Raw genomic sequence first — 54,188 nt, 5'->3', positions numbered from 1 at the left:
CCAGGCATACTCAAAGGCTCGACTCGCGCCCACGAAGGTCAGCACCAACCGGCCTTCGCCTCCCATTAGGCGTACTCCTCCCGCGCGATCCGCCAGTACCTGCGCGGGCGCGGCATCCGCGTGGTGATCCCCTTCCCGGCCGATCAGCAGGACCACAGGGTGCAAAGGGGCCGGCCGAGGCGGCAGGCCACCAGCCTTCGATCGTGATGCCTACAAGCAGCGCAATTCCGTCGAGCGGTGTATCAACCGCTTAAAGCAGTGGCGGGGCACTGCCACTTGGCGGCGGCCCGGCGGGCCCGCTCGCCGTGCACCCTCTGGTCCGCCCGGTGATCCAGTGGGGACTACGATCTGGCGATCTCTTCCCGGAGCTGGTGGGTGAAGCGGCGCAGGAGGGCCAACGTCTCTCGGAACTCGGCCCGGCGGTCGTCCCTGCCGCCGGTGGGCCGGGTGCTCCAGACCCGCCGCGCGAGGGCATCGGCGAGATCGACGGTGTCGTTGGAGCAGAGCAGGTAGAGGGCTGAGCGTGCTTCCTGCAGCCGGTTCGCCAACTCGTTGGCTCCGGGACCGTCGTCACTCAGCTGTGTTTCCTTCAGGTAGTCCAGTAGCTGAACTACGGCCGTGTTGAAGCCGATCCCGGCTTTCAGCTTCTGTTCGCGGAGCCACATGCGGTCCTGTCGGCGCGCGGTGAACCACGACCCGAACACCACCCCTATGAGGCCGATAGCGGCCCCGATGGCCACGGACAGTATGTTCTCCATGGTCAGCTCCCCCCGACGTACAGCGACGCCAGGTTACAGAGGCCGTCGGAGGCGCCGCACCCGATGATCGCGCTCACATGCCAAGGGTTCGGTGTTCCGAAACGAAACGGCCTAGCCGTCGGTCGGCGCGGGCACGACCGCACGGGCGAAGTCACCGGGCAGGTCGCTCGCCTCGGCGAGCAGGGACCCGTCGGCGGCCCAGATGCCCGAGCGCCCGGAGGTACGGGCGAAGCCGCCGCCGGTGGGACCGGTGAAGGCGGCGGTGACGACCCACACGCCGTGGTCGGCGGCGACCCGGCGGGCCCGCTCGCCGTGCACCTCGGCCTCGATGTCGGAGTGCACCACGCCGGCTACATAGCCGTCCATGCCGAGGGCGGCGGTGGCGGCCGCGTGCTCCGGCAGGCCGGTGTCCCGGCACACGGCCAGGCCCAGGCGCACGCCGTCCACCTCGAGCACCGTCGGCTTGCCGGGCAGGAAGAGGTCGGCCTCGGCGCCGTACAGGTGGGTCTTTCCGTACACGACGCGGGCGCCGTCGCCGTCCACGGCGAGCACCCCGATGTGCGGTCCGGGGACCGGCGCGCCGACCAGGGCGAGCGTTCCGGTCTCGGCGCAGGCCGCGACGACCGGGGCCAGCCGCTCGTCGTCCGGTGCGACCGGGGCCGCGTCGAGTTCGTAGCCGGTGAGGGAGAGTTCGGGGAAGACCACGACCCTGGCGTCCGCTGCCCGCACCGCCTCGGCGTGGGCGAGGGCGTTGCCCGCCACGTCGTGGGCCACGCAGCGGGGCTGTGCGGCAGCGATGGTCAGTGTTCCGCCAGTCATGAGGTGTCCTCTCAAGATATGTCGACATGGCGATCATATGGCCTGCTGGACGGGCCGCGCGGGCACCTGAGAAGGCACGGCATCGACGGTCCCGGTGGGCGCCGAGGACAACAGCAGCACCCCCGGCACAAGCAGCGCTGGCCCCAAAGAAGTTGAGCCAGAGCCCGAGAACCGACAGCGCTTCGACAGTGCATCGGGAGGCGTTCGGCCGTCTCCGCCCGGTGAGGTTCACGAGCTTCAACAGCGCCGGGCTTCGTCCTGGCAGTGCTGTCGACTTGCGGATCCGCACTGTCGAGCACGAGCTCAATCAGAGGGCGTGGCCGGGGACCGCATGCCGAGCCACTGCTCGGCGTCCCAGGCATGGAACCGTTCTACCTCGGTGAACCCCAGCTTTGCCGCGAGGCGCATCGAGCCGGCGTTGGCGGTCTGGGTGGTGAGCACCACCGGCTCGCCGGGAAGGGCGCCGTCGAACCAGTCGAGTGCCGCCGCGCACGCCTCGGTGGCATACCCGAATCCCCATGCTCGCGGCAGGAACAGGTAGCCGAGATCGACCTTCCCCGCGGCAGCCGGACGGCGGTGCTCCAGGGCTCTCCTGATCAGGACCTGACCGATCATCGCCCCGTCGAGATCAACGACGAAACTCCCGGGCCACCGCTCGGGCACCTCGGGCATCTCGCGCTCAAGCTCGTCCCTCGGCCGGGGGCCGCCGAGGTAGGTGTGCACCTCTGGCGACGCCAGCAGCTCGATGAACGCCGCACGGTCCCGGGCTTCGGGCCCACGGAGTACGAGCCTCTCGGTTCTGATCGGGGCAGGTGGCCAGGCGACGGGTCCGAGCTCAGTCATGCCGGCCACCCAACCAGCAGGCTCGGCAGCGATCAAGACTCGCAGACCGATCAAGCCACCGGCCCGGGGCCGCTTCAACGGGGCCGGGCCCTACAGCCACGCCTGCCAGGGACGGGAGGCCTACCGTTCTCGGGTTCCGGCTCAACCTCTGTGACGAGAGCCCGAGGCGGTTGAGCCAGAACCGGGATTCGTGAACAGAGCCAGTGGCCGGGCTCGCGGGCGGTGGCCCGGCTGCCGTGGCCGGTCTCGGCTCATGAGACCGACCACGGCGGCCGGGCCGTCCGTTGAGCCGACCTGCCTGTCGGGGCCTGCGCAGGACGCCGGCGACCGCCTGCCGCGTCTCCGTTCGGGGAGTATGCGGTCGCCGCGACGTCCGACCGGATCTAGTGTGAGGGAGGCGGGGGCGCGAGCACGAACTCCGAACAGAACGGCGCGCATCATGTCCAGTGGTCCCGCTATCGTCCTGGTCCATGGCTTCTGGGGCGGTGCCGCTCATTGGGGAAAGACGATCGTCGAGCTGCACCGGCGCGGCTTCAGCGACCTTCATGCCGTGGAGAACCCGCTCACCTCGCTGTCCGGCGATGCAGAGCGAACCCGCCAGATGGTCAGGCAGATCGACGGTCCCGTCCTCCTCGTCGGTCATTCGTACGGCGGTGCGGTGATCACCGAGGCGGGAGACCTGCCCAATGTCGCGGGCCTTGTCTACATCGCCGCGTTCGCCCCCGACGCGGGCGAGAGTCCGGGACAGATCAGCCAGGAGAAACCGCCGGCGGCCTTCGAGAACATCGCCCCGGACTCCGATGGCTACCTGTGGATCAAACAGGACAAGTTCCATGAGAGCTTCTGCCAGGACCTGACCGAGGACGAAGCCCTTGTCATGGCGGTCACCCAGAAGGCTCCGCTCGGCTCGACATTCGGCGACAACGTCACCGCTCCGGCCTGGAAGACCAAGCCGTGCTGGTACCAGGTCTCCACCGCCGACCGAATGATCCACCCCGACAACGAGCGCCGAATGGCCCAGCGCATGAACCCGCGCCAGCTCATCGAACTCGACGCCAGCCACGCCTCGCTCGCATCCCAGCCGGGTCCGGTCACCGACCTCATCGAAGCCGCGGCACGCGAAGTCACCAACACCTGAGGCCCGTTGTCCGCCCGGACACACTGATCCCACAGGTCACGCGCCTCTCGCGGTTCGCGCACGACGCGGCACCTGCCGTCCGACGTCTTCAGTCCCCGGGTCCGAGCGGAGCCTCCCGGAGGTACGGTTGTCAGCCCGCTGCCGAGGACAGAGCCGGCCCCGGGATCAGCTGCCCGAGCCGCAAGACTGGTTGGTGGGCGAGTGGCCGTCCTGCGGATGCGGGCAGCAGCCGGACGACAGGGCGCGGCGGGAGGGACAGTCGCGTGTGCCGTCAGACGGAGGTCGTCTGCGCGACGCTGAACAGTGCGCGTCCCAGCAGGTCGGCGGCCGCAGCAGTCGGCTACAGGCCCCCTTCGGCCACCTGGCGGATGGCGGCGTGTAGGTGGGAGAGACAGACCTGATAGCGGTGGGGCGACCCCCACGGCCCGGTGACCACGTCACGAACCTGCGGCCCCGGACGTTTCTACCATCCGGTCCGCCCACCACGACGGGGCCAGTGCCTTGGCGACGGCGCCTGCATCCCGGCCCGTAGGAACGGCCCGGGAAGGAGCGGGTGGGTGGCGGCGGGTCGACCGACGTGGCACTCACTGCATCCGTGTTCCCTTTTGCCCTGGCCTTCCTCCTGTGTTGACGCCCCGTATACGGCCGATGCCCCGCGCGGGGGTGCTGTTGTGGCTAGCGTGGTCCGATGACCAATGGCCCCCTCGCTGCCGGCTCGCCGCCCCTGCCCGTCCTCTGGCCCTTGCCGCCTTCTCCGCCCTCACTGGGGCAACTGCAAGATGAGACCCGCGAAGCTCTCACCGCCGGCACGGTGCCGATGCCGTCCGTTGCGCTGCACTGCCAGCAGCGCGTCTTCGCCCGGGTCCGTGAGCAGCTGTGGCAGGAACAAGCCGAGGACGGAGCGCGACTGTACGTCCTGGACTTCGCCGGACCCGCTCCCCGCGTGAAGATCGGTCGTGCCCGCAGCACCGACCACCTGATCAGGCGCATCCAAGGACACCTGCGGGAGAAGAACAAACACGGATACGGCCTCATCGACGCCTGCGTCACCCCGCCCTCCGCCGATGCCGAGCGCGCCGAGAAACAGGCTCTGCAATGGATGAGCCACGCCTATCAGCTCGTTCCCCGCACGCACGAGGAGTTCCTCGATGCCCACTTCGTCATCGCCGAGGCCTGTGCCGACATGGGCGTGTTCCGCTACAACCCCCAGGAGGACGACGACTGAACCCCACCGGCGCCCCTTGCCGCCACCACGGCGACGCGGAGCACTTCCCGCGGTCGCGAGCAGAGCGGGGGAGAGGAGGTTGGGCTGCTCCCCCTTGACCGCGCTTCCGTCACGCCGGTTCGACGGGTAGCCACAGCTCGCAGGTCGCGGTGCCGAAGTCGTCCGCGCGCTCGAGGACCGCGACGATCGAGGGACCTGGCCGGAGACGCCACGGGTTGGAGGGAAACCACTCGGTCGCGGTTGCGGCCCAGGTCGTCTGCAGGGCCTGCGGATGCGGTCCGGCGGTGCGGAAGACCGCCCACTTGCCTGCCGGTACCTCGATGGCGTCGAGGTCGTCGGGGGCCGGCGTGTCCTGGGAGACAGCGACACCGTGCAGGTAGGTCAGTTCGCTCCCCTCTGTGCCGTCGGGGTCGAGGTCGTCGCAAACTTGCAGCAGGCCCCCCGGTTCGGTGTCGCCGAGGGCCTTCAGCCGGAGATGCTCCTCTTGCGGCAGTGCGGTGATGTGCTGCTGGATGTGCGGGTTGATGCCCTGGTGGATGAGCGGAACCCGGGCTGCGTGTCCGACCAGCCGGAACACGGGGCGGTCGATGAGGCGGGTGTCCATGGGGATGCTCCCTTCTACGGTCAGGTGGAACCTGAGCTGCGGTTGTGTGCGCAGGGGGCCTCCGTCGCGGCGCACGTCACTGAGGCCGGCACCGTGGACCGCACGGAACGCACGTCCGAACGCCTCGGTCGAGCTGTATCCGTGCCGGACCGCGATACTCAGCAGATCGTCCTCACCTCGGACCACGTCGGCAGCGGCGACGGTCATGCGGCGCCGGCGCACATATTCCGACAGCGGCATGCCGGCCAACGATGAGAACATGCGGCGCAGGTGGTATTCGGTCGTGCCGAGCTCCCCGGCCAATCCGTGGACGTCGAGCTCCTCGGCGAGGTGCTCCTCGACGAGATCGACAAGCTGGTTGAGTGCCGAGATCACGAGGCCTCCTTTCGATGTCAACCCTGCCTGACAGAGCCCCGGCCGGACCCGATCGCTGCGATCCGATCCGATCATGCGTCCGGACGGACGCGGAGCCGACCACGCTCAGCGCGACCCGCCATCCGACGGAAGCGGGCGCGGATCGCATCTGGTGCGAACTGGTGCCCTCAAGTTCCGTGACCCGCGTCACACCAGGTTCTTGTCAGCAATCGGGGCGCCGTCTCGTTCAAGGGGCACGCGAACGAGACAGGAGCAACGTCATGAAGCACCGCATCGTCGTACTCGGCGCCGGATACGCCGGGGCCTTCGCCGCCGGCAACCTGGCGCGCCGGCTGTCCCCCGCCGACACCGAGATCACCGTCGTCAACGCCGTGCCCGACTTCGTCGAGCGGATGCGGCTCCACCAGCTCGCGGTCGGCCAGGACTTCGCGTTCCGCAAGCTCGCCGACGTATTCGCGGGCACCGGGGTCCGGCTCCGCCTGGCGCGCGTCACCGGCGTCGACCCCGAGCGCAAAACCGTCGCCGTGACCGGCAAGGACGGTGACGGCGAGCTCCCGTACGACACGCTTCTTTACGCGCTCGGCAGCTCCGTGGCCCACCACGGCGTCCCCGGCGTGGCCGAGTACGCGTTCGACGTGACCGGCATGTCCTCGGCACTGCGTCTGCGTGAGCGCCTGGCCGGCCTGGGCGAGGGCGGCACCGTGCTCGTCGTCGGTGAAGGGCTGACCGGCATCGAGACCGCCACCGAGTTCGCCGAGTCCCGGTCCGACCTCTCGGTCGCGCTGGCCGCCCGCGGCGAGCTGGGCGCCTGGCTCTCCCCGAAGGCCCGCCGTCACCTGCGCCAGGCCTTCGACCGGCTCGGCATCACCGTCCATGAGCACACCGGCATCGAAGCCGTCGAGCCGACACGGGCGATCGCCGCCGACGGTACGTCCATCCCGGCCGACGTGACCGTGTGGTCGGCCGGGTTCGCCGTACACCCCATCGCGGCCGCCAGCGGCCTGGAGGTCGCCGAGACCGGCCAGATCGTCGTCGACCGCACCATGCGCTCGGTCTCGCACCCGGACGTCTACGCCGCCGGTGACTGTGCCTACGCGATCGGCGAGAACGGCCGGCCACTGCCGATGTCCTGCGCCTCGGCAGGCTTCACCAACATGCAGGCGACCGCCGCGATCATCGCGCGCCTGACGGGCAGCGAGGTCCCGACCACCGGGCTCAAGTACTACGGCAATCACATCAGCCTCGGGCGGCGGGACGCGATCTTCCAGATGGTGGACGGGGACGTCCGGTCGAAGTCCTGGTACCTGGGCGGCCGGACCGCCGCGTGGCTCAAGTCGGGCGTGCTCAAAGGGGCCGGATGGGGCATCGCTCACCCGACCTTCGGCATGCCGAAGCGCAAGCGCCGCCTGGCCACCGCCCCTGACCGGGCCGGTGTGAGGGTCGCCGCATAGGCTCCTCCGCATGGACAGCGCAGCCATCGATCGGTTCGAGGCCAGCCGGGGCCGGCTGGCCTCGCTCGCGTACCGTCTGCTGGGCTCGGCCGCCGACGCCGAGGACGCCGTGCAGGACGCGTTCCTGCGCTGGCAGGCCGTGGACCGCGAACGCATCGAGGTACCGGAGGCGTGGCTGACCAAGGTCGTCACCAATCTCTGCCTCGACCGGCTCCGTTCGGCGCAGGCGCGCCACGAGCGCGCCGTCGGGGACTGGCTGCCCGAGCCACTCCTCGAGGGCGACCCGATGCTCGGCCCTGCCGATACCTTCGAGCAGCGTGAATCGGTGTCCTTGGCCGTACTGATCCTCATGGAGCGCCTCTCGCCGGTCGAGCGGGCCGCTTACGTCCTGCGCGAGGCCTTCTCCTACCCCCACGCCGAGATCGCCGGGATCCTCGACATCACCGAGTCCGCGAGCCAGCAGCATGTCCACCGGGCCCGACGCCGGATCGCCGCCGAACGCCGTGGCGGCGGCGAGGTGGATCCCGCGTCCGCGCGCCGGATCGTCGAGGAGTTCCTCGTCGCGGCCACGTCGGGGCGTACCGACCGGCTGGTGGCGATGCTCACCGCCGACGCGACCATGGTCTCGGACGGCGCCGGACTGGCCAGGCGGCTGCTGCGGTACAAGACGCGCGAGCGCATCGCCTCCTACGTACGGGCCGGCTTCAAGCCCACTCCGGCGAAGCGGCGGCTGGCCGGCGGCTCCCCCGCGCTGCACATCGCGCTGGTCAACGGCTCCCCGGCCGTCCTGGCCGTGGTCGACGACCGGGTCGTGGGCGCCGTGGCGTTCGAGGTCGGCGACGGCAAGGTCGCGTCCCTGCGCGGCATCGCCGCCGCGGACCGGCTCGAGCGCCTCAACGAGGCCTGGCGGCAGCACGAACCCGATGCGCCGGTCATCAGCGCATGGTGACCAGAGCCACCGCGCTCCAGTGACCCGAGCCGGAGGAGGAAAGCGTATCCGCAGCTCACCGCGCTTGTCAGGGCCGGGTCGGCAGCCCGACATCCCCCTCTGCACGCCACCGCGTCACTGCGCAGCCCCTGGACCGGCTATTGACCGGTGGATTCCGGTTCTCTCGAGACCGGCACCATGGAAATGTTCCAGAAGTCGGCGTAGCGGCCACCGCGGCGCAGCAGTTCTTCGTGGCTGCCCTCCTCCACGACCCGGCCGCCGTCCAGGAAGACGACACGATCGGCGCGTTGGACGGTCCGCATCCGGTGCGCGACCGTCACCACCGTCCGGCCCGCCATCAGGCGCTCGATGCCCTCGTGGACGGCCGCCTCGTTCACCGGGTCCAGCGCGGAGGTCACCTCGTCCAGCAGCACGATGGGCGCGTTCTTCAGCAGCGCTCGGGCGATCGAGACACGCTGGCGCTCACCGCCCGACAGCAGCGCGCCGCCCTCGCCGACGTTTGCCGCCCATCCGTCGGGCAGTCGCTCCGTCACCTCGTCCAGCCGGGCCGCGGTGGCCGCCGCCCGCACCTCGGCGTCGGTGGCGTCGGGACGGCCGAGACGTACGTTCTCCTCGATCGTGCCGTCGAAGAGGTAGACGTTCTGGAAGACGATGGCGATCCGCGCCATCAGCACCTCGGGGTCGATGTCGCGAACGTCCACGCCGCCCACGCGCACTGTGCCCGCGTCCACGTCGTAGAACCGCGCGAGCAGCTGCAGCAGGGTGCTCTTGCCCGCACCCGACGGCCCGACTACGGCAAGTCGCTGTCCTTGGGGCACGGAGAGCGAGGCATTGTCGATCACGGTGCGGTCGTCGTGCCGGAAGACGACGGAGTCGAACTCCAGGTCGTGACGCAGCGGCCGGATCGGTTCGGCGGCTTCCGGCAGGGGCTCGGTGCTCAGTACCGTGTCGAGCCGGGCCAGTACGGACCGGGCCCCGCGGAGTTTGCCGCCGATGTCCGTCAGCGACAGCAGCGGATCGGCGCAGCGGGCAGCCAGCACCAGGATCGTGAGGGTCTCCGCCACACCGAGGTCCCCGTAGAGGGCGAGGTAGGTACCCAGCACCAGCAACGCTGTGAACACCGCCTGCACCGTGAGCGTCAGACCCACCGCACCGGGCAGCGCCGACAGCGTGGAACGACGGGAGGCGCGCTCGACTTCCTGCAGCGAGTCGTCGAGCAGCCGGAAGCGTTCGGTGGTCCGGCCGCCGGCCCGCAGCACCGGCTGGGCCTGCAGGAACTCGATGACCCGGCCGGTGGCTTCGTGATCGCGTTCCTCGCGCTCCGCGTCCTCGGCGGCCATCGAGCGTCCCGTCGAGATCTGGATCGCCGCCACGATGGGTACCGCGACCAGTGCGGCCAACCCCATCTGCCAGTCGAAGACGAGCATCACGCCGACGATCGTCAGCGGAGTCACGCAGGCGGAGACGAACGGTGCCAGCAGATGCGCGATGACGCTCATCGCGTCCAGGACGCCGCGGCTGGCCAGGACGGACACCTCTCCGAGGCGGCTCGTGCTGTACCAGCCGACGGGCAGCCGGGCCAGATGGTCGCCGAGGCGGTGGTACATGCCGCGCAGCAGCGCGGTGCCGATGTGGAAACCGGACAGGTCACTGATGTAGCGCAGCGCCGCGTAGACCGCGATCGCGCCACCGAAGCCGATCAGCCAGGGCCAGGCGTTCTCGGGGGTGTTCCCGAACAGTTCCCGCAGCACGGGGACCACCAGTGCGTAGGACAGGCCCTCGGCCACCGCTGTCATCGTCATCAGGGCCACGGTGCGGCGCAAGGGCTGGGCGTACTCGCGTCCCAGCACGCGCAGCAGCGTTCGAATCATCGGAACTCGTCTCCTTGCAGTACGCGACCGTGGGCTTCGACGTCATCGGCGACCGCCGAGTGGTGGGATTGCCGGAACGCCGCGAACCTTCCGCCCCGCGCCAGCAGTTCGGCCGGCCTGCCCTGCTCGACGATCCGCCCCTCCTCCAGCATCACGACGGTGTCGGCGTCGGCGATCGTTTCCAGGCGATGGGCGATGACCAGGATGGTCCGCTCGCCCTCCAGCGTCGCCAGGGCCCGGCGCACGGCCTGTTCGGTCTGCGGGTCGGCGAAAGCGGTCGCCTCGTCGAGCACCAGGACGGGTGCGTCGGCGAGCAGTGCGCGGGCGAGGGCGATCCGCTGGGCTTCGCCGCCCGACAGGCCGACGTCCTCGCCGATCACCGAGTCGTATCCGCGGGGCGACTCGAGGATGCGGTCGTGGATGTTCGCCAGTCGGGCCGCACGCACCACGTCCTCGCGGTCGGCGTGCGGGACGGCCAGCGCGATGTTGTCGGCGACCGACGCGCGCAGCAGCCGGACGTCCTGGAAGACGAAGGCGACCGACCGGTAGAGCTCCCGGCTGCCGAGCTCCCGCAGGTCGACACCGCCCAGGACGACCGAACCGTGGATCGGGTCGAAGAACCGCGGCAGCAGCTGGACCAGCGTGGATTTTCCGCTTCCCGACGGCCCGACGATCGCGGTGACTGTCCCGGGCTCCAGCACGAGGTCGATGCCGCGCAGCACCTCGCGATCCTCTTCGTATCCGAAGCGGACGTCACGGAGCTCCACCCTGTACCCCTGGGGCGCGACCGGGTGCGAGGGCTCCGGCAACGGCTCCACCGCCAGTACGTCCGTGATCCGGCCCACGGCTCGTCCCGCGGCCTGCATCTCGTCGAAGCCGTGGCCGAGGGCCGCGACCGGGGCGGTCAGACCCAGTCCGAGCAGCAGGAAGGGCAGCAGGTCGGCCGGAGCCAGGTCACCGCCGGTGATGAGGGCCGCACCACCGATCAGCACCACCAGCAGCACGAACGGCGGCGACAGCACAAGCTGCATTCCCGCAGCGATCCTGGAGATGCCGTGCACCCACCGGTTGAAGGTGTCGACGAAGTCATCCGCGGCCGTGAGGAACTTGCGGTGGGCGCGCTTGGACCCGCCGAACGCCTTGACCACCGAGATGCCCTGCACGAACTCGACGACCGAGCTGGAGATCCGGCCCATGGCCCCGTCGAACTCCTCCTGCTCGCGCACCCGGGCCGGGGTCATCATCAGAGGGACCAGCGCGACGGCCAGCACGACCGGGGTGAGCGTGATCAGCGTGAGCCGCCAGTCGACGGTGAACAGGTAGACCAGCGACGCCAGCGGAACCACGAAGGCGGAGACGAGCTCGCCGGGGGTGTGGGCGATGAACGGGTGCACGGCACTGACGTCCTCCCCGACCACCTTGGCCAGTTCGCCGGTCCGGCGCCGCGAGAACCAGCCGATCGGCACGCGCCCCAGCTGCGCCGCCAGTTGCCGACGGAGCGTCAACTGCACCTTCCCGTCGAGGATGTGTCCTATTGCGGAGGACGCGGCCGTGAACACCAACCGGACGAGCAGGCCGACCGCACCCACGATCACGACCGTCCAGACACGATCGCGGTCGACCGGGCCGGACTCCAGCAGAGTGCGCCCCAGCTCCACGACCGCCAACAGCGGCGCCAGGCCCGCGAGGGCGCCGATCACTTGCAGGATCACGACGGCCGCGAAGCTCCGGACATGCGGGCGCAGCAGCCGTCCCATGCTCTGTTGTACTGCGGAACCGGCCCCCGATGACGGCATGGACCCCTCACTCACCGCAGCAGAGTCGATCGCGCTCATCGCTCTCCCGTCTTCGTCGATCTCGTCGCGCGCAAGGCCGAGGCCGGCCGTGACGGCCTCACCCGGCCAGGGCGCGGCGCAGGACGGCGCCGAGTTCGGCGAGTTGCCGCTGCGACACCTCGGCGGACTGGATCGCCAGCGACCCGTGAAAAGTGCCGGGCCACTGGTGCAGCTCGACCGGCACGCCGGCCTGGAGCAGACGCAGCGCGTACTCGATGCCTTCGTCGCGATTCGGGTCGAACTCAGCGGTAGCGATGTATGCCGGTGGGAGGCCGGACAGGTCGTCGGCCCGCGCCGGTGCGGCGTACGGGGTGACGGGCTGGGAGCCCAGGTAGTGCCCCCACGCCGCGGCGCGTACGGCGCGAGTATTCCAGGGAGTGTCGGTGAAGTTCCGCGCCGACCACGTCCGCTGCCGGTCGTCGAGGATGACCTCGTTGAGCACCTGCAAGCGGATCGGGGGCCCCTGCTGGTCGCGGGCCCGCAATGCCACCGCTGCCGCGAGGTTCGCGCCGGCGCTGTGGCCTCCGACCGCGATCCGGTCCGGGTCGATGCCGAGTTCGGCGGCGTGCTCGTGCGCCCAGGTCAGCACGGCGTAGACATCGTCCAGGGCGGCCGGGAATCGGTGCTCGGGCGCAAGGCGGTAGTCGACGCTGATCACGACCGCGCCGGAGAGTTCCGCGATCGGGACGGCCCAGTTGCGTTCGGTGTCCAGGTCACCGACGACCCATGCGCCGCCGTGCAGCCAGACGACGGCAGACTGGGCCTGGTGCGGGCGGTAGACCCGCACGGGCACGCCCGGATCGGCGGGCACCGTGCGGTCCTCGACCTCCAGTCCCGCGGCGTCCGGTGCCGGCCTGGCGCCGGCCAGCTCGGCGTAGATCTTCCGGAAGGCGACCGGGTCGGTCAGATCGATGCGGGGGAGCAAGGGGATGAATGCTTCGAGTTCGGGGTCCATGCCGGCCATCCTCGCCGCCGTCGTCTCCGAGGTCATCCGCCATCCGTCGGGCAACTCGCCCTGATGACGCACCGATTGGCGCCTATGCTCCTCGCATGGAGGCATTGGCCGAACGGCTCTCGCAACTCGACTCGCACGTCCAGGGCGCGATCCGTGTCATCGCGTTCTACGACACGCTGATGCGCCGCCGAGTGGATCTCCCGGCGCTCGCACGGGCCTCAGCGAGCCTGGCCGAGTGCGTGGCCGGAATCCGGCTCCACGGGACCGGGCGGGCTATCCGCATCTCGCCCGACGGCAGACAGGGGTCCACCCCGCCATCACCCGCGTCCACCACGGCACCGATCACTCTCGACGAGGAGGAGATCGGAGAGGTATGGCTGGAACGCCCCGGACCGCCCGGCCCACTCGACGACGTGCTCCTCGACCGGCTCGCCATCGCCGCCGCGGCGGTCGCCGAGCGCTACGGACCGGCCCGCACCACCATGGCCGACCCCGCCCTCGTCGAGCTCGTGATCAGCCCTGACAGTGACGAGGCGGCCCGGTCCCGGGCGCTTCGGCTCCTGGGCTTCGCCGCCGACCTGCCGATCCGCGTCGTCGCAGTGGACTCACAGTTTCCACTCGACCAGGTCGCCGGCCTCCTCTGCCCGGCCCACCCCGTGAAGGCGGCACCGATCGCCGGCGTGGGAGCCATCCTGGCCACCACCATGGACCCGACCCGGTTTCCCGCCGGTGTACACGCGGGCATCGGCGCCGCAAAAAGCCCCGACCGGTCCTGGCGGGAGGCCCGTATCGCCCTGCGTTTCACCACGCCACGCCAGCCGGTCGTCCACTACGACGGCCTGGGGGCGTTGGCTCTGCTCGCCCAGGTACCCCGGGACGCCGCGCGCGACAACGCCGACGTGGCCGCGATCGCCCTGATCGCCGGCAGCCCCGACGACCTGGAGACTCTGGACACCTACTGCACCACCGGCTCCCTACGCCGGGCCGCCGAACTTCTCCACCTGCACCACAGCAGCGTCGCCCGCCGGCTCGAACAGATCGGAAAGACCCTGGGCATCGACCTCACCGAGCCCACCGGGCTGCTTCGGGCCAGGCTCGCCCTCACCACATGGCGGCTGCTCAACGCCTGAGGAACATCCGCCTCGCCGATCCGGCCGGCGCCCTTGCCCTCGGCTGGAGTCCGGGAGGCTCAAGGCTCGCAGAAGGGATCCTGATCAGTCACTCAGCGCTGCCGGTCGGTGGACTCCGTGGCCTGGAGGGGGAGCGGCTGCCAGGCTGGCGAGGAGCTTGAGGCGCTCTTCGGAGGTGCTGCCCGGTTCGGCGGTGCAGAGGCTCAGATCGTGTACGGCCCGGTGGGAGACGGGCAGGTCCAGAGACTGGTAGGTCAGCTCCAGAAGGCCGACCTCGGGGTGCTGCAGCCGCTTGATGCCCTCGTGGCGGATACGGACATCGTGCGCGGCCCACATGGTGCGGAAGCCGGGGCTGAGCGTGGACAGTTCGCCGATCAGCGCGCGCAGGGCACGGTCAGCCGGTTCACGCCCGACCTCGGCAGGCAGCAGCGCGACGGTGGCGGCGGCGCCGGCGTCCCAGTCGACGAAGAAGTCCTGCGAGCCGGCATCGAGGAAGTGGTAGCGGGCGAAGTTGGCACGGCCGCGCCTGTCGGTGGTGGCACTGCCGAACATCGGCGCGTGCAGGGCCCGGGCCAGCGGGTTGGTGGCGACGACATCCAGGTGGCCGTTGCGCACGAAGGCGGCGGACATGGTGATGGAGTCGAGCAGCCACTGGATGCGGGGCGGGACCTCGACGTCCTTGCGGCGCGACGGCGTGCGGCGTGCGGTCCGGGCGGCGCGGGCCAGGTCGAACAGGTAGGTGCGTTCGTCCTCGTCCAGTTGCAGGGCCTGGGCGACCGCGGCCAGGACGTCTTCGGAGACACCGCTGATGTGGCCCTTCCCCAGGCGGGTGTACCACTCGGTGCTCACGCCGGCGAGCACGGCGACCTCCTCACGTCGCAGCCCCGGTACCCGGCGACGGCCGCTGGTGGGCAGCCCGGCCTGGTCCGGGGTGATATGACGCGCTACGGCTGGCGCCGACGTAGTGCGCCCGCCGCTCACTCGGACTGACGCCACCGTCTCTTACCGCCACCTGTCGGCCGGCTCAGCGAAGACGGGACCGTTCCGTGCCGTCGCTGTCGGCACGGAACGGTCCCGTCGGCTGCCCGGGCGCAACAGCAGCCCATGGTCAGGCGTTGACGGATTCGCTCGCCGGGTTCGCAGGCTCCTCGGTGGGGGACGTCGGGCGGCCGCGCATCAGCACGGTGGTCAGCAGTCCGCCCGCGGCGGCGACCGCGGCCGCGCCGAGGAAGGCGGCGCTGAAGCCGTCGGTCAGGGCCGGCAGGTTGCCGATCCGGTCCGCGCCCTGGGAGGTGGCCAGTGCGGTCAAGGCGGCGAGTCCCAGTGCGGAGCCGACCTGGTAGGTGGTGTTGACGATGCCGGAGGCCAGGCCGGCCTGTTCCTGCGGCACGCCTGAGATCGCCGACATCATGGCCGGGATGTAGGCCAGCGACATGCCGGTCGCGGCGACCAGCGAGGCCGGCAGTACGTCGACGGCGAAGGTGCCGGTCGGCTCGACCGCCGCCAGCCAGAGCAGGCCCGCTGCCAGCACGAACAGGCCGCCCGAGATCAGCGGCTTGGCGCCGAAGCGGCCCAGCAGGCGGGCGGTGATGAGGGTCATGAAGACCATCAACAGACCGGTCATCGGCAGCAGGGCGGCGCCGCTGGCGAAGGCGCCGTAGCCCAGCACCTGCTGCAGGTAGAGGTTGAGGAAGTACCACATCGGGATCCAGGCGGCACCCAGCAGGGTCATCGCCAGGTTGGAGACGCCCAGGCCCGGGGTGCGCCAGACACGCAGCGGCATCAGCGGCGTCCTCACCGACTTCTGCACGACGAGGAACAGGGCCAGCAGCACGGCGGCGCCGAGCAGTTCCAGCACCGTCTGGGTGGCGCCCCAGCCGATCTCGGGTGCGCGGACGACGGCGAACACGGCGAGCGCCAGGCCTGCGGTGACGAACGCGGCGCCGAGGACGTCGACCGAGCCGCGGCTGCGCGCGACCGTGGGCAGGAGCCCGGTGGCGGCCAGGGTCGCGACGCCGATGGGGACGTAGATGATGAAGACCCAGGGCCAGCTCGCCCACTCGGTGAACACCCCGCCCAGGAAGACGCCCGCGGTGCCACCGGCGGGGGCCGCCGCGCCGTAGAGGGCCAGGGCCTTGCCGAGTTCCTTGGGGTTGTGGCCGAAGAGCATCATCAGCAGCGTCATGGAGGCGGGCGCGATCAGCGCTCCGCCCACGCCCTGCACGGCACGGCCCACGACCTCCACCCATGCGGTGCTCGCGGCCGCGGCGACGACGGATCCGGCGATCAGTACGACCCATCCGCCGGCGAACACCCGCCGGGCTCCCAGCAGGTCCGACAGGCGGCCGCCGAGCAGCAGCAGCCCGCCGAAGGCGATGACGTAGGCGTTGAAGACCCACTGCAGGTCGCCCTGGGAGAAGCCCAGGTCGCGCTGCATCTCCGGAAGGGCCACCCCGATGATCGAGGTGTCCATGATGACCATGAACTGCGCGGCGGCCAGCACCACAAGTGCCCACCAGCGCCGCGGATTGACGGTTGACATCGCTAGGTCCCTCCCATTGGACGCATACCCCCACGGGGTATCTGTTCGAGGCAGACTATATACCCCCTGGGGGTACCTAGGAAGATGGTGGGTGTCGTCTGGGTCGGCCGCAGCCTGAGCCATCCACGGCGCACGCTCACGGGCGGGACGGGAGCGTTGTGACGCAACCGCGGACAGCAGCCCCACGTCGAAGAGCTGGTGGCCGCCGGGTCCCGCGGTGCGGCACCCGTTCTATGGCGCGAGGTGCGGTGATACCCGGCAGGCACCGAGTGCACGGGCGCTGTCCCGGTGCCCTGGAAGCATCAGTGGCCTGCGCCGACGTCTGCAGCGCCACCGCATCGGTTCTGTACCGGTACACCGGCTACGACGCCAACATCACCCGTGCCGTCCTCCAGGCCTGCGCCACCGTCTGCAGGACCTGCGGCGACGAGTGTGCCAGCCACGCGGACATGCACGAGCACTGCCGCGTGTGCGCCGATGCCTGCCGGCGCTGCGAACAGGCGTGCAACGGCCTGCTCGCCGGACCGGGCTGACACGGGGCGCGGCACAACTCCGGGCGGCCCCCTTGGGGCGCCGACCAGAACGGCGCGGCCGACGGGTGCGCGTCCGTCGCTCCGGGCGTCAGCGCGATGATGGCGTTGTCGACCAGTTCCATCACCGCGATGGAGACGGTTTCGGCGGCCGGCGCGACCTTCATCGCGGCCTCCGGGGAAACCCCGGCGCGGACCCAGCCCGAGCAAGAAGGTCTGGGCCGGCACCGACCAAGGCCGCAGCTGGGCCGGACGCGCCCAGGTCGCGGCGCTCGGCCTCGCCTCCCACCCCACGGTTTCCGCTGCGTCCCATCAGATGCGAGAAGGCCGTGGCCGCCGCCCGCGCGGGGCGGGACGGCGGCCACAACCCCCTCGGGGTGTCCGGCCGGCAGCGCGTGCTACGCCACGGCGCAGACAGTCAGAGCCGCTGTACCGGGCTTCACGCCGCCTTGGCCAGGGCGGACCGGTCCCTGCCGGGCGCATGCTGGGTGGGTGTCGACAGTCCGGTCAAGGCTTCTCGTCCGTCGTGGCGCGGCCATAGGAAGAGGCCACCGATCGCTCCTGCCACGGCAAGGACCGTGAGGACGGACCAGGCGAGGGTGAAGCCGGCGTTCGTGCCGAGCCATCCCGCGACCGGATAGGTGATCAGCCAGGCCAGGTGCGACAGAGAGAATTGGGCCGCGAATGCCTCGGGGATCGCGTTCCGTCCGACGGAGGCGCGCAGGACCTTGCCGGTCGGTGTGATGATCAGTGCCATGCCGATGCCGATCAGGGTCCAGATGATTGCCGTACCGGTCCATGTGGTGAGACCGGTCGCGATGAGCGTCACCGCGGCGCTCGTGCCGCCGACGAGGACTCCGGCGCCGGTCATCATGACGGTGCGGGCGGTGATCCGGTCGAGAACGCGGGGCAGTACGAGGGCGGCCAGGAGGGTGCCGGTGCCGGAGGCGGCGAGCATCCAGGCGACGTCCGGCTGCGAGCCGCCGAGTTTGTCACGGACGTAGTTGACGGTGTTGACGACGACGATCGACCCTGCCGCCGCAACCACGAGATTGAGCGCCATGATGCCACGCAGCCGTGGCGTCCTGAGGAAGGTTTCGATCCCCGCTGACGCCTTGTCCCATGCCTTGGTGTGGGTACTGGGGCGGGCGTCGGGGATACGCGTCGACAGGACGAGCAGGGCGGAGACGAGGAATCCGGCGGAGGTGCCCAGGAACAGCCGGTTGAAGCCCATGAACGTCAGGGCGACGGCTGCCAGCACGGGGCTGAGCAGACTCTCCATGGCGGAGGCGACCTGGGAGGCGGACAGGGCGCGGGTGTAGTCGGACTCGTCGGTGACGATGTCGGGGATGACGGCCTGGAAGGTCGGGGTGAACGCCGCGGAGGCGGCCTGGAGCAGGCCGATCAGGACGTAGATGTGCCAGACCTCGGTGACCAGCGGCAGCGCCAGGACCACCGCACCGCGGACCACGTCGAGGAGGACAAGGAGAGTTCTCCTGGGGAGCCGGTCGGCGTACGCGGCAGCCAGCGGGGCTATGACCACGTACATGACCATCTTGATGGTCAGGGCGGTACCGAGGACCATGCCGGCGCGCGGACCGGCGAGGTCGTGGGCGAGCAGCCCGAGGGCCACCGTGGTCAGCCCGGTACCGAACAGGGCGATGACCTGGGCACTGAACAGGCGGCGGTAGTCGCGGACGGCGAACAGACGCATGGCGGGTTCCTTCCGTATCCATGCGGCGGGGCACGGGCCCGGGGTGGAGGCCGTGCCCCGCGAGTACAGGCGGGGGTGTCTCTACGCACCGGTGTCGCTCCCCGGTGTGAGGCCGGCGAGCAGGTTGAAGGCGCCGGTGAGGATGTTGAGTGCGACGACGCCGACGACATCCGCTATTGCGCGGTCGCTGTAGCCGTGCTCACGCAGCGCGATGACCTGTTCGTCGGTGATCGACGTCGGCTCGCGACAGATCTGGAGGGCGAGGGTGATGATCGCCGCGATCGCGGGATCGGCCGAGGTGCCCGCGTGGGCTCGTTCGATCTCTTCCTCGTCCACTCCCATGGCGCGGGCGGCACTGACATGCGCGTTGAGGCACAGTCCGCAACCCTGCAGGACCTGGACGGCGATCGAGATCCGTTCGCTGGTCCTGCGGTCGAGTTTGGCTCGTCCCATGGCCCGGCTGAGCTGGAGGTAGCCGCCCAGTACGGCCGGCGAGTGCGCCATCGTGGAGACCATGTCACCGATCTGGCCATGGCGGGAGACCAGGTCTGAGAGGAGGTCGCGCGAGGCGCCGACCGCCGTGTCGGGCGTGAGTCGGGTCAGGCGGGGCATGACGCTCCTTCCGATGGGGGATGTGCTGCGGGCGCTGGGGTTCGACGAGCCGAGCGCCCCTTGACCGTGCCGTGTGCCGCGGCAGGTGTGGCGTTCGTGCGGTCAGTGGTGTGCGTGGTGGCCGTGGTGGTGGCTCCTGTGCTCGGGTGCGGCCTGGGATGCCGCGTCCGAGCGGGGGGTGGTCGCGGTGGTCCGCACCGTGAACTCGGCCGTGCGGACGACATGGTTGTGCTGGAAGTCCAGGTACAGGCGGTAAGTGCCGGCTGAAGGTGCGACCGCCATGAAGGCGATCTCGGGTCCTGGTGCGGTGGTGCCGTCACCGGGTTCGCCCTCCGGGTGGACGTGGAGGTAGCCCAGGTCACCGACCCGCAGTGCCACCAGGTGCCCGTACGCGGCCAGGTAGGGCTGCAGGTCGGTGACGGGGCGGCCGTTCCGGCTGACGGTGAGGGTCAGCTCGCTCGCCTGACCAGGCAGGAGTTCGCCGTCGAGGGTGACGGTGTACTCGCCGACCCGTGCGATCCCGGTGGCCTCGGGGAGCGGCCGCGGGTCGTACGGCCCGGCGACCGCGACGTCGATCCCCAGCGTGATGGTCCCGTCGTGGCCGACCGGGTGGACGTCGGCGAAGAATTTCCAGTCCCCCGGTTCCAGGGCCAGTTGGACGCTCCAGGTGCCCTTCCCGTCCATCACCGGGTGCACGTGCTGGAACCCGGCCGTGTCGCGCCGGACGGCGAAGAAGTGCAGTTCCTTCTCGTGCTCGGGCACGAACTCGGTCACCGCCTGCCCGTCGGGGCCGATCACCCGGAAGCTGACCGGCTGTACGCCGGCGGTGAGGATCGTCGAGTCGAGCTCAAGGGTGTACCCGTTCTCGGAGACCGACAGCCCACCGGGCCGGGCCCCGCCGTGGACACCGTGGACGCCGTGGCCGGAGTGATCCTTCATGACATCTCCCTTGGTGTGATGCGCCTTCCGGCGTTGTCCGTTCAGGACGTTGATCGCAACCATATACCCCAGGGGGGTATTCCGGTACTCCGATGGTCGAAATTTCGAGAGAGGGCTTGCCGAAGTGCATCCACCAGGTGGAGTCGTCCACCTGTCGGTCCGTGGCGCCGACGTGTCGGCACGGTTGGCCCGGCGGTGGCTGCCGCGGCCGGGCTGCTGAACGGGTCAGTGCATCTGCCGACGCGCGGCAGGGAAACCGGCGCCGCCGAGGCGGGAACGTCGAGCTGATGAGGAAGCCGGGGACGCCATCGCCGACCTCGTGCGCTCGTGACGTCGTACCGGTGGTGACGGCCAGGCCCCGCCACCGCGGCGGTCACCTCGATCCGCTGGGACATGGTGACGGCGCTACCGTCTCCTGCGCCGACCTCGGCACCTCTACCGGGAGAGCGCGGGCATGGCCGAATCTCCCGACTGCGGGCACCGCTGAAGCCGGATCAGCGGCGGCGGCGCAGTGGAACCGTCGGCGTCCGCGTCGGCGAAGTACAGGTCCTCACCTGACCCTCCCACATCGAGCAAGCCCGGCCCGGGCCCCCAGCGGATGGTCTGACGAGGCGTATGGGATCGTTCCAGAGTTCTCGACAAGGTGCTCACTGAGCGGAGTTCACGACATGGCGGAGCAGAACGGCTCGGGCGGGTACGCCCCTCACTGGCTGCGCCCCGGCCAGTGGGGCGAAGAGGGCGTACGCAATCTGCCGATCCTTGACGCCCCCGAGGTGGAAGCCTGGCCCGCACCCGTACGGGAGGCCCTCGAGGTGGCCCGAACCTACGGGCTGCCGGTCGACGAGTCGATGTGCTGGCCGGGGACCGCCGAGCAGCCCTTCTCGCCGCTGGGGGACCGCTACTGGAAACTGGCGGTGGACGAGGAGTCACACTCCTGTGAATTCGTACTGGACGAGCATGGGCGCGTGTGGGCGCTCGCGGAGGGTGTCGACCCTGCCGAGCGCTTCGTCAACTCCTCCCTGATCGCCTTCCTCGACGCCCTCGCCGCCTGGGAGTACCGCTGCGAGCACGTCGACGACTTCGACGACCTGGAGCCGGACGACCCCGACTCGGACGACGATCCCGCAGGGGAGGCCCGGGTCGCCTTCGGCCTGGGCATCCGGGACCGCCTGCGCGAGCTCGACCCGCCCGCCTTCGAGATGGACACCTGGTGGGATCGGGTCTACGAAGAGGTGGAGTACGACGCGATCTGACAGGCAGTCCTCGTGAGTGAGAACGAGCTCTGGTACGCGGACTTGATCTCGGCAGGAGCTGCGGGAGCCGCCCCTGCCGACCGCGAAGGCGATCGGCGTCGCCCCAACGCACTGCATCACGGCCCGACCGGGCCATAGAGTCGAGAGGTGCGTTGATCTTCCGGGCGGCAGCCACGTACGGCCGCAGACGGCGGTGCAGGGCGCCTCGTAACGAGGTCGCCCCAGCAGGCATACCTGTCATCACCCCACCGGAGATCCACACCATGGCTGCTCAGCAACCCCTCACCTACGACACGCTCGTAGGACTCGCTGCCGCCGATCCAGCCGTCGTCGGCCTCGTCCTCAAAGGGTCCCAGGCCCACGACGGCATGGTGACCCCGTACTCCGACCACGACCTGTACGTGGTCGTCGCCGATGACGCCCGCACCGAACTGACCCGGTTCGCGGGCCACCGTAGCGCCGAGCTCGACCTCGTCATCGTCACTCTCACCGAGTTCCGTGGGGCCGGGACGCACGGTTGGGAACGTTATGCCCTCGCCCGTGCCCAGATCGTGCTCGACCGGCTCGACGGAGGCATCGCCCGGATCCTCGCCGACAGGGCCCGTCCGGGTGCCGATGAGGCATTCCAGGACGCGAGTGGCTGGCTCGATGCCTATGCGAACTCGCTCTATCGCTCCGTCAAGAACCACCGGGACGGCCGGACTCTCGCTGCTCGTCTCGACGCCGCCGACAGCATCCGGTCCCTGCTCGAGCTGCTCTTCGCTCTCGACCGAAGGCCCCGCCCCTACAACAAGTACCTGGAGTGGGAACTCGCCCGGCACCCGCTGCCCGGCTGGGACACCGACATACTGCTCCGTGCCGTGGACCGCATCTCGGCCACGGGTGACGTGTCCCAGCAACGACACCTCTTCGCCCTTGTCGAGACGGCGGCCCGAGAAGCCGGACACGGTTCGGTGCTGGACGCGTGGGGCGATGACCTCGACCTCATGCGACCCCAAGAGGCACACAGCGCCACTCCCTGAGCTCCGCCCTGGTGCGACGGCATCGGACCGCCCTGGATGGCTCCGTCTCGCCGGGCTGAGCCCGCGGCAGTTCACCGAGTCGATCAGCGCTCTGCGGCGTGAGGGCGCCGATCCGGTTCCCACGGCTCCAGGCCGGCCCTGCCGCGAGCGGCGCGACCAAACGACCCATGGAAAGGAACGCCATGCTTGAACATTCCGACGATCGAACAGTCAGCGACTGGTGCGTCGAGCACTTGGGCTACCCGGTTGCCGAGCGCACGTTCACAGCGGGGAACCTGTCCGTGGTCCACGGCCTCCGGCTGACGAACGGCCGCGAGGTGGTGCTGAAGATCCGCGACGAGGATGAGCGGCTGGGAGCCTGTTCCTGGGTGCAACGCCGGATGTGGCGGGCGGGCTTCCCGTGCCCTGAGCCATTGGCCGGTCCGTTGCCGCTGGGCACGAAGGTCGCCAGCGCCGAGACTCCTGTGCCAGGTGGTGGAGAGCCCGAGCCCGCTGATTCGCCCCGACAGTTCGCCGGCCTTCTGGCCGACTTCGTGACCCGCGCAGAGGATTTCGATCCGCAGCCGCTGCTACGACCGGCTCCCGCGTGGGTCCACTGGTACCACGAGGAGGACGGCGTCTGGCCGGTCCCGGATGACCGGAACGTCGACCTCAATGCTGAGCCGTGCTCTGCCACGGCGTGGCTCGACGCGCTCGGCGCGGCCGTACGCGAGCGGCTTGAGGAGGTCCGCGACGCTGCCTGCGTGTTGGGACACGGAGACTGGGACGGCCGCAACGTGAAGTTCCGCGACGGCCGGCCGCTCGTGGTCCACGACTGGGACAGCGTGGTCTACGAACCCGAGGTGGTGATCGTCGGGCAGGCCGCGGCCATGTTCGAGGGCGGCCCGACTGGGGCAGGCGCCTCGGTCGAACGGACGGTGGCCTTCCTGGAGGAGTACCAAACCGCGCGCGGACGAGCGCTGAGCGACAACGAACTGCAGCTGTGCTGGGCGGCGGGCCTGTGGGTGCGCGTCTTCAACGCCAAGAAGTTCCATCTCGACAACTTCGACGCGCTGGGACGCGACGAAGCCGAGACGAGGTTGAGGCATGCCGGGATCTGATGTGACGAGGTGCCGCCGCACCGGCGGCGCCACACTGTGGGCGAGGCTCAAGCGGAGTGGCCGGGAGCCGGTCGGCCTGACAAAGGCAGCAGGAGTCTGGCCACCTCGTCGCCGGCCGTGGCCGAATCGGTAAACGGGGCCTTGGCGAGGCCCGCATGATGGTGAAGTCGAACAGGGCCGGGTCCTCCTCGGCGCATCGCACGTAGGCAGGTCGGCGGCGGCCTGCGAGTCCGTCCCCGGGAGGGAGAAGTCGTTGCGGTAGCTGCCGCCCGCCGCCTGCGCGCCGGTGGTGATCGCGCCGACCACGACCACCCGCAGGAGCAGAGCTGTTCACCGCTGCGGCCATCCGGCGAGCCGGGCGAAGGCACTGAACGGAGCGGGAGCGGTACGGAACCCGGTGTGCCGGGTCATCGTCCTCGCCCTGCCTTGCGCGCGCCGATCGTGGCGCCGGCGAGGGCCGCAAGGATCGGTACGGCGATGAAGGCGGCCAGCAGGGGCGGGGTGCCGTCGACGTTCAGCGTGCGGTCGAAGCCGACGACGACGAGGCCGCCGACGGCCTCGGTCAGCAGGAAGCCGCCGGCCCCGCCGACGAGGAACCCGAGCAGCCCGCCCGCGGTCTTCGCGGAGTGGATGTGTGCGCTCATGCCGACGAGGCTGCGCTGAGGGGTCTGCCCGGGGCGTCGGCCTGCGGCGGTGACCTGGGCTACCCCGTGGGTTGCGGCTGGGGGAGGACGTGTACCCCAGGAGTTGCTACGGCGCCAGCCAGCCCGGGCGGACCATGCCCGACTCGTAGGCGAGCACCACAAGTTGGCTGCGATCGCGTACGCCGAGTTTCGTCATGATGCGGCTGACGTGCGTCTTCGCCGTCGCAGGGCTGAGCACCAGGCGCTCGGCGATCTCGTCGTTCGACAGGCCGGCCGCCACCAGCTCCATCACTTCCCGCTCGCGCTCGGTCAGCGCGTTCAGCCGCGGCGACGGCTCCGGCGCCCTGACTCGGCCCGCGAACTCCGCGATGAGCCGGCGGGTGACCGACGGGCTGATCAACGCGTCGCCGCGCGCGGCCACTCGTACGGCGTGGACGAGCTCCTCGGGCTCGGTGTCCTTCACCAGGAAACCGGAGGCGCCGGCCCGCAACGCCCCGTACACGTAGTCGTCGAGATCGAAGGTGGTCAGGATGACCACCTTCACGGCCGCCAGGCGTGCATCGGCGGCAATCTGCCGGGCCGCCTCGAGACCGTCGGTTTCCGGCATCCGGATGTCCATCAGCACCACGTCGGGACGCAGCGCGTGGCAGCCCGCCACGGCCGCGTCGCCGTCGCCCGCCTCGCCGACGACCTTGATGTCGGGCTCGTCCTCCAGCATCGAGCGGAACCCGGCCCGCACCAGGCGCTGGTCGTCCGCCAACAGGACTCTGATCACCCTGTTCACGCTACCGGCTCTCCCGATACTCGTACGGCAGCACCGCCTCGACGGCGAAGCCGCCGTCCGGGCGACCACCCGCGGTGAACCGCCCGCCCAGCAGCCGGGCCCGCTCGCGCAACCCGCTGAGCCCGCTGCCCGCGCCCTCGGCGAAGCCGGCTCCGCCGCCGTGCCCGTCATCGGTCACCGACACCGTCAACTCACGCTTTCCGTAGGAAAGTTCGACCTCCGCCGCGTGAGCGCCGTGGGCATGCCGGGTGATGTTGGTGAGTGACTCCTGCACGATGCGGTACGCCGCCAGGTCCACCTCCGCGGGCAGCGGCCGTCGCTTGCCGTGTGTGGTGAGGCGGACCTCGAGACCGGCCCGCCGGGCGCCGTCCGCCAGATCGCCGAGGCGGTCGACTCCCGGCGGCGGAGCGGTCGGTGCGATCTCGTCCACCTGGCGCAGTACGCCGAGCGTGGCGCGCAGCTCGCGCAGCGTCTCCTTGCTGCCCGCCCTGATTTCCTCCAGCGCCGCCATGGCGAGGTCGTCCGGCGGCGCTGTCTTCTTGAGCCGGTGCAGGGCCGCCCCCGCCTGCACATTGATCATCGAGATGTTGTGGCCGACGACATCGTGTACTTCGCGGGCGACGCGCAGCCGCTCCTCGGTCGCGCGCAGCCGTGCCTCCTCCTCGGCGTACGCGCGACGGCCGTGTTGCATGGCGCCGAGCGCGACCATGCCGACGAGCCAGCCCGTGAGCATGAAGATCGCGATGCCGTTGATCTCCTTGTTGCCCGCTACAGTGCCCGCCCCGACGCCGATCACGACCAGCGCGGCGAGGGCCGTGGCCGCTTTGAGCCGGCCCGCGACGGCGACCCCGTACAGCCCGACGATCGGTGCGATCATGAGCGGGCCGTCATAGCGGCTGACGAGGTAGTACGCGCCGGTGGCCGCGATGCAGACGGCGGCGACCGCCACCGGCCACCGCCGCCAGAAGTACAGTGCCCCGCAGGCCACGGCGACCAGCACCCAGCAGACCGCGGTGGCGCCCCAGGACTCCGTCCGGTCCTGCGGGAACAGCGACCGCACGCTGCCGACGGCCACCACAAGTCCGACCGCGCCGGCGACAGCGGCGTCGGCGGCACGGCTTCGGGGCATACGCGGCTGCATGCGCCCAGCGTATGCGGAGGCTCCGACGGACCGCCTGCACGCGTCGGGGGAACCCTTTGCCGCGGAGCCATCCGATGCCGCGACACCGCGCCGGTCAGGACCGGACACCGCGCCGCCGCTGCAAGCCCCAGGCGCAGACGCCGCACAGGCCGCCCCAGACCACATTCGTAAGGCAGACCATGACCAGGGCGATCGGGTTGGTGATCGGGCCCTGCAACTCGCCCTCCAGCACGGGGGACAGGACCGCGGCAAGCAGGGTCGACGCGATCGCGTAGCAGATGCCCGTCGCCAGCAACTGCAGCAGCGGCTCACGGACCCGGCTGAACCCGACGACCGCGATCCACACCACCGAGATCACAGCGGTCAGGATCAGCGGTGTGGCCGGCTTGCCCAGCACCTCGCTCCACCCGGCGATCGAGAAGATCGGCCGGATCAGCGCGAAGAGGGCGAGGCCGATGACCATCGGCCAGTGCAGACGCCGGGAAAGCGGCCCGGCGGGGCGGGCCGATGGGGGGTTCAGTGCATTCATGCCCTCCAGGCTGCGCGCCCGGTCACCTCCAAGGCATCAGCCCGGAGAGGACACCTGCCCTACCCCAGCGGTTGCGGCCGCACCGGGCCGACTGCACCCACGGTTGTGGAGCCCGACCCGTCGTCCGGTGCCGCATCGCCGCATCGGCAACCACCGCAACCACTGCACCGCTCCGACCCGCCTCGAGCAGACCCGCACCTCCAGCTCGAGAGCCGTCTACCTCCGCCACCGCGTGGCGCGTTGGCCGGCTCGTCCGCCGAGCCCACGTAGCGTCGGTGGAGACGTCGACAGCCGGCGAAAGGCCATGGGCCAGCGATGCTGCCTCAGCCGTTGTGAGCGCGCGCGGCAAGCGGGGTGTCCGCGACGGGACACTCCCTTGTGTGTCGTCTCAGACCGTGAAGGGCCGTTGCCGGATGAATCGGTTGTTGGTCCGGCCGGTGACAAACAGGTTCGGGCTCTGGGTGGCCGGCATCCGCTTGAGGATCTCGCGGTGGAACGCCTTGTACCCGCCCGTGAATCCACCGCCGTTCCAGACGTCCAGCAGGGTCGCGGTGAACAGACCGTTGCGCAGACCGTCGGCTGCCAGCTGGTTGTCCTGACATGCCGAGATCAGCAGTGCGGTCGCACCGAGCTCACGGTTGTCCTTGGCGTTCAGCTTCCGCTGGATGCTATCGAAGAACTCCTTGTCCCGCTGGTAGAGCTCGTCCTGCTTGTCCAGGGGCATGAGCCGGGACGTGACCTCCACCTGATCCGGGTCGGTCGTCTGGAACTGCTCTTCCATGGCTTCCGGCGTGAGAATCTCCCGCACCCTGATGCCGGATCCGCTGTGGCAGCAATCGAGGAGACAGAAGATCCGAACCCCTTCGGCGAAGCCCTCGAACTCCCTGTACAGCTCGTCGTCGATGTACTCCCGATCGAAGAAGCACATGGTCTCGTCGAGCCGGTCGGACTCGTCTTCGGGCCCGTTGAGGTCGGGAACCTGGCCGCCGTGCCCCGAGTAGGTGAAGAGCAGAAAGTCGCCGGGCGTCAGCGTCCTGGCTGCCTTGCGCAGCTCGGCGGTGACGTTGTCGACTGTTGCCTGGGCGGTGAGGAGGGTGACGCGATCTTCGATTCCCGAGTTCTTGGCGAGCTGGTCCATGTCCTGCGCGTCGTTCTCACAGGCGATGAGCTTGCCGTCCCAACCGTTGTACTTGGTGGGATCCACCTTGTTGAGACCGATGTGAATGGACATTCCCTGAGCCATGGAGAAACTCCCTTCTGCTTGGAGCGGATGTGAACCAAGGTGTGCGGGAGAGCGCATCGACTGGGCGAAATCGGTCGACGAGGTACGCCTGAATCCCGACTGTGATCGTAACCACCGACTGGCGCACAACTCGCCAATTGGTCCGTCCGGGTGGCGTCGCTGCGCATGCTGGTGGACGAACTCGCCGTCATGGTCCGTAGAAAGGGTCATGCCGCCTTCCCCTGATCCCACATCGGCCACCGAGCCTGTGACAGGGGAGGCACTGGCGAACCGCAAGGGCTACGACGAACGGTCCCTCGGGCCGTCCGTACCGTTGCCCCTCCCTGCCGATCCGGCCGTCGGGACCGTCGTGCTGCCGTCACCCACCTCAGCGTGGTGTTTCGTCCCGACCGACGGTTGGCCACGTCAACGGCTGTCATGATCGACGGCCGGAAGCTGGTCGACGCGGAGCGCGACGACTGGCGCTTCGCCCCGCGTCTTCCCGACGTAAGGCAGACGGGGCAACCCGTCTCCATGCGACCTGGGATTCGCGACACGGTTCGCGATCCGGCGTCTGCCACTTGGCCGACGCCCTGCATCGCTCCGGTCCGAATCCGCCGCGCCGGCCGGCGCCCGCGCCTGACCGGAGTAGTCCCTCGTGCACACCGCCGACTCAGGCTCCAGCTTGGCTCTATGAGCATCCACCCATGGGTGACTGTGGAGCCGCCTGACAGCCGTGGCCTTCGCAACATCAGCATCGGGGGCAAGACGGTCGGAAGCGCCTGGTCGTTCCGTGAACTGCGAAAGATCCTCGATCGCCTCGGTTACCCGGAAGACATGGACATGGAGGATCCGGCATCTGTTCACTGGCGAGGAGGTGACAGTGAGACGTGGCCCGATCGCCCTTGGAGAAGGCGTGCAATCATCGCGCTCATGGTCGCGGGACTGCTCGTATCCGCTGTCTTGCATCTCCTCATCGGTTGGCCGGACGTCCTCGGGGCCCTGACTTTTGCACAGCGGATTGTCGGGGCTCTTTTTATTCTCCTGGGTGCACTCCAGGGTGTGGCGGCAGTTGCAGCCCTCGACTACTGGGGCAGACGGCAGTTCAGTCTGTCTGGATCCATCATCCTGATCGGGGCGCTGATCGCACTCGCCACTGACAGCCTTCTTGTGTTCCTGTGGCTCCAGGAGAAGGAGTACACGCACTATCTGCTGGCGTTTGTCCCGCTCTGGTTCTGGTCCGTGTGGGCGCTGTACCTGATCGTCCGAGAAAAGCCGTGGAATGAGATTCCGCATCCGAGCAGGTTTGCGGCCGGAGCTGCTGCCCCCGCACTCCTTACGGCTGTCGGCTTGGTGTATTCGACCATGTATCAGCCCACATCGGCTCCTATTCACTTTGCTCTTAGGGCAGAGTTCGGGGAGCCGCAAAAAGATTCCGGCCTTCCGTTCGTCTACATCCCGCTGAAGCTTTACGCGAAAAACGACGGAGGGATCCCTGTGTACATCATCAATGACAATTACACCGTCCATGGAACGACGGTCAAGTACTCCGAGAAGGGTGACTGGCTGGAGCAGTGGAAAACCGATACAGAAGAAGCCGAGGTGTATGCCAGGGAAGACAGGAAAGACGTCATAAGCTCCGGTCACTTCTACGGGCCCGGATCCTGGCTCGAATCGGGAGAGGAATACAGTAAAGAAACAGTGGTGCGACTGCCCAAGAATAGTGAGTACGACTCGATAGATGTAGAGCTGCAGTTCGACTTCATGCGAAAAGATCGAGGAAAAATAGACACATCGAAATTCGCAGTCCCGCGACGCTCGTGGAGCAAGAATGAAGAGGGATACTACTGCCCTCCGGAAGCATGTGGAGCGTACCTCGTGTACAGCGGAAGGGTGCGTCACAACAATAACTTGGTCAACGTCACACGCGGCCGGCGATATGTGACGGCCTTCTGGGCTCCCGATGTTGCCCCCACTGTCTTCATCTCGTCTTTCGACTTCAAGAGGAAGGAAGAAGGTGAAAGGATTGACGAAGCGGAAATGGAGAGAGAAAAGGTGAGGTACGGTCATCAGCTTGCTTTTTTCAAGACCGAGATTCCGCTTGCGGGGTTGCTGAGCCGCTCCTCCGGGTCCTGAGCACGAAGTGCGCGGTCTCATCAGCTTTTGGGGATGTGAACCGCACATGTGGAGAACGGGTCTCGTTGCACGCATCTGAACAGTTCGCTCCATTTGCTGCCGCTGTCATGAGCGGCCTCGGACAGCGTCGCAGCGCATGACGAACTGGAAAGACCCCAGAGAGATCCCTCCGGCCAACCCGCCTGACGCGTTCGGTTCTCTATTGTGTCGATGCAGGCTGTCGGTGGCTTGTATTGCTTGACTTCTTTCATGAGTGCCAGATATTGGGAATTGTCGAGCGAGTCGGCCCACTGGTCCATCTTTCTCCGTGCCTCGTCCCGCTTCTCCGGAGACGCATTCGGGTCCTGGGCTGTCACCAGGGATTTGCTCGTCTCCTCCAGGACTCGCAGGATCTGTTCGCGATCCTCCGGATGCTCCGGCCTCGTCTCCGGGGACTGGAGGTCGGTCACGGAACTGCCCGTGTAACCCGCGAATGCCGTGTACATGACCCGGTCCCCCGGGGATGTATTCGGGTCCAGGCTTGTGCTGAGAGCTTCGCTGATCCCCTCCACGACTCGCATGTACCTGGCCCGGTCCTCCGGCGTCGTGTTCGGGTCCTGGATCACCTCCAGTGCTTCATTGAGCCCCTGCACCGCTTCCGTGTACCTGGCCCGCTCCTCCGGCGTCGTTTCCGGGTCCTCGATCGCGTCCAGCGTCCCGGTCAGCACCTCGCCCAGCTCTTCCTTCACCTCCTCCGGTGCGTCCAGTTCCGTCAGCCGTTCCTGCGCTTCCTCCCTCAGCTCTGAGGGGTCCGGGGGCGGTGGCTCCGGTGATGGAGTCGTGGGTTCCGGCGGCGTGGGTTCCGGTGGCGGGGTCGTGGGTGTGGGCTTCGGTGACGGCGTCGTGGGTTCGGGCGGCGTGGGCTCCGGTGACGGAGTCGTCGGCCGGGGTGGGGGAGTGGGGGGTGGTGTGGGTTCCGGCGGCGGAGTCGTCGGCTCCGGCGGTGGGGGTGGGGGAGTGGGCTGGGCAGGTCCCGCCGTCGCGGCTGTAGCGGGGGCATCAGGGTCTGCCACGGCAGTGGTCGCGCCTGTCGGCAGTGTGAGTGCGGCAGCCACGCAGCACGGGCCGACAAGGCGGGAGATCTGTCGCCGGGCGGTTCTGGGCATGGTGTTTCCAGGTGTGCTTCATGATCTGCTGCCCTGCGGGCCGGGCCCGTCAGGCGGCCCGAGGGTCACCGGAGCTCCACAACTCGACGGTGCACAGGCGTTCGAGAACTACTCTTCGCTTCCCCACGGCGTCCCGCAACTCGGGCTCCGTGCCCGGGAGGGGCCGCCCCATCGGCCGGGGACTACGCCCCGGGCCGGGTCGGCCCTCAGCGCCTGTGGCGTGCCCGCCCAGCTTGGAGGTGTGGCTCGGTCCAACGAGAAGGTCGCCGAGCTGTTCCAGGAGTATGCCGACCTGATCTCGATCACCGGCGGGAACACGTGCAAGGCACGTGCCTACGAGAAGCCCGCCCGCGCGATCGGCGGTCACCACGCCGATGTGGACGCACTCGACGTGCAGGGCCTGCAGCGGATCCCGGGTGTCGGCAGAAGGGCCGGATCGGGACGACTCGAACTGGAGCGTCTGCCAGCCCCCGGCCGTGACTCCCATGTGCCCACGGTGGCCTTGAGGTCTTCGTCGAGGCTGTCGAACACGGGTGCTTCCAGCAGAGGCCGGTTGCTGCGAGCAAAGACCAGGCGACCCGAGAATCCCACGGCGGTTCCTCCTTCGAGGTGTTGGGCGCACCTTATGGGTTGCCGCTGACAACGCAGGCATGGCTGGCAGCTGCTCGCGGTCGGTCCGGCTCGTCTGCTGAAACCGCGATAACAGATGAAGGCGGTTCGCCGGACGCGCCGACCGGACCTGAATGCCGATCGGCGCGTCGGTCACCGCGGGCGCGCAGGTATCAAACGAGGTGCCGGGAGAAGAACCTCAGCGAGCTGTCCAGCTCGAACGCCGGCAAGTCCCCGTGTTTGCCGGGATTCGCATGGAGCGTCTTGTCGGCCGAGGCGAAAGCGTCGAACAGCGCCAGGCTCTGGTCGCGCGGCACGCGCTCATCGTCCCACTGCACCAGGAACTCCACCGGGGCCGTGATCCGCGCGGCGTCTGCGCCCGAGGCCGAGGCCCCGCCAAGGCCCAACACGGCGGCGCAGACCCGGGATGCCCATGACCAGCGGACCGTAGCGCAGATTGGCGAGTGGCCCGGCATGCTGCGGGCCGGCCCACTCGCGGGGCCTCGCGGGGGCGGGTGGGAGTGTGCGACGGTGGACGGACAACGAGACCGACCGGCACCACCTTCAGGAGGGCCAGTCTTTCGGGGAGTCGGGCGTTGCCCCCACCACGGGCACCCGGCACCTGCCATCGTCGTCCACCCCACGTCGGGGTGTTTCGTCTTTGGGCTCATCGACCCCCGGGAAAGGGGGCACGCCCACCATGAACATCACCACCACCATCGACGGCACGTCCGCCCGCATCACCCTGTACGGAGACATCGACTTCGACACCCTGCCTCCGGTGCGCGCTGCCGCTGAGGCGCTGCCGGCACAGGTGAGCGACCTGCTGTGGGACCTGAACCACACGGCCTTCATGGACGTCGCCGGCCTCCACCTCCTCTTCACCCCCACCCTGCCGGGCGGATGCCCAAAGCGCCGGATGACCGTCACGGGACTGCGCCATCAGCCGCTCAGGCTGCTGCTCCTGGCCGCCGACGTACACCCCGCCACCTTCGACCTCGCCCGCCTGCTTCCCGACACGCTGCCCACCGACTTCCAGTGAGCGGCCCGCCAACGGCCGTGAGGCCACGGCGAACCGGGAAGCGCAGTGCGCCACCAGGTCGGGGATCTCCTGCCCATTGATCCCGCCCATCACCGTGACGGTGTACTCGCCAGGAGTCCTGCGCGCCGGTCGCCGACGCGGAGGAGGTGATCGCGGTGCGCGTTACTGCTGCGCGCCCGAGAACTTCCCCGGCGCTGTGGAGATCGCCGCCCGCGTCACCGGGAAGTCGGTTTTCGTTTACCCCGGCGTCCCTCATCCGACGCCGGTCAGATCCGCCGGTGGTGGGCGGCCGGGGCCCGGATGGCCGGCGGTTGCTGCCGGTTGGGGCCTCGGCCGATCAGATCGGTGGCGGCGGCACGGACACCGGCGTGACCGGCGGCCAGTGGTGTGGTCGTCGGGGGTGCGAGCCGTGCCGTAGCCGGCGCGGCATGTGCCAGGATCGTGGTGAACCGACGTTCGGGGGCGACGTTTTCGGCGGGGGACGGCATGGAACACGGGGGACGGGCGGTGCCGTGGGCGGCGGTGGTCGCCGCCGGGGTGGTCGGGGTGCTGGCCGTCGCCGCGCTTGCGCTGCGGCCGACCGAAGGGCTGCTGCACTCCGGCAAGGGGCCGCTATGGTGTCAACCGGCTTCGCCAGGACGGCAGTGAGGTCTCCGATGCTCAGGGCGGCGGCCAGGCGGGTCAGCCTGTGGCCTGGTGGCGTGGTCGGCTGTAGTAGGTGATGTAACCGTTGCGTCGAGGAAGCCGACGAAGGTCGGCTCTGATCCACGGAAGTTGCCTGATGTCAGCTGTACGCGGATCGGTGCGCCCCTTGTCAGCGGCTGCTGGCAACATCGCCGCCATGAACGTCATCCGTACCACCCCGCCGCGGCCGGTCGACGTCACCGCGCTCTTCCCCCAACTGGCTCCGCTGGCACGCACCGCAACCCGGTTGCACCCCTACCCCGGGGCTCCGTCACCGCGCGACAGTTCGGTCGGTGGGCCGCTCTTGTGGCCGGCCGACGAGCCCTGGCCCCACTGCGACGGCCCTCATGAAGTGAACGGACTGAACCCGGCGCTGTCCCCGGCGGATGTGCGGCTGGAACGGCGGATCCGTGCCGCCACGCGAGGCAGGAGCCTGACCCCGCAGGAGCGAGAGACCCTCGGCCGGGTCCGTCCCCGGCGGGAGCTGCCGCTGAAACCGGCGGTCGCCCGGCCGTATGAGGGATCCATGGCGATGCTGCCGGTCGCGCAGCTGTACGTGCGGGATGTGCCCGATCTGCACGCACCGTCCGGGGCGGACCTGCTTCAGGTTCTGTGGTGCCCCTTCGACCACCCGATCATGCCCAGGACTGCGCTGTTCTGGCGGTCGGCAGCCACGGTGACCGACATTCTCACCACGCCCCCGGAACCGCCCGCGGTGAAGTCCGACAGCTACCTGCCCGAGCCGTGCCTGCTCAACCCGGAGCAGATCACCGAGTACCCCGACCCCATGGAGTTGAGCAAGGAGGTGCGAGAGCTGCTCGGGGATTGGAGCACGTGGCAGGCAGCCGACGCGGGCGTGGACAGCTCCTACGCGCCCTACCCGGAGGAGTTCTACCGGAACAACCTGTCCGTCGCACCCGGCTGGAAAGTCGGCGGCTGGGCTTCCTGGGGCACCACCGACCCCGACCCCCAGTACTGCCCCGCCTGCGACACCAAAATGGACCCGCTGCTGACCATCGCCACCTTCGAATGGGACGACAGCAACCGCAGTTGGATCCCTGACGAAGATCAAGCCCGCACCAGGGCGTCCTCCACGCGTACTCGCCCGGAGGACCAGGCCGTGATCGATTTCTTCCGAGCCAAAGGCATCGAGGTGCACGCCCGTGGTCGTGTCCGCCGCGATGTCCGCGCCACGCCGCCCGTCACCGACCCCGACCCGAGACAACCGACCGCGGTCCGAATCGGCAGAGGATCCATACAGCAGCTCTACGTCTGCCCGACTTCGCCGGAGCATCCCCACATCGAACTGATGCAGTAGCCGGGCCAGACGGCAACCCGCGATCCACCTGGCGGGACTGAACGTCGCGGGCATCTTCCTCTGGCTGGCCCGGTGTTCCGAACGAAACGGCCCGGCCATCGGCCAACCGCCGGACGGCACACCGCAGTTGCTGCCCGGCGATTCGGCACGTGAGGAACTTGCTCCGGCACTCGCCCGCCTTGCGGCGCCGGGTCCTGTACGCCGTTCAGCGGGTGAGCGCGAATCCGGCGAGCAGAACGCCGATCAGGCAGACGGCGAGGAAGACCTGGTGCCGGCGCGGGATCCCCACCTGGTCCGTGGGCTCACCCCTGCGCCACCGCTCGAGCACTTTCTTGAACAGCTTTCGCTGGGGGAGCAGGCCGAGAGTCAGGCCGATGTGGGCACACGAGTACATGACGAGCGCCCCGGACAAGTCGATGCCCTGCAGCCGGCAGACGACGACCAGCACCGACCCACCGACGACCATGATCATCGGATAGGCGATACGGAACTTCCGCAGGGGGATCCAGCTGCCCAGGGTGCAGCTGGACAGGACGGTGGACGCCACGGCCAGCAGCCACAGCCATCCGATGGGTACGGACGTCAGCATGGGATGTGCCCCTCTGCGTCAGGGTGGAGGGGCCGGCCCCACGAGCCGTTCCCCACTGGTCCGCCTGGTACGCGGCGCGCTCATACGTCCTGCCGGTGCATCCCTCAGTACACCGGCAGCGCCAGCAGTGAACCGGAGTTGAGGACGAACAGCCGGTTGCGGTCGCCCGCGGCCGTACGCGAGCCGCCATCCGTCAGGGGGTACGTCTGAGGCTCGACGTCCGTGCCGTAGCGAGGCAGTCCGCTCACCCCGGTGTCCCCGCTCTCGACGACCCAGACGCTGTTGGCCTGGGCGACCGGCGGCTGCCAGGGCGGAGCCACCCCCGAGACGAAGGACATGGCCGCCTCCTCGGTGCCGTCCGGATTCAGGTGGCGCAGTGCTTCGCTGTCCAGGGCGTAGATCACCCCGCCGGCCACGGTGGGCGGTCCCCAGCCGTAGGCGTCGCCGCGCACGGCGTGGAGCGGGTCGCGCGACCAGAGTTCCTTGCCGTCGCTCGCTCGGACGGCTGCGAAGGTGTGGCCGCCGAGGTAGACCACACCGCCGTCGACGGCCGGGGCCAGGGCGGCCGGGGCCTGGCCCTTGCGCACCCATGCCTTCGCACCGTCGCGGGCGCGCACCGCTACCACGTCACCCGAGCCGCCGCACACCGTCAGGAGCCCTGCGCCCAGCGTCGCGGCCGGACGGCCGGTGAGCGCGCGGGCGGGGGCGCGGGTCCAGAGCACCCGGGCGTCGGCCGTGGACACGCACCGCAGGTCCCCCTCGGACGTCAGGACGTAGACGTGGTCGGCGTCGGCGGTCAGCAGCGAGCTCACCTGCACGTCCGCGGTCCACTTGGCCTCGCCGGTGGAGGCGACGTACGTGCGCAGGACGCCGTCCTTGTCGGCGGTGGCGACCAGCCGGTCAGCGACCGACACGTAGCCGGCGGCGGCGTGCGCCGCGTCGGCCTGCCAGCGCTTCCTGCCGTCCGTGACACCGTGCGCGGCGACCCCGCCGCCCGCCGCCGCGAAGACCACCACGTCCCGCACGGGCAGCGGCGCCGGCGAACCCGCGTCGGCCACGCTCTCCAACGGGCCCCACAGGGGCTGCGGCGTTCCGGTGTCGTCGGCGAGCTCCGCGGCCCGCACCGTCGCGGCCGGCGGCACGTCGAAGGGGTTGGAGGCCGTCGCCCTGCCGCTCGTGAGCCACCACGCCGCGCCGCCCGCGCCGGCCGCCAGTGTCGCGCCGCCGCACGCGAGCGTGAGCAGAAGACGCCGACGCGAGGGGCGGGCGGTGCTCGTGGCGGACGTCGCGGGCCCGGGTCCGGGCTGTCCGGGCCCGGCTCCGGCGCCGCGGCCGGTCATCTCGTCCGCGGTGGTCTCCCGCCGTCGGATGTCGTCGGCCAGCGGCCCGACGGTCCAGAACCGTTCGCTGCCCTTCGGGGGACGGGCGGCTTCGGCGATCTGGCCGGGGAGCGGGCGGGCCGTCGGGTCCTTTGCGAGGCAGGGCTCGATCAACTGCCGCAACGGGTCCGGGACCAAGGCCAGATCGGGCACGCCATGCACCACGTCATACAGCACCGCCGCCACCTGTGCGCCCGCATAGGCCGGCCTGCCGGACGCGGCGAAGGCGAGGACGGCCCCGAGCGAGAAGACGTCGGCAGCAGGCCCGACGCGCTGCCCCAGCACTTGTTCCGGGGCGCCGTATCCGGGCGTGACCGGGATCTGTCCCGTCCGGGTGAGCGTCAGCCCGTGCTCGGGACGGGCGATGCCGAAGTCGATGACGCGCGGTCCACGTGAGGTCAGGACGACGTTCTGCGGCTTGAGATCGCGGTGGACGAGGCCGGTGACATGGATGTCCTGGAGAGTGCCGGCGAGGGACCGGGCCAGCTCGCGCACCAGGGCGTCACCGAACGGCCCGTACTTCTGCACCGCGTCGTCCAGCGTGGGCCCGGCGAGGAACTCGGACGCGATCCACGGCCGTCCCGACTCCGGCTCCGCGGCCAGCACACGCGCCACGCCCTCACTGGTAACCGCGCGGGCGGTCTGCGCCTCGCGGACGAAGCGCTCCGCGAGGTGCCGGTCTCCCGCCAGCTCGGGCAGCAGCACCTTGACCGCGGCCGGCTGCCCTGCCGAGTCCCGCCCGAGGTACACCTTGCCCATGCCGCCCGCGCCGAGCACACCTACGATGCGGTACGGGCCGAGGCGGAGGGGGTCTCCGGGGCCGAGCGGTTGCACGTGATGTCCCTTCAGTTTCCGGGGAGTCAGTCGAGCGGCAGGGCGAAGGTCTCCTTCTCCCTGCGGACGTACAGGCGGTCACGGTCGTGGTCGGCGGTCAGAACGCTCGCGTCGGTCGCCAGCGTCCACACCGCGCGGTGCGTGCGCAGATCGACCGCGCGCAACCCCTTGTCGTCGAGGCTGTAGACGTACTTGTCGCCGACAGCCGGGGGCGCGTCGCGGTTCAGATGCCTGCCCTTGAGGTTCTTCTCCAGCCAGTTGACGGTGCCCGTGGCGGCGTCGACGGCCACGATGCCGCGGTCGCCCTCGGCGGCGTAGAGGACGCCGTCGTGCAGGACGGGCGCCCCGTAGAGCCGGGTCTCGCCCGCGCTGTCGCCGACGTCGCGGAGGTCACCGAAGCGCCACGCGGTTTCGCCGTCGGTGATCCGGACGGCCTTGAGCGCAGCGGCGCCGAAGTAGAGGTGACGTTCGTCGTGGACGACCCGGTCCGGCGGCGCGCCGTCGTAGGGCTCGGACAGCGTCCAGTGCTGCTTGCCGTCCGAGATGCCGTGCACCGCCAGTCGGAGAAACGACAGACCCGAGTCGGACCGGTACAGCACCAGCCGGTCGCCGACGACCGAGCCGCAGAGCATCGGCGGCCGGTTCTCGTCCTGCGGTGCCTCGATGGGCGTGCGCCACCGCACCCGGCCGTCGGACAGATCGACAGCGCACACGTACCAGTTGCTAGCCGAGGCGGCGCGCGCGACCAGGTAGGCGGTCTTCTCGGCCACGCAGAGCACCTGGTTACGGGCCTCGTCGCCGGCGAAGTCCTTCAGTTCGGCCAGCGGTTCGCCGAGCGAACCGTCGGTGGGGTCGATCTCGCACAGGGCCGCCGACCCGCCTTCGTCGGCGTCGCGCAGTGCGTACAACGTCTTGCCGCCCGGGGCGTACCGCCAGGTGTCGGCGATGTTCGCCTGCCAGGTGAGCACACCGCTCTCGGCATTGACACCGCACAGCACGATGCCGGCCGGCATGGCCAGACCGCTGCCGACGGAGAGGACATCGGCGTGATCGGCCGGAATGCGGATGGTGAAGGTCCACAGCCGGGCAGGCGGCTTCGCCTGCTTGGAGACGTTCGCGTGGTCCGTACCGCCTCCGCCGTCGCGGCCGTCCTGGTTCGCGAGCCAGGCCCACACGCCGCCGCCTGTCACACCGGCACCGGCCACCACCGCACCGGCGGTCACGGCGAACAGCCGCCGCCGGGACATGGCCGGGCCGGCCTGCACCGTGTGCGGCAGCATGTCGGGAGGCGGGGGTGGCAGCCGGTGCGGGGGCTCGCGCCACACGCCCTCGGCGCGCCGCGAGATCTCCCGCAGCACGGCGTCCGGCAGGACGTCGGCAGGACGGCGCCCGCCCGAGCCCTCTGCGAGTGCCGCGGCCAGCTCAGCCGTCGTGGGACGCCTCGCCGGGTCCTTGTCCAGGCAGCGGATCAGTACGGGGACCAGGGCCGGCGGGACCCCGCCGAGATCCGGTTCGGCGTACCGGACGCGGTAGAGCAGGTCGGTGGCCTGGCCGGAGCCGAAGGGCCCGTGCCCCGACGCGGCGAAGACGAGCACGCCCGCGAGGGCGAACACGTCGCCCGCCGCCCCGTGTTCGAGGTCCGCGGCCTGCTCCGGCGACATGAAGGCAGGGGTGCCCAGTGCGCCGCCGGCATGGGTGAGGCGTTCCTCACCGACCGCGTGGGCGACCCCGAAGTCGATGATCTTCGGGCCGGAGGTGGTCACCATGACGTTGGAGGGCTTGAGGTCGCGGTGCACCACCTCCGAGCCGTGCAGCCGCCCCAGCCCTTCCGCCAGGGCCGCTCCCAGGACGCGCACGGCGGGTTCCGGCAGCGGCCCCGCGGCGCGCACCGCGTCGTCGAGTGGCGGGCCGAGCACGTACTCGGTCGCCAGCCACGGCCTGGGCGCGGACGGATCTGCGTCGACGACGCCGGCGCCGTACCGCCCGCCCATGACGCGCGCCGCGTCCGACTCCAGCCGGAAACGGGTACGCAGTACGGCGTCCGACGCCAGCCGTTGGTGCAACACCTTGACGGCGACGGTGCGGCCGCCGGCGGTGCGGGCGAGGTAGACCGTGCCCATGCCGCCGCTGCCGAGCCGGGCGAGCAGCCGGTAGGGGCCGACGGAGTGGGGATCGTCGTGAAGAAGAGCGGACAGCATGCGGTTCAGCGCACCTCTGCGGGAAGCTCGGCGGCCAGGACCCACGCCGCCTGCTCGGACAGTGCCGCGACCACACGGCCCGGCAGGGACAAGGGTTCTGTTCCGGCGGTGAGGGTGCCGTACGCGGCGCCGGGTGCCAACTCGCCGAGCAACCGGGCCGGTGCGGGCCGGCCGGCCGGGTCCCGGGACAGACAGGCCGCGATCAGCGGACGCAGCCCGGCGGGCACCTCGTTCCGCTCCGGCACGGTGTGCCCGGTCGCCAGATACGCCAGGACGGCTCCCAGTGCGTGGACGTCACCGGCCGCGTCCACCGGCCCGCCCGTGGCCGCTTCGGGCGCCAGACATCCCGGTTCGAGACCGGGCAGGCCGGCCCGGGGCAAGCCCTCGGGGGCCAGGGAGCGGGTCGCCCCGAAACAGGACAGCAGCGGCCCGTGGGCGGTGAGCAGGACGGAGGCGGGGCTGATGCCGCCGTGCACCAGGCCAAGGACGTGTGCGGAGGCCAGTGTCTCCGCCAGGGCGGCGCCGATGGCACGCACCGTCGCCTCTGGAAGGGGGCCGCCGTGCGCGGCGAGGACGGCGGTCAGCGGCAGCAGAGGGCGGTACGGCGTGGCATGCCAGGGGAACGCGGCACTGCCGCCGAGCTGTGTCACCGGCCAGAACCCGGGCTGGGTCAGCCGGCCGGCCCACTGCGCCTCGGCCGCCCAGCGGCCCGGGTCGGTGCCCGGAAGGGGGAGGCTCACCACCACCGTGCGCGCCCCGTCCGAACTGCGCGCCAGGAAACGGCGCTCCGGCACCCCGTGTCTCGCGCTCTCGGCGTCGAGCCGGGCAAGTGTGACGAACTCCCCGATCCGCGCCGGGTCGTCCTGCCGCAGCCCTTCCACCGCGGTTCCCCCTCAGTGATGTCCTGGTCAGCTGTACCGGCGTGAGAGCCTATCGACGGCCCCGCGAGGGATGTTGCCCGGGGTCGGCACAAGATCGGCTCCGCTCCCACCGGCTCCGACCCGAGCGTCGTGCCCGGCGTGACGCGGTTCCCAGTTGCTGGGGTCACTCGTGCGGTTCTTGACTGACGGGCCGCCAGCAGCTGTGGCACCACTGGGTTGTGCTCGTTCTTGCGCCAGGCGACGGGGACCCGTGTGCGTGCGGTGCCGTCACCTGCGCCGCCCGCACCCTCGGTGGTGGCGCCTGGCTCGCGCTCTGCTGTAGCGGTCCTGAGGCGTGATCCAGATCTTCGCCGGCCTGCCCCACCTGGTCCGCCGGCACGCTCCCCTGCGGCAAGGAGCCTGGATGCGGTTTTGCAACGCTGTTGTGGACGCATGACGTGTCGTGCACTCCTCGTCGGCGGCGTCTCCGTCGCTCCGAAGCCGTCGGCACCCGCACGGCGGCGCGGTGGTGAAACGGACATCCCCTAAGAAGCACATCCCCGGGGCATGGGCCTGGGAGTCACAGTACTCCCAGGCCCTTGACCAGGGTCGACAGCCCGCCGGCCAGGGCGAGCAGTAGGACGAGTTGCCGGGCCCGGCGTTCCGGGACGCGCGCGGCGAGCACCTTGCCGACAACCGCGCCCACCGCCGCGGCGGCCACGGCTGTCGTCCACCCCGTCGGGCCCAGTCGCGGGACGCCGTTGGACGCGATGGAAAAGGTGTTCACGACGATGCCGTAGAACTGGGCGTTCGGCACGAACTCGTGGACGGTCCAGTCGGCGTTCATCGCGTAGAGGGAGAGCGGCGGGCCGCCCAGTCCGGAGGAGGCGTTCATGAAGCCGCCCGCCGCGCCGGCGACCACGGCCCCCTTGGCGCCGGTCAGGGCGGACACGCGCAGGCCACGCATCACCAGCAGCACGGCCAGGGTCACCAGGAGGCCCATACCGACGAGCAGGATGGGCTGAGGCAGACGGGCGGCCACCCACGTCCCGGCCGGGACGGTGCACGCGGAAGCGACGACCAGTGGCACCATCGCCGTGAGCCGCACCCGCCGCCACCCGCCGACGAGCCCGACGGCGCTGATGGCACAGGCCGCGCAGTTGGCCAGAGCGACACCCTGGGACGGACCCAGCAGCAGCACAAGGGCGGGCACGGCGACGAGTGCGAAGCCCATGCCGGTCAGCCACTGCACGCAGGCGCCCACCATGACGATGCTCCCGAGGAGCAGTTGCGCCGTGTCGCCGGTCATGCGCTGTCGCGGGTGCGTTGCAGGTTCACGCCGGTCACGCGCAGCACCGACTCGCCGCTCTGGTCGATGAGCTCGGCGAGCGCGCGGACGATGCCGCGCCGCGGATCGGAGCACGAGAGCCGGGTGCCGGGGGTGTGCAGGCGCAGATGGAGCTGGTCGCCGGGGCGCACGGGCTTGAGACGGCGCAGTTCGTCCGCCCCCGGGCTGCCGGGACTCTTGACCGTCGACGGGTAGTGCCGGGCGAACAGCCGCATCATCAGGGCGACGGTGTGCCACCCGCCGGTGACCGACCCGCCGAACGGCTTCTGCTTCGCTTCGACGGAATCGATGTGGAAGGACTGGGAGGTGAAGCCGGTGATCAACTCCTGTGTGACTGCGACGATGCCGTACTCGTAGGGCGCGCCCGCCGTGTGGTCCTCGGAGTACGGCTCGTCGATGGGGACAGTGACTCCGTCCGTGCCCTGGTGGATGTCCATATCTCCCTGTCCTTGGGATCTGTGGGCAGCAGCGCTGCGGGGAGGAGGCCGAGGAATGCGACTGCGGCCAGGAGCAGCAAGGTGGTTCCTGCAAAGGCGGCAGCCGCACCCGAAGGCGCCGGCACGGGGCGGATCCACCAGCTGCTCCACTTGGCGGCTGCGTTGAGCCAGACCGTCACGGTGGCCGACGTCATCAATGTGGTGGCCGACCAGATCCTGCCCGCGTTCGGCGCCCAGGGCATGGTCGTCTCCGCCGCCGACGCCGGACGCCTGAAGATCACCGGGCACCGGGGTTACGACCCGCGCACCGTTGCACGCCTGAACGGTCTGCCGTTGGACACCGGCCTCACCCCGGTCGGCCGCATCCTGCAAAACGGCGTCCCCGCCTTCTTCGCCGAGCCCGCCGAAATGGCCCGCGCCTACCCGCGGGCATCCGAACTCAGCCACAAGCAGGCCTGGGCGTTCCTGCCCCTGGTGGTCTCGGACCGCCCCGTCGGATGCTGCGTCCTGTCCTACGACCACCCCCACCCGTTCAGCGCCAGCGACCGTGCCGTCCTCGTCTCACTGAGCGGACTCATCGCTCAGGCCATGGACCGAGCGCTCCTGTACGACGCCAAGCACGACCTCGCCCATGGTCTGCAGCAGACTCTCCTACCGGTGACTCTGCCCCGCATCCCCCAGCTCGCCATCGCCGCCCGCTACCTGCCGGCCGCCCACGGCATGGACATCGGCGGCGACTTCTACGATGTGATCCGGCTCAGCGACACCACCGCCGCAGCCGTCATCGGAGACGTGCAAGGGCACAGCATCCACGCCGCCGCCCTCATGGGCCAGGTCCGCACCGCAGTCCACGCCACCGCCGACGCCCGGCCCGGCGAAGTCCTCGCACGCACCAACCGCGTCCTGGTCGACCTCGAGACCGACCTGTTCGCTTCCTGTCTCTACATCCACATCGACCTCGCCGAACGACGCCTCCGCCTTGCCAGCGCCGGACACCCTGCCCCGCTCCTGCACACCCCCACACCCGCACCGCACACCCGCGTGCTGGAGGTGGAGCCGGGTCCCCTGCTCGGCATCGGCATGGGCATCGAGGCCGTCTATCCGGTCACCACCGCACCGCTGCCCGCAGGATCGCTCCTCGCCCTCTACACCGACGGCCTCGTGGAAACCCCGGACACCGACATCACCGAGTCCGTCACCGCACTCGCCCGCCACCTCACCAGCAGCGGCGACCGGCCGCTCGACGACCTGGCCGACTACCTCGTTCACCACGCCATCCCCCAGCACACGCACACCGACGACATCGCTCTGCTTCTGCTGCACAGCCGGTGAGAACTGAACTCCCTGCAGCGCGCCCACTACGAGATGCCGTCCGACCGGGACGACTTCCACCGCATGTACGCCCGCCCGCAGCCGTGCTACGCCGCCACCGTCCTGAGCGACATGAAAGCGCCCAGCACGTCGTACGCCGTCTCTGCAGCCAGCAGCCGCAACCGCGGGCCCGCCCCAGCGTCGAGGCGAGCCTGACTCCGAACAGTTCCACGGCTGCCTGTCGCAGCCGACGGCCAGCTGGTGCGCCCCCGCCGAGCGTCCCCCAGCAGTCCTTGCTTCCGATGCCTGCCGGTTTCCGATCGTCGGGGTCGGCTCACTGCCGGCACGATCCCAGGGCGAGGACCCTGCGGCCGCGTACCAAAGGCCGTGGCGGACCGCGCCGTGCACCATCGCCCCGCCCGACCGACCGCTGACCGGAGGACACCATGAGCGAATTCCCCTCTGGCGTTGCCGGCGATATCGGCCACGCACTCGCGCTGAACCTGCGCACCACGGGCAGAGCAGTTCGGCAAGGACAAACTGCGCTGGTGTGACCTCTGCGCGAGCGTGATCACGGCGCTGAAGCGGATCCACTCCGCGGATCAGGCGACGGCCGTGCGCGTCGCCCGGCGGGCTCTCCAGGAAGCGGCCGACGAGGGCGACAAGCATCCCGTGGCCCTCAAGGAAGAGGCGCTGTGCCTGCGGCACTCGCTGGGCAGGCCGGCGTCCCCGTACGGGAAGTGGTCACAGGAGCATGCGGAGGCGTTCGTGACCGCCGTCCTCCTGGCCGTCGACTGACGCCGGAGCGGCTGCCTAACAAGAGGACCGACCGGGCCCGTGCCGCACGGCCAGCAGGGCCACGTCGTCGTCGTTGTCCGGTGGGCGCGCCCGTGCCAACAACTCGTCGGTGAAGGATTCCAGGGGGCGATGGGCCAAGGCCGCGGCGTGTCGGCGCAGGCGGTCCAGGCCCTCGTCCAGGTTGCGGCCCGGGGACTCGATCAGGCCGTCGGTGTAGAGGATCAGCGTTGCCTCGGGCGGCAGTTCCGCCGTCGCGTCGGGACGGACCTGCTCGGGTGTGACGCCCAGGAGCATCCCGTGGCCGTCGGTCAGATAGCGGGCCACACCCTCGCGGGTGACCAGCAGCGGAGGCGGATGGCCCGCGTTGGTCCAGGACAGCTCGCACTGGCCGGAGGCGTTCTCACTCATACGGGCAAAGACCAGCGTGGCCATGGAAACCTCGGCGACGTCCAGGGTCGCCCGGTCGAGCCACTCCACGATCTTGCTCGGCGGCTTCTGCTGGGACACGGCGTACGCCCGGAGCATGTTGCGCAACTGGGCCATGCCGGCCGCAGCCTCCAGGTCGTGGCCGACGACATCCCCCACGGCGAGGGCGGTGGCGCCGTCCGTCAGGGTGAACGCGTCATACCAGTCGCCGCCGACGTGGGAGGCATCCGGCGCGGGCAGATAGCGGACGGTCATGCTGAGGCCGGGCGAACGCGGGAGCTTCGGCAGCAGATGACGCTGCATGGTCTCGGCGACCTGGCGCTGGCGCTGGTAGAGGCGAGCGTTCTCCAGGGCGAGGCTGGCGCGTCGGGCAATGTCCTCCAGCAAGGCGGTGTCGGTCGCGATGAACCGATCGGGCTGGTCGGCGCGGCCCAGGGTGAGGGCACCCAACACATCGTGCAGGCTGCGGAGGGGCACCATGATGGCCGAGTGCATGCCGGTCGCCTCGAACAGGCGCCGCTGCTCCACCGCAATCCCGGAGTCGGGCGGGCCCTGATAGGTCTCGGGACCGGCGAAGGAGGACGCGACGCCACGCAGGGCGCGGGACAAGGGCATCGGAGACTCCTGCGGCACCGGCGGCATGGGCCCCTGGAGGTCCTCCCGGAACACCACGGTGCCGCCCTCGGCATGGGCGACAGCGAAGCGCAAGACTTCGTCCCGCTCGCCGATCAGGTCGATGACGGCCCAGTCGGCGATGCGAGGCACCACGAGACTGATCAGGCGGCGCAGCGCCTCGTGGATGTCAAGGGTGGACGTCAGCAGGGTGGTCGTCTGGGCGAGCAGAGCGAGCCGTTCCAGCTCGGAGAGCCGTCCGCCGCCCGGTGGCCGCCGGCCGGGCCGCCCGGCTCGCCCCGCGGGGTGGAAGAGGACGAGCGTGGTAGACGGGCGGACACCGATGTCGCAGGGCGTGGCCAGCCATCCCACCGGCAGGAGCGTGCCGTCTCCGCGCTCGAGCCATTCGTCCTCACCCTGCTGCGTGCGCCCGCCGAGGATGCTCTCCCGTATGCGGCACTGGGCCCTCGGCACGGGTTCCCCGCAGCTGGTGCGGTGCAGCAGGTCATGGGCGTCCCGGCCGACCAGATCAGCAGCGGAGCGGGCCAGGAGTTGTTCGCCGCGCGTGTTGATGGCGACGATCAAGCCCTGCTCGTCCGCCAGGTAGGCACCCGTGCCGAGGGTGTCCAGAGCCCTGGCAACCGCTTTCTGCGGGCCATCCGGGCTGATCATTGCTGCCTCCCGTCACCGCCGAAGACGCCTGTGCCACCTCTGCGTCCGGGTTCCCCCGGGGACCCGGGTGACCCTCGCGGCAAGCGAGGGCATCACAACCCCCGCCGCTCAGCTTGACCCCTTCAACGAATTCCACGAACCTCCGGGAGCGCACAGATCGAGCGGGGACCAGCGGGGAATCACGGTGAAAAGCAGCCGCGCCCGACGCGACTACCGTGATGCCTTCTTCCCTGGCCGGCGCGCGAGCCGACCGCAAATACCGCGGCTTCCCAGGCTGAGGGCCCGCCACCCTGCACGCGTCGGTCGTTCGGGACATGGATTCGGTTCGCCGGATCACGAGTCGCGATCACTCCTGGGAGCCGGCCTGTACGGCGGCAGCCTCCAGGAACCGGCGGATGAGCGTCCGCTGTGCGTCGGGGAAGTGGACGAGGCTGACCGGGCTCGGCGGTGCGTCGGTGAGGGGGATGACCCGATGGCGCCCGCCGTGGGCACGGGCAGCCGGCGTCAGCGTCGTGGGGCTTGGCTAGCGCCCCGGCGAGGTGCCTACGGTCACCGAGCCCGTCTCGGGGAGCCCGGCGTCGAGCCGGGCCCGGCGGCAGTATCTGTATCGCCCTGGGCGCGGCCAACACGTTCTCCTTCGAGCTGTTCTCGTGTACCGGATCGGTGTCCGGACCGTAATCGGTCAGGTGAACGACGGTGCGGACCCTGCACCTTGGGGGATCTGCTCCTTGACGCCGTACACCCGCAGCCGGTGACCGGGCAGCGCCCGGGCACCTTTGTACTTGGTGTGGAGCGATGCGAATCCATCGGTGTTGAAGTTGTGGATCACGTCCCGGACCCGGTCCGCGCTGGTGAACGTTCTTCGGCGATCTTCGCCACGGGCATACCCTGGGCGGACACAGCACCATCTGGGCCCGCCACCAGGTCACCACCGAGCCGGTGCCCCTACGGATGATCCGCAGCAGGCGCTTGCCCTCGTCGTCGATCTCGCGGACGCGTACTCGTTCTGCCACCCGGACAGCCCGGCGGGACGGCGCTTGCCGGACCAGGAGGTGACATCGGTTGGTCAGCCCGCTGTCGGGCCCTGCGGGACCCGCGTTCGCGTGAACCCGTGCCTCCGCTCCACTTTCGCCACATGCAGCGTGTAGCTCTGGCACCATTCCGCCTGCCCACGCTTTTGCGCCGCGCGGTGCTCGGCGTTGCTCCGCCACTCCGCGAGGGCCTCGGCGTCACGGAAGTACCCCGACGGTGATGCCCAGCCCGCCAGGAGTCTGCGCGTGGTCCATCCCCAGGAACCCAGGGACGTCTTTCACCAGGTCTTACATGCGTGCATTGGTCTCGCTGCAGCTGCTCTGGTCCGGGGTTCGCACCGTAGTGAAGACAGCCACGTCGTAGCAGGGTTCATACGCCTTGACGGGTGCGAGAGGTGGTTCCTTGTGATCGCTCATGGCAGCTGCGCGGAGTCACCAGGCCGGATTCGTAGGCGAGGACCACGAGCTGGGCGCGGTCGCGGGCGTGGAGCTTGGCCATGGCCCGGTTGATGTGGGTCTTGGCGGTCGCCGGGCTGATGACCAGGCGGTCGGCGATCTCGTCGTTGGACAGTCCGTGTGCGGCCAGTGCGACCGCCTCGCGTTCGCGGCTGGTCAGTTCCTCCAGCCCGCTGCCGATGCGGGCGGGCGGCGGCTGGGTGACGTATCGATCGATGAGCTTGCGGGTGATGGCGGGTGCGAGCAGGGCGTCACCGCGGGCGGCGACGCGTACGGCGTGCAGGAAGTCCTCCGGCAGGATGTCCTTGACCAGGAAGCCGGCGGCGCCGGCGCGCAGCGCGTCGAAGACGTACTCGTCCATGCCGTAGTTGGTCAGCATGACGACGTGTACACCGGCCAGGGCGGGGTCCGCGGCGATGCGCCGGGTCGCTTCGATGCCGTCCATGAGAGGCATCTGGATGTCGATGAGAGCGACGTCGGGCAGCAGCTCCTCGACGAGCGCGAGGCCCTCTTGGCCGTCGGTGGCCTCGGCCACCACCTCGATGTCGTCCTCGAGGTCGAGCAGCGCGCGGAAGCCGCTGCGGATGAGCGGCTGGTCATCGACCAGCAGGACCCGGATCACGAGGCTCCGTTCGTGGGGAGTTCGGCCTGGACGGTGAAGCCGCCCGCGCTGCGCGGCTCGGTGCGCAGGCGGCCGCCCAGGGCCGTGACGCGTTCGCGCATGCCGAGCAGCCCGAGCCCGGGCGTCGGCGCGGGGTGCAAGGCGGCCTTTCCGTTGTCGTCGACGCGGACGGCGAGGGCGTCCGACCGGTAGTCGATGAGCACCGAGGCAGTGGTGGCCGCGGCGTGCCGGGCCACGTTGGTGAGCGACTCCTGAACGATCCGGTAGGCGGTGCGGCCCACCGCGGCCGGCACAACCTGCGGATGTCCTTCGATCGTCAGCGTCGTCTCCAATCCGGTCCCTCGGAACCGTTTCACCAGGTCGGGGATATGGTCGAGTCCGTGCGGCGGGGTGGTGTCGTCGTCGCGCAGCGCCTCGAGGGTCGCACGCAGCTCCCGGCTCGCCTCCCGGCCGGCTTCCTGGATCGCGAGCAGGGTCTCCGGCACCTGATCGCCGCGGCGCCGGGCCACGTGGACGGCGACCTCGGACTGCACCTTGATGACCGAGATCTGGTGGGTGAGCGAGTCGTGCAGCTCCCGCGCGATGCGCAGCCGCTCCTCGTCTGCCCGGCGGCGCGCGGTCTCCTCGCGGGTGCGCTCGGCTTCGTCCGCCCGCCGTTCGGCCTGCCGCACTGCCTCCCCGGCGGCGAACGCGGCGATCAGCCAGGCGAGCTCAAGGGTGCTCCGGGCCTGCGCCACGACCTCGCGAGGTGGCCCGTCATGAAGGACCAGGGCCGTGAGGTGGAGCACGGCCAGCAGGCCCACGGAGACAGCCAGCGTGACGGAGCGGTGCCCGGCACGTACCGCGCCGTAGACCGCGACCAGGTAGGAGACGGCGAGCGCCTCGAACCCGGCCCCCAGGTAGCCCACCGCGCATATCCCGGTGACGGACAGGACCACGAGCGGCGCTCGGCGGCGCGCGGCCAGCGCCAGCCCGCCGACCGCCAGCAGCGCGGAGCCAAACAGCTCGCTGCTGCCTGCCGGGTGGGGCCCGGACAGCCCGGTGCCCAGCAGCAGTGCTGCCACGCCCACGGCGATCGCCCAGTCGGTGACTCCGGCCGGGACAGCGAACCGTCCTTTGTCCATGGGTGCACCGTAGCCGGACCCGGTTGTGGGCGAGTCCGACTCATGGACGAGCGGTCGGCTACCGCGTCTGCGGTACCCGCGCGCCGCCTGCCGCATCCGCGGTATCCGGATGCCGCAACGGCGGCAGCGGGAAGTGCCTGCATCTGCTGGACGACCGGCAGGAGGGCCGGCGCGCATGCTCTCAAGGCACATCGGACCTCGGAAGCAGCGACGGAGAAGGAGGAAGCGGTATGAGTGCTTCAGCAGCACTGATGGCGGCCGCCGAGGGCGGGATCATCGGCGACGGGCGGACCGGCGCCAATCTGGCCCTCGGAGTGGGGGCGCTCGGGCTGGCCATCGGCCGGCTGGCCCTGGCCCGCGCCGGCCGCCGGATCAGCACCGGCAACGCGCGCACCGGCGGGATGGTGGCCATCGCGGTGGGAACGGTCGGCACGCTTCTCGCGGTGCTGCACCTGGCCACCGCCAGCGGCGGTCCCGGCACCGGCAACGGACTCGTCGGCGCCATCGTGGCCGTCCCGCTGGGGCTGGGCGCCGTACTCCTCGGCCGCCGGGCTCTGACCCGCTACCGCCGCGCCGGCCGGCCGGCCGATCGGATGACCGTCTGACCGCCACCCGGTCACGACGTGCGTGCGGCCACCGCGCGCCGTACCCCATAGGCGGCGACGCCGACGGCCGGCACCGCAGCCCTGGAGACCATTGAGGACAGGGGGAGGGCGAAGGCCAGGAGCAGGCAGCTCGCCGGCCCGACGGCGGGGACGAGGCGGTGGGGGAGGCCCTCGTCGGGGGTGAGGGTCCAGGCGGACGCGTTGGCGACGACGGAGTAGACCAGGACGCCGAAGGAGGACAGCCCGATCGCCCAGCCTACGTCCCCGTCGCGGTCGCCACAGCCACGACGGCGCCGACGAGGAGCTCTGCGCGGTGCGGAACTGGAACGTGGGGTGGACGGCGGTCAGGGCGTGGGGCAGTTGCCGGTCGCGGGCCATGGCCAGGGTGGTGCGGGAGACGCCGAGGATCAGGGCGAGCAGGGAGCCGAGTGCGGCGACAGCCGCGCCGACGCGTACGACGGGGACCGGCCGGTCGGCGCCCGCGGCCCGCGCGGCGTCCGACAGCGGCGCGGTCACGCCTCGGCCGGCCCGTCCGGACCCAGCACCATCAGGACCGAGACCACGACGACGGTGTGGACGACGAGGGTGATGTCCAGCGCGATCAGGATCGCCCGCGGGATGATTCGGGCCGGGTCGCGGACTGCCGGCAGCTCCCAGCAGCAGCTCGATGCTGTCACGGGCGCCGGATTGCTGCAGAGCCTGGCCATCGAGGTGGTGCCGACCACGTCGACGTCGTCGTCCCGTCGGCGGACTGTTCGCAGGCCGATGGGAGGCCGGGACGAACCGACCACGGCATGAATCGTCCGCCGCGCGGCGCAACCGGCCGGGTTGCGACTGTCGGGCTTGGAAACCCGGTATCGCTGTCACGAGTGACCAGTTGAAGATGGTGGCATGGATGCGCAGAAGGTGACCTTGCGGAAAATGACGCCGTCGGAGTACGACGTGGCGACTGAGCATCGTGAAGCCGAGACGGCTCGTGAACTCGGCAAGTTCATGCCCCAAGAGCTGGCGCGAGAGCGGGCTCGTCAAGGCACAGCTCAGTTTCTCCCGGACGGGCTCGACACGGCTGGTCATCATCTCGTGGTGGCGGAGAACGGTTCGGGCGAGGTCGTCGGGAACGCGTGGATCGGTCCGGATCCGCGCCAGGCTGCGGGCACCACCAGCTCAGCCTGGCTGTACGACATCAACGTCTTCGCGCCGTTCCGGCGCCACGGATACGGATCCGCCATCCTCGCCGCCGCCGAAGAGCTCGTTGCCCGCGAGGGCAAGACCTCACTCAATCTGAACGTAGTCGGGGACAACGCGATAGCCATTGCCATGTATCAGCGCAATGGCTATGAAGTGTCGTCGATGTACCTATCTAAGAGCGTGCAGAGATAGATCAGCCGGTGGGTGTCTGCTTTTCGTCCTGCCGGGGACAGCAGCTCGGCACCCGGCAGGAAGGACTCCGACGGCAAGCGGCCGGCTGGTGCGGCGCGCCGGGGCCTCGGATGGACCGAGGTGCACCAACACCAAGCTGTTGCGGTCCTCACCCTGGAAAGACAACGCTGAAAGGGCTCGATCGGCCACGACCGGTACCGGCTTCTGACGCCTACGCGTCCGCTGAGAATGCCGGGCGGGCATCCACGAAGCGTTTCTCGGACTCGCTGCTGCCTGGTCACCCAACGACACCTCAGCTCACTGCACCAACCGTTGTAACGGGCAGGTCCGCCAGCTTGGCTCTCAGCGGGCCACCGCAAGGGTCACTGATCACTTGCGCCAAGGGCAGCTCCCGGCCGAAGTGGTTGCAGGGCCCGGTCTGTAGGGTGCGGCACCATGACTCCTGACGTGCCTCGGCACCCGAAGCACGGTGGCGCTGCCAGCTGGGAAGACCTCGTCGCCCGATACGCGTGGACCGATGCCGACGAGCCCGATGCGTACACCTTCTCCGCGACCGCGGGGAAGACGGAGGACGAGGTGATCCGGGCGTTCGGTGGCGATCCCGGAGCGTCACGGCTGATGACGTTTGCCGAGACCGTCGAAGAGCAAGCAGCTCACCTCTATGAGGACTACGAGCTCCTTCGTGTGCTCACCGTCGACCGGCACGTCATCGCCATCGAATGGGGCTACCACGGCAGCATCCCGGAGGTCGCCAGACGCACGTCCGCTGACGGAGGCGAGTTCTTCAGCGTCCACCGGAATGTGAACGCCAGGTACCAGGTCATGCACGCACTCGACGGCCGCGTAGACGGCATGTTCGACCCCTTCGAACTTCAGGACGCGGCCTGGATGGACCCGGAACCGGAGCTCCCCACCTGGGCAGAAGGCGTCGACTTCCACATGGAGACCCTGTGCGCCGAGTCCTTCGCGCTCATGGAGCGCACCATGGGTGTGGCCATCGATCCCGGGTGGATGGACGCAGCGCTTCGCACCGTGCTGCTCGCCTCGCCTTCTGAGCTCTTCGGCCGATCGGAGGCGCCATGGCTCCCATGAACACGGTATGGGCTGTCAAAAGGGCCTCCGCCACCGACATCAGCGGCTGACACCAACAGGCGCGAACAGCGGCTGTAGGCGGCGCATACCAACGGGACGATTAGTCGAAGCTCCCAACGGCTACGACACGGCCCCCGGGACCGATCCACCCCATTATGTGAGCCATTATCAGGCCACTGGATCCCGGTCGTGTCCATCACCTCGCGGGCCCTCGTCACCGCCACGCACATCAGACGCGCCTCCGCCGCATGTACTCCACATGCCCCGGCTTCGTCCGCCGTCGGCGTGAACCCGTCCCCGATCCGCACCCGCCTCCACTCGCGCCCGGTCCTCGTCGACCATCTGCTTCACCGCTGCCGTGATCTGCTGCGGTCCGTAGGTATCGACCAGCTCTACGATCGCCTTCAACTCCGCCGCCGCGGAGTCATGCTCGGCGTACTCCCCAGACGCCCCCCAGATGCAGACCATGTTGCAGGTCGAGACGCTTCGGCGGCCGGCCACTCCACACCTTGGCGATCAGGACCTCCCGACCACAGCAGGTCACAGGCTTGCTGGCTGTGTGCGCGAGTTGCTGCGACGTCGTTTGTCGGCGGGTCCGCGGCAAGGAAGGGTCGCAGCAGGACGGCGCCACGCGATCGGTCGGGGGCAGCGCCCGACGCGGTGTACTACGCCCGTGGTCGAATGACTCCAGCGGCACACCGATGACTGGCTCGCCTGCTTCGCCGCGCGGGGGCACCCGGCAGCACGGTCGCTGGCCGCAGGTGTTGAGGGCGCCGTCTACCCACTGGGCGGGGTTGTGGACGGGTCGCCAGACGGGTGCGGCGGGCACGTGCTGGTGGAGCTGGGCGTAGGCGTGGATCTTGGCGGCGAGGCGTTCGGGGCCCACGGTAGGTCGACTTCCACGAAGGCCCGCAGCATGGTGCCGTCCTCATTGCCTTTGGCGCCGTGCCGGTAGTAGAGCAGGGCGTCGGGGATGACGGCCTCGCCGCTCCCGAGCGGGTGGTGGACCTCCGGGGTCCAGTCCAGTGGCCGGCAGAGGGCTCCGCGGCGCCGGGCGTCCCGCACGAAGGCCAGACCGGTCTCCGTGACGGTCAGGCTGTGTCCGACCCGCAGCCGTCCGGCCGTCCGGTCCGCCACCGTCCTCAAGGGCTGCCAGTGACGCAGCCCGGGCCACTCGGAGGCGACCTGGGCTCCGTACTTGGTGACGAACCAGACCCACGTGCGGCCGGCCTGCAGCAGCGTGACACGGTCGATCAGCCCCTCGCTGCGCAGCTTGACCAGCCGCCGCCGTGTCTGCTCGATCCGCACCCTGGGCGTGAGCAGCAGGTGCCCCTCCGTCGAGGACAACACCGAGCGATCGCCCACCGCTGCCGCTACCGAAGAAGAACCAGCTCAGGCAACGATTTCTGACTGGAGTACTAGTACTCCAGCAGGATTTCGCTGTCTGACCTGCGGATTTCGCCGGGCGGCTGGAGTGTAGTGGGCCGCGGAGTGA

Annotated in this window: 44 protein-coding genes and 9 pseudogenes; 20 read left to right on the top strand and 33 right to left on the bottom strand. The window is 70.0% G+C overall.

All coding sequences use genetic code 11. The annotated features are described in order from the left end of the window. Positions 1 to 69 precede the first annotated feature (69 nt). Positions 70 to 277 (top strand): annotated as a pseudogene (locus IE260_RS37870) (IS5/IS1182 family transposase); the annotation flags it as partial. Between the two features lie 64 nt (positions 278 to 341). On the opposite strand, the gene IE260_RS37865 reads toward IE260_RS37870, so the two are convergent. From IE260_RS37865 to IE260_RS37855, 3 genes are all read right to left on the bottom strand, one after another. Further along, positions 342 to 758, bottom strand: a complete 417-nt coding sequence (locus tag IE260_RS37865) for a hypothetical protein (protein WP_189880421.1) — start codon at positions 756 to 758, stop codon at positions 342 to 344. Positions 759 to 869: 111 nt separating this feature from the next. After that, positions 870 to 1,577: a carbon-nitrogen hydrolase family protein gene (locus tag IE260_RS37860; RefSeq protein ID WP_189880420.1), complete on the bottom strand. Its 708-nt coding sequence runs from the start codon at positions 1,575 to 1,577 to the stop codon at positions 870 to 872. A gap of 303 nt (positions 1,578 to 1,880) precedes the next feature. Beyond that, complete coding sequence (locus IE260_RS37855) at positions 1,881 to 2,420, bottom strand: GNAT family N-acetyltransferase (RefSeq protein ID WP_189880419.1); 540 nt, start codon at positions 2,418 to 2,420, stop codon at positions 1,881 to 1,883. A 439-nt stretch (positions 2,421 to 2,859) separates the two neighbouring features. Here IE260_RS37855 and IE260_RS37850 point away from each other — a divergent pair, with 439 nt between their 5' ends. Together IE260_RS37850 and IE260_RS37845 are read left to right on the top strand one after the other, a co-directional pair. Next, positions 2,860 to 3,558, top strand: a complete 699-nt coding sequence (locus tag IE260_RS37850; protein ID WP_189880418.1) for an alpha/beta hydrolase — start codon at positions 2,860 to 2,862, stop codon at positions 3,556 to 3,558. Between the two features lie 688 nt (positions 3,559 to 4,246). After that, a complete protein-coding gene (locus tag IE260_RS37845; protein ID WP_189880417.1) occupies positions 4,247 to 4,783 on the top strand; it encodes a hypothetical protein in 537 nt (178 codons plus the stop codon). A 109-nt stretch (positions 4,784 to 4,892) separates the two neighbouring features. Here the strand turns inward: IE260_RS37845 and IE260_RS37840 are convergent, their stop codons facing one another. After that, entirely contained in the window at positions 4,893 to 5,762 is an 870-nt protein-coding gene (locus IE260_RS37840; protein ID WP_189880425.1) for an AraC family transcriptional regulator, read from the bottom strand. Between the two features lie 260 nt (positions 5,763 to 6,022). Between IE260_RS37840 and IE260_RS37835 the strand changes: the two genes are divergently transcribed. Then, complete coding sequence (locus tag IE260_RS37835) at positions 6,023 to 7,213, top strand: NAD(P)/FAD-dependent oxidoreductase (protein WP_189880416.1); 1,191 nt, start codon at positions 6,023 to 6,025, stop codon at positions 7,211 to 7,213. Between the two features lie 10 nt (positions 7,214 to 7,223). Beyond that, positions 7,224 to 8,162: a sigma-70 family RNA polymerase sigma factor gene (locus tag IE260_RS37830; RefSeq protein ID WP_189880415.1), complete on the top strand. Its 939-nt coding sequence runs from the start codon at positions 7,224 to 7,226 to the stop codon at positions 8,160 to 8,162. Between the two features lie 137 nt (positions 8,163 to 8,299). On the opposite strand, the gene IE260_RS37825 is transcribed toward IE260_RS37830, so the two are convergent. From IE260_RS37825 to IE260_RS37815, 3 genes are read right to left on the bottom strand one after another with little or no spacing between them, the layout of a single operon-like run. Then, positions 8,300 to 10,033 (bottom strand): ABC transporter ATP-binding protein, encoded by a 1,734-nt coding sequence (locus IE260_RS37825; RefSeq protein ID WP_189880414.1) that lies wholly within the window; start codon positions 10,031 to 10,033, stop codon positions 8,300 to 8,302. After that, complete coding sequence (locus tag IE260_RS37820) at positions 10,030 to 11,868, bottom strand: ABC transporter ATP-binding protein (RefSeq protein WP_229881716.1); 1,839 nt, start codon at positions 11,866 to 11,868, stop codon at positions 10,030 to 10,032. The genes IE260_RS37825 and IE260_RS37820 overlap by 4 nt, the downstream gene beginning before the upstream one ends. Before the next feature lie 58 nt (positions 11,869 to 11,926). Next, positions 11,927 to 12,823: an alpha/beta hydrolase gene (locus IE260_RS37815; RefSeq protein ID WP_189880424.1), complete on the bottom strand. Its 897-nt coding sequence runs from the start codon at positions 12,821 to 12,823 to the stop codon at positions 11,927 to 11,929. A gap of 95 nt (positions 12,824 to 12,918) precedes the next feature. On the opposite strand from IE260_RS37815, the gene IE260_RS37810 reads away from it, so the two are divergent. Then, entirely contained in the window at positions 12,919 to 13,953 is a 1,035-nt protein-coding gene (locus IE260_RS37810) for a PucR family transcriptional regulator (RefSeq protein WP_189880412.1), read from the top strand. 84 nt (positions 13,954 to 14,037) lie between these two features. Here IE260_RS37810 and IE260_RS37805 read toward each other — a convergent pair whose 3' ends face one another. Together IE260_RS37805 and IE260_RS37800 are read right to left on the bottom strand one after the other, a co-directional pair. Then, entirely contained in the window at positions 14,038 to 14,934 is an 897-nt protein-coding gene (locus IE260_RS37805; RefSeq protein WP_229881718.1) for a helix-turn-helix transcriptional regulator, read from the bottom strand. A gap of 127 nt (positions 14,935 to 15,061) precedes the next feature. Continuing rightward, positions 15,062 to 16,495, bottom strand: a complete 1,434-nt coding sequence (locus IE260_RS37800; protein WP_189880410.1) for an MFS transporter — start codon at positions 16,493 to 16,495, stop codon at positions 15,062 to 15,064. 308 nt (positions 16,496 to 16,803) lie between these two features. Between IE260_RS37800 and IE260_RS37795 the strand changes: the two are divergent. Next, positions 16,804 to 17,028: pseudogene (locus tag IE260_RS37795) on the top strand (four-helix bundle copper-binding protein); the annotation flags it as partial. 26 nt (positions 17,029 to 17,054) lie between these two features. On the opposite strand, the pseudogene IE260_RS43280 reads toward IE260_RS37795, so the two are convergent. From IE260_RS43280 to IE260_RS37780, 4 genes and pseudogenes are all read right to left on the bottom strand, one after another. Beyond that, a pseudogene (locus tag IE260_RS43280) lies at positions 17,055 to 17,222 on the bottom strand (DUF4396 domain-containing protein); the annotation flags it as partial. Between the two features lie 242 nt (positions 17,223 to 17,464). Beyond that, positions 17,465 to 18,739 carry an MFS transporter gene (locus tag IE260_RS37790; protein ID WP_189880408.1) on the bottom strand — a complete coding sequence of 425 codons (1,275 nt, stop codon included), beginning with the start codon at positions 18,737 to 18,739 and terminating at the stop codon, positions 17,465 to 17,467. Between the two features lie 81 nt (positions 18,740 to 18,820). Beyond that, the gene (locus tag IE260_RS37785; RefSeq protein ID WP_189880407.1) at positions 18,821 to 19,351 is read right to left on the bottom strand and encodes a carboxymuconolactone decarboxylase family protein; all 531 of its coding nucleotides are present in this window, start codon (positions 19,349 to 19,351) and stop codon (positions 18,821 to 18,823) included. Between the two features lie 102 nt (positions 19,352 to 19,453). After that, positions 19,454 to 20,290, bottom strand: coding sequence for a DUF8832 domain-containing protein (locus tag IE260_RS37780; RefSeq protein WP_189880406.1), 837 nt, complete (start codon positions 20,288 to 20,290; stop codon positions 19,454 to 19,456). Positions 20,291 to 20,958: 668 nt separating this feature from the next. On the opposite strand from IE260_RS37780, the gene IE260_RS37775 reads away from it, so the two are divergent. The 3 genes from IE260_RS37775 (at position 20,959) to IE260_RS42280 (ending at position 23,665) form a co-directional block, all read left to right on the top strand. Then, a complete protein-coding gene (locus IE260_RS37775) occupies positions 20,959 to 21,543 on the top strand; it encodes an SUKH-4 family immunity protein (protein ID WP_189880405.1) in 585 nt (194 codons plus the stop codon). A gap of 263 nt (positions 21,544 to 21,806) precedes the next feature. Continuing rightward, on the top strand, positions 21,807 to 22,565 hold the full coding sequence (locus tag IE260_RS37770; protein ID WP_189880404.1) for a hypothetical protein: 759 nt from the start codon (positions 21,807 to 21,809) through the stop codon (positions 22,563 to 22,565). Positions 22,566 to 22,747: 182 nt separating this feature from the next. Further along, a complete protein-coding gene (locus tag IE260_RS42280) occupies positions 22,748 to 23,665 on the top strand; it encodes an aminoglycoside phosphotransferase/kinase family protein (protein ID WP_229881714.1) in 918 nt (305 codons plus the stop codon). A gap of 407 nt (positions 23,666 to 24,072) precedes the next feature. Here the strand turns inward: IE260_RS42280 and IE260_RS37760 are convergent, their stop codons facing one another. From IE260_RS37760 to IE260_RS37740, 5 genes are all read right to left on the bottom strand, one after another. Then, a complete protein-coding gene (locus tag IE260_RS37760) occupies positions 24,073 to 24,309 on the bottom strand; it encodes a hypothetical protein (RefSeq protein ID WP_189880403.1) in 237 nt (78 codons plus the stop codon). Positions 24,310 to 24,415: 106 nt separating this feature from the next. Next, positions 24,416 to 25,084, bottom strand: a complete 669-nt coding sequence (locus IE260_RS37755; protein ID WP_189880402.1) for a response regulator — start codon at positions 25,082 to 25,084, stop codon at positions 24,416 to 24,418. A gap of 10 nt (positions 25,085 to 25,094) precedes the next feature. Beyond that, a complete protein-coding gene (locus tag IE260_RS37750) occupies positions 25,095 to 26,234 on the bottom strand; it encodes a sensor histidine kinase (protein ID WP_189880401.1) in 1,140 nt (379 codons plus the stop codon). Positions 26,235 to 26,328: 94 nt separating this feature from the next. Then, complete coding sequence (locus IE260_RS37745) at positions 26,329 to 26,763, bottom strand: hypothetical protein (RefSeq protein WP_189880399.1); 435 nt, start codon at positions 26,761 to 26,763, stop codon at positions 26,329 to 26,331. Positions 26,764 to 27,151: 388 nt separating this feature from the next. After that, a complete protein-coding gene (locus tag IE260_RS37740) occupies positions 27,152 to 28,006 on the bottom strand; it encodes a caspase family protein (RefSeq protein WP_189880422.1) in 855 nt (284 codons plus the stop codon). A gap of 672 nt (positions 28,007 to 28,678) precedes the next feature. Between IE260_RS37740 and IE260_RS37735 the strand changes: the two genes are divergently transcribed. Next, a complete protein-coding gene (locus tag IE260_RS37735; protein ID WP_189880397.1) occupies positions 28,679 to 30,121 on the top strand; it encodes a DUF308 domain-containing protein in 1,443 nt (480 codons plus the stop codon). 20 nt (positions 30,122 to 30,141) lie between these two features. Here IE260_RS37735 and IE260_RS37730 read toward each other — a convergent pair whose 3' ends face one another. Beyond that, complete coding sequence (locus IE260_RS37730; protein WP_189880395.1) at positions 30,142 to 30,849, bottom strand: hypothetical protein; 708 nt, start codon at positions 30,847 to 30,849, stop codon at positions 30,142 to 30,144. Positions 30,850 to 31,507: 658 nt separating this feature from the next. On the opposite strand from IE260_RS37730, the pseudogene IE260_RS43275 reads away from it, so the two are divergent. After that, a pseudogene (locus IE260_RS43275) lies at positions 31,508 to 31,693 on the top strand (helix-hairpin-helix domain-containing protein); the annotation flags it as partial. A 355-nt stretch (positions 31,694 to 32,048) separates the two neighbouring features. Here the strand turns inward: IE260_RS43275 and IE260_RS37720 are convergent. Further along, positions 32,049 to 32,300: pseudogene (locus IE260_RS37720) on the bottom strand (alpha/beta hydrolase); the annotation flags it as partial. A gap of 275 nt (positions 32,301 to 32,575) precedes the next feature. Here IE260_RS37720 and IE260_RS37715 point away from each other — a divergent pair. The 3 genes from IE260_RS37715 (at position 32,576) to IE260_RS37705 (ending at position 34,919) form a co-directional block, all read left to right on the top strand. Continuing rightward, the gene (locus tag IE260_RS37715; RefSeq protein WP_189880391.1) at positions 32,576 to 32,917 is read left to right on the top strand and encodes an STAS domain-containing protein; all 342 of its coding nucleotides are present in this window, start codon (positions 32,576 to 32,578) and stop codon (positions 32,915 to 32,917) included. A 165-nt stretch (positions 32,918 to 33,082) separates the two neighbouring features. After that, positions 33,083 to 33,289, top strand: a complete 207-nt coding sequence (locus tag IE260_RS43270; protein WP_373303461.1) for a homocysteine S-methyltransferase family protein — start codon at positions 33,083 to 33,085, stop codon at positions 33,287 to 33,289. A gap of 469 nt (positions 33,290 to 33,758) precedes the next feature. Further along, positions 33,759 to 34,919, top strand: coding sequence for a hypothetical protein (locus IE260_RS37705; RefSeq protein WP_189880389.1), 1,161 nt, complete (start codon positions 33,759 to 33,761; stop codon positions 34,917 to 34,919). A gap of 205 nt (positions 34,920 to 35,124) precedes the next feature. On the opposite strand, the gene IE260_RS37700 is transcribed toward IE260_RS37705, so the two are convergent. The 6 genes from IE260_RS37700 to IE260_RS37675 form a co-directional block, all read right to left on the bottom strand. After that, positions 35,125 to 35,508: a hypothetical protein gene (locus tag IE260_RS37700; protein WP_189880387.1), complete on the bottom strand. Its 384-nt coding sequence runs from the start codon at positions 35,506 to 35,508 to the stop codon at positions 35,125 to 35,127. A 104-nt stretch (positions 35,509 to 35,612) separates the two neighbouring features. Then, positions 35,613 to 37,721: a serine/threonine-protein kinase gene (locus tag IE260_RS37695; RefSeq protein ID WP_189880385.1), complete on the bottom strand. Its 2,109-nt coding sequence runs from the start codon at positions 37,719 to 37,721 to the stop codon at positions 35,613 to 35,615. 26 nt (positions 37,722 to 37,747) lie between these two features. Further along, positions 37,748 to 39,919, bottom strand: a complete 2,172-nt coding sequence (locus tag IE260_RS37690; RefSeq protein WP_189880383.1) for a serine/threonine-protein kinase — start codon at positions 39,917 to 39,919, stop codon at positions 37,748 to 37,750. Positions 39,920 to 39,924: 5 nt separating this feature from the next. Further along, complete coding sequence (locus IE260_RS37685; RefSeq protein ID WP_189880382.1) at positions 39,925 to 40,800, bottom strand: protein kinase family protein; 876 nt, start codon at positions 40,798 to 40,800, stop codon at positions 39,925 to 39,927. Between the two features lie 559 nt (positions 40,801 to 41,359). Beyond that, a complete protein-coding gene (locus tag IE260_RS37680; protein ID WP_189880380.1) occupies positions 41,360 to 42,088 on the bottom strand; it encodes a sulfite exporter TauE/SafE family protein in 729 nt (242 codons plus the stop codon). Beyond that, entirely contained in the window at positions 42,085 to 42,564 is a 480-nt protein-coding gene (locus tag IE260_RS37675) for a MaoC/PaaZ C-terminal domain-containing protein (protein WP_189880379.1), read from the bottom strand. The genes IE260_RS37680 and IE260_RS37675 overlap by 4 nt, the downstream gene beginning before the upstream one ends. Positions 42,565 to 42,663: 99 nt before the next feature. Here IE260_RS37675 and IE260_RS37670 point away from each other — a divergent pair. Together IE260_RS37670 and IE260_RS37665 are read left to right on the top strand one after the other, a co-directional pair. Further along, positions 42,664 to 43,896 (top strand): annotated as a pseudogene (locus IE260_RS37670) (PP2C family protein-serine/threonine phosphatase); the annotation flags it as partial. Between the two features lie 546 nt (positions 43,897 to 44,442). Then, positions 44,443 to 44,673: a hypothetical protein gene (locus tag IE260_RS37665; protein WP_189880377.1), complete on the top strand. Its 231-nt coding sequence runs from the start codon at positions 44,443 to 44,445 to the stop codon at positions 44,671 to 44,673. Between the two features lie 15 nt (positions 44,674 to 44,688). On the opposite strand, the gene IE260_RS37660 is transcribed toward IE260_RS37665, so the two are convergent. The 5 genes and pseudogenes from IE260_RS37660 to IE260_RS37645 form a co-directional block, all read right to left on the bottom strand. Beyond that, on the bottom strand, positions 44,689 to 46,383 hold the full coding sequence (locus tag IE260_RS37660) for a SpoIIE family protein phosphatase (protein WP_189880375.1): 1,695 nt from the start codon (positions 46,381 to 46,383) through the stop codon (positions 44,689 to 44,691). 766 nt (positions 46,384 to 47,149) lie between these two features. Then, positions 47,150 to 47,396: pseudogene (locus tag IE260_RS42905) on the bottom strand (helix-turn-helix domain-containing protein); the annotation flags it as partial. A 53-nt stretch (positions 47,397 to 47,449) separates the two neighbouring features. Then, positions 47,450 to 47,831, bottom strand: a pseudogene (locus IE260_RS42270) (antibiotic biosynthesis monooxygenase family protein). Further along, entirely contained in the window at positions 47,785 to 48,492 is a 708-nt protein-coding gene (locus IE260_RS37650; protein WP_189880373.1) for a response regulator, read from the bottom strand. The pseudogene IE260_RS42270 and the gene IE260_RS37650 overlap by 47 nt, the downstream one beginning before the upstream one ends. Then, complete coding sequence (locus IE260_RS37645) at positions 48,489 to 49,616, bottom strand: sensor histidine kinase (protein WP_189880371.1); 1,128 nt, start codon at positions 49,614 to 49,616, stop codon at positions 48,489 to 48,491. The genes IE260_RS37650 and IE260_RS37645 overlap by 4 nt, the downstream gene beginning before the upstream one ends. Positions 49,617 to 49,846: 230 nt before the next feature. On the opposite strand from IE260_RS37645, the gene IE260_RS37640 reads away from it, so the two are divergent. After that, positions 49,847 to 50,221: a DUF6223 family protein gene (locus tag IE260_RS37640; protein WP_189880369.1), complete on the top strand. Its 375-nt coding sequence runs from the start codon at positions 49,847 to 49,849 to the stop codon at positions 50,219 to 50,221. A gap of 11 nt (positions 50,222 to 50,232) precedes the next feature. On the opposite strand, the pseudogene IE260_RS37635 reads toward IE260_RS37640, so the two are convergent. Next, positions 50,233 to 50,862: pseudogene (locus IE260_RS37635) on the bottom strand (amino acid permease); the annotation flags it as partial. Between the two features lie 250 nt (positions 50,863 to 51,112). Between IE260_RS37635 and IE260_RS37630 the strand changes: the two are divergent. Together IE260_RS37630 and IE260_RS37625 are read left to right on the top strand one after the other, a co-directional pair. Further along, positions 51,113 to 51,601, top strand: coding sequence for a GNAT family N-acetyltransferase (locus tag IE260_RS37630; protein WP_189880367.1), 489 nt, complete (start codon positions 51,113 to 51,115; stop codon positions 51,599 to 51,601). A gap of 435 nt (positions 51,602 to 52,036) precedes the next feature. Beyond that, complete coding sequence (locus IE260_RS37625) at positions 52,037 to 52,693, top strand: DUF6461 domain-containing protein (protein ID WP_189880365.1); 657 nt, start codon at positions 52,037 to 52,039, stop codon at positions 52,691 to 52,693. Positions 52,694 to 53,470: 777 nt separating this feature from the next. Here IE260_RS37625 and IE260_RS42265 read toward each other — a convergent pair. Further along, positions 53,471 to 54,043, bottom strand: a complete 573-nt coding sequence (locus tag IE260_RS42265; RefSeq protein ID WP_229881713.1) for a replication-relaxation family protein — start codon at positions 54,041 to 54,043, stop codon at positions 53,471 to 53,473. Positions 54,044 to 54,188: the final 145 nt, after the last annotated feature.

Origin of the sequence: Streptomyces viridiviolaceus, assembly GCF_014650995.1 — a bacterium.
Lineage (GTDB): Bacteria > Actinomycetota > Actinomycetes > Streptomycetales > Streptomycetaceae > Streptomyces > Streptomyces viridiviolaceus.
The sequence above is the reverse complement of the archived record's forward strand: the minus strand, read 5'-3'. Positions and strand labels throughout refer to the sequence as shown.

Bases quoted from the DNA above. Each gene is read 5' to 3' on its own strand.
- IE260_RS37680 (WP_189880380.1), bottom strand. From the start codon at position 42,088: ATGACCGGCGACACGGCGCAACTGCTCCTCGGGAGCATCGTCATGGTG.
- IE260_RS37790 (WP_189880408.1), bottom strand. From the start codon at position 18,739: ATGCGTCTGTTCGCCGTCCGCGACTACCGCCGCCTGTTCAGTGCCCAG.
- IE260_RS37625 (WP_189880365.1), top strand. From the start codon at position 52,037: ATGACTCCTGACGTGCCTCGGCACCCGAAGCACGGTGGCGCTGCCAGC.
- IE260_RS37700 (WP_189880387.1), bottom strand. From the start codon at position 35,508: ATGCTGACGTCCGTACCCATCGGATGGCTGTGGCTGCTGGCCGTGGCG.
- IE260_RS37750 (WP_189880401.1), bottom strand. From the start codon at position 26,234: ATGCAGCCGCGTATGCCCCGAAGCCGTGCCGCCGACGCCGCTGTCGCC.
- IE260_RS37865 (WP_189880421.1), bottom strand. From the start codon at position 758: ATGGAGAACATACTGTCCGTGGCCATCGGGGCCGCTATCGGCCTCATA.
- IE260_RS37785 (WP_189880407.1), bottom strand. From the start codon at position 19,351: ATGCCCCGCCTGACCCGACTCACGCCCGACACGGCGGTCGGCGCCTCG.
- IE260_RS37815 (WP_189880424.1), bottom strand. From the start codon at position 12,823: ATGGACCCCGAACTCGAAGCATTCATCCCCTTGCTCCCCCGCATCGAT.
- IE260_RS37780 (WP_189880406.1), bottom strand. From the start codon at position 20,290: ATGAAGGATCACTCCGGCCACGGCGTCCACGGTGTCCACGGCGGGGCC.
- IE260_RS37760 (WP_189880403.1), bottom strand. From the start codon at position 24,309: ATGAGCGCACACATCCACTCCGCGAAGACCGCGGGCGGGCTGCTCGGG.
- IE260_RS37770 (WP_189880404.1), top strand. From the start codon at position 21,807: ATGGCTGCTCAGCAACCCCTCACCTACGACACGCTCGTAGGACTCGCT.
- IE260_RS37690 (WP_189880383.1), bottom strand. From the start codon at position 39,919: ATGCTGTCCGCTCTTCTTCACGACGATCCCCACTCCGTCGGCCCCTAC.
- IE260_RS37705 (WP_189880389.1), top strand. From the start codon at position 33,759: ATGAACGTCATCCGTACCACCCCGCCGCGGCCGGTCGACGTCACCGCG.
- IE260_RS37850 (WP_189880418.1), top strand. From the start codon at position 2,860: ATGTCCAGTGGTCCCGCTATCGTCCTGGTCCATGGCTTCTGGGGCGGT.
- IE260_RS37800 (WP_189880410.1), bottom strand. From the start codon at position 16,495: ATGTCAACCGTCAATCCGCGGCGCTGGTGGGCACTTGTGGTGCTGGCC.
- IE260_RS37645 (WP_189880371.1), bottom strand. From the start codon at position 49,616: ATGGACAAAGGACGGTTCGCTGTCCCGGCCGGAGTCACCGACTGGGCG.
- IE260_RS37845 (WP_189880417.1), top strand. From the start codon at position 4,247: ATGACCAATGGCCCCCTCGCTGCCGGCTCGCCGCCCCTGCCCGTCCTC.
- IE260_RS37835 (WP_189880416.1), top strand. From the start codon at position 6,023: ATGAAGCACCGCATCGTCGTACTCGGCGCCGGATACGCCGGGGCCTTC.
- IE260_RS37820 (WP_229881716.1), bottom strand. From the start codon at position 11,868: ATGAGCGCGATCGACTCTGCTGCGGTGAGTGAGGGGTCCATGCCGTCA.
- IE260_RS37775 (WP_189880405.1), top strand. From the start codon at position 20,959: ATGGCGGAGCAGAACGGCTCGGGCGGGTACGCCCCTCACTGGCTGCGC.
- IE260_RS37735 (WP_189880397.1), top strand. From the start codon at position 28,679: ATGAGCATCCACCCATGGGTGACTGTGGAGCCGCCTGACAGCCGTGGC.
- IE260_RS37660 (WP_189880375.1), bottom strand. From the start codon at position 46,383: ATGATCAGCCCGGATGGCCCGCAGAAAGCGGTTGCCAGGGCTCTGGAC.
- IE260_RS37830 (WP_189880415.1), top strand. From the start codon at position 7,224: ATGGACAGCGCAGCCATCGATCGGTTCGAGGCCAGCCGGGGCCGGCTG.
- IE260_RS37740 (WP_189880422.1), bottom strand. From the start codon at position 28,006: ATGGCTCAGGGAATGTCCATTCACATCGGTCTCAACAAGGTGGATCCC.
- IE260_RS37745 (WP_189880399.1), bottom strand. From the start codon at position 26,763: ATGAATGCACTGAACCCCCCATCGGCCCGCCCCGCCGGGCCGCTTTCC.
- IE260_RS37640 (WP_189880369.1), top strand. From the start codon at position 49,847: ATGAGTGCTTCAGCAGCACTGATGGCGGCCGCCGAGGGCGGGATCATC.
- IE260_RS42280 (WP_229881714.1), top strand. From the start codon at position 22,748: ATGCTTGAACATTCCGACGATCGAACAGTCAGCGACTGGTGCGTCGAG.
- IE260_RS37810 (WP_189880412.1), top strand. From the start codon at position 12,919: ATGGAGGCATTGGCCGAACGGCTCTCGCAACTCGACTCGCACGTCCAG.
- IE260_RS37855 (WP_189880419.1), bottom strand. From the start codon at position 2,420: ATGACTGAGCTCGGACCCGTCGCCTGGCCACCTGCCCCGATCAGAACC.
- IE260_RS37675 (WP_189880379.1), bottom strand. From the start codon at position 42,564: ATGGACATCCACCAGGGCACGGACGGAGTCACTGTCCCCATCGACGAG.
- IE260_RS37630 (WP_189880367.1), top strand. From the start codon at position 51,113: ATGGATGCGCAGAAGGTGACCTTGCGGAAAATGACGCCGTCGGAGTAC.
- IE260_RS37825 (WP_189880414.1), bottom strand. From the start codon at position 10,033: ATGATTCGAACGCTGCTGCGCGTGCTGGGACGCGAGTACGCCCAGCCC.
- IE260_RS37860 (WP_189880420.1), bottom strand. From the start codon at position 1,577: ATGACTGGCGGAACACTGACCATCGCTGCCGCACAGCCCCGCTGCGTG.
- IE260_RS37715 (WP_189880391.1), top strand. From the start codon at position 32,576: ATGAACATCACCACCACCATCGACGGCACGTCCGCCCGCATCACCCTG.